The following is a 55506-nucleotide window of genomic DNA, read 5'->3' as shown; positions in this document are numbered from 1 at the left end:
AGCACCGACCGGCCGAGCCGGTCGAGGCGGGTGATGACGATCGTGTCGCCGCGGCGCGCGAGCGTGAGGACGAGATCGAGTTTCGGTCGCGAAGCCTTCGCGCCACTGGCAGTATCGATATGGACATCGGCCGGTTCGACGCCGGCGCGACGCAAAGCGTCGATCTGGTGGGCAGGGTTCTGTTCGGCGGTCGACACCCGCCCGTAGCCGATCAACATGATGTCGAAAATAGCCGAAATCGGGTTTGCCGACATTGTTTTCCGACACGGGTTCCCGACACTCACGTCCTGGGGTTTCCTCCGCTCACCCCCGGTTGTCGGCAAACGATCGTTTTCCGACAACCGTCGAATCCGGCACACCCACCACTCAACCAGGTTTCCGGCGACACACCATCATCAATCTGAACCCCACTACAGACCACGGCAAATCATTGTTTGAAACCTGAATTAAAACGATGCACACTGCTTCTTGTCGCACCGGAGCACATCAAGGAGTGGGTACGTGGCAGTCCGGTTCAAGCTCGGATACTTCTCACCAGTGACCGACGACCTGCTGAAGCGCGAGCATGTCGGTTACTTCCCGAGAATGACAGAAGAAGAGGCATGGACCTCAGGCCGAGGAGTATGGAAGGCCAACAAAGAACGCCTATCCCGCGAACAGTTCGCGTTGATCATCGGTGACGGCCGGGTTCGCGCCGTAGGCGAGATCACCGGGGTCTCCGTCCACGATGACCGGATCGCCGTCGACGGCCAGGCGCTCGCCGAGGGCCATCCGGTGCGGGATGCGTGGATCGGGCGACCCGATCCCATAGTGAACGCTTCGAATCATCCGGTCGGCTACTGCGATCTGCCCGAAGAAGCGCAGTTCCGGGAGCGGCCCTGCGGGTGCGGGTGCGGTGAGATATCGACCCGGGATTTCCTGCCCGGCCACGACGTGCGCGCCTTCCAGGACCGCGTCCGCCGGATGTTCGCCGGCTCGGCGCTGGATTTCATCCGGTGGGTCGACCGAATGGGCGCCGAACACGGTCTTCCGCTCCTGCCCGTGCGCAATCCAGCGGCGCGGCAACCCGACGGACGTCCGGGTCCGTCGTTGGAACCCTACGACCAGCTGCTGAGCAAACCACAGACACTGGCACCGAGCCGGAGATCGGGGATGGGACGATGACCGCCGACATCGAATGCGCGGCCTGCGACTGCTGCGGCCCACTGCTGACCGGCGACTAGGCCACCGAGCTACTCGCGGCCAGCGAACTCCCGGACCTAGTCCGGCGCTGGTGTGCCGGGACCACCCCACGAGATGTAACCGGCTGTCCCGCAGACAGAGAACACGCGGGCGAGCGTCCCTAGAGGCCCGGGGCTCTGCCCGGTCCACCTACGCCCGCCCGTGTCCGGTCACCGCGTCTCGAAACCGAATGCCGTGGTGCCCGCGTACGAGAAACGGTGTCGAAATCTCGCGCTCTGGGGGACATGACTGAATTCTGCGTTCTGTGTGGATTCCGCGGTGTCTAGAGTGCCCCCGGCACAGTCAGTGGGGAATACGGTTCGAGTCCGCTTCGGTCAGCTGAGCCCACATCGGCTGGGCCTGAAACCAGCCCGAGAAGTGCCCTCCGGTCTGCTCGCGGACTTTCAGAGCCGACTCACGGTCGATCGGTTTCGGCGTGCCAGCCGCCATAGCCAGCAGCTGCGCTTGGCATGCGCGGTCCATCGACACGAACCACCACACAGCCTCGGCCACCGACTTGCCGACCGTGATCAGGCCGTGGTTCTGCAGAATCGCGGCCTTGTGATCCCCGAGCGATTCGGCGATGCGCTTGCCCTCCTCGACGTCGTTGGCGACGCCGCCGAACTCCGCGTACAGGCCGTGGTCTTCGAAGAATGCACACGCGTCCGGCGTGAGCGGGTCCAACGGAATCCCGAGTGTGGAGAAGGCCTTGCCGTGTAGCGAGTGTGCATGAGCGGAAGCCACGGCGTCCGGCCGGGCGCGGTGCACCTCGGCGTGGATAACGAAGGCCGGGCGGTTCACGTGGAAGCGCCCTTCCACGACATTGCCGTCATGATCGCAACGAACCAGGTCCGAAGCCTTGATCCGAGAGAATTCCATGCCGAACGGGTTGACCCAGAAAGTATCCGGTTCCCCGGGGTCCCGGACCGTGATGTGCCCGGTCACGCGCTCGGAGAACCCGAGACGGCCGAAAATCCTGAACCCATCGGCCAATTGTTCCTTGCGATACTCTCGCTCGGCGTCGATCGAGTCGAAAGTCGGTGGCAACGGGAAAGGCAGTTCCTGGCCGGGGGCCCCGTCCGCCATGGCAGCGTGCTCGCGCGGTCTGGAATGGGTTACGGTACTGGTCATTGAATGAATTCCCCTTCTTTGTGAAACAGTTGCGTAGGCCCGAGTGTCCGGGCCCTAGAGCCCCATAGCTGCAGGTCGTGCGATGCCGACGTAGACGGCACTCCGGCCGGACATGCCGATACCGCGCACTTCCTGACAGCTTTGGGACTCAGGGCCGCGCGGGAGCGTCCCCCTGAAGTTGGCGGGCCGAACCCGTGAGTGATGTGACGCAGGCGGGCTGCTGTGCCCCCTGCCTTACTGCGGCCGACAGCTCAGCTCAAATCGTGCCCGCAGTTACCGGCCGCGCCGCGGCGGCTGCGGCCACGTCGAGCTGGCGGCGGGTGTTGGACAGCGCGGTGATCATGCATGACCCCAGCGGTCCGGTGCGGTCGTAGAGGGTTGCGGCACCGACCGCGATGCCGTCACTGGACGCGTGGTCGCGGGCCTGCAGGCCCAGCTCTGGCCCTTGCGGCAGCCGAGACAAGGTCATGGTGACGTCGGTGTTGATGTAGCCGACACCCTCAGTCCCCCAGTTACACATGAGATTAGTGAAATCGGCGACAACGGCCGAACGCTCGAATGCGGTGATGGGCATCCCATCGACCAGGGGAGGGATGTTGTTCCACACAGTCTTGCGGTGCGGGTTCAAACCGGAGGTGAAACTGTGCGTCCAGTCACCGGACCCGGATTTGAACAGGGGCATCGAGCCTTCCAGGTGGTCGAGACGGGCATCGGGGACAGGTAAGTCCGGGGCAGGGCGCCAGATCTGCCCGGGCGGCTCGGCGGAAACAACCAGATATTGGGCGGTCGCGCGGGCACGTATCCGGTCTCGTTGGAGGATCTGCGCGTCGGCCACCCGGATGCGGTTGCCGTCCCGGACGATCACGCTGCGCAGTTCGATCGGTTCGTCGAGTACCGGGCTGAACATGTCGACGGTGAACCGGGCCGGCACGAACTCCGGTCCTGGACTGCACGTCTCCAGCCCGTGCGCCAACAACCCACAGACCGAGGTTCCTGACAACTGAGTAGGAGTCCACGCGCTCAAGGACTTGCGGCTCGCGATGTACCGATCGTTCTCGCGGCTGAAGAACGCGGTCGTGACGTCGTCCCCGCCGCCTGTGACGAGCGTGTCGACGTGACCGGGCCGACCGTCTTCTACAGCCATGGCGAGGGGGTCCCACGGTCGCCGTGGCCGCCATCGGGAACGATCGCGGCGATGCGCGCGAGGTCCTCATCGGTGAGCACGACATCTCCGGCAGCGACGTTCTGCGCGACACGATCCCGATTCCGCGAGCCCGGGATCGGCACAATGAAATCGCGCTGCGCAAGAGTCCAGGCCAGCGCCAGCTGCGAGACGGTGACGCCCTTGGTGGCGGCCAGTTCAGCGAGCTGGCCGACGATGCTCGCGTTGGCATCGTAATTCTCGGCGTTCCACCAGTCCATGAAGGTACGGAAGTCGCCCCGGTCGTACTCGCGCGCCGGTTTCGCCGCGCCGGTAAGGAATCCGCGCGCCAGAGGTGAATAGGCGACGAATCCGATGCCGAGCTCGTCCAACAACCGAAACAAGGGTTCGGCGTCAGGAGCGAAGATCGAATACTCGGTCTGCAGCACCGAGATCGGGTGCACCGCGTGGGCGCGACGGATCGCCTCGGGCGTCGCTTCCGACAGGCCGAGGTACTTCACCTTGCCGGCATCGACGAATTCGGCCATGGTGCCGACAACGTCCTCGATTGGCACGTTCGGGTCGAGCCGGTGCTGGTAGAGCAGGTCGATGCTGTCGCTTCCCAGGTGACGCAGGCTGGCCTCGACCACCTCACGAATATGCTCGGGGCGCGAGTCGGTGCCGAAGTCGGGCGTGAACCCGAACTTGGTGGCAATCACCACCTCATCACGAAACGGTGCCACCGCCCGGCCGAGGAGCTTCTCCCCCTCGCCCCAGCCATACATCTCAGCGGTGTCGAAGAAGGTCACTCCGAGATCGTGCGCCTGGCGGATCGCGGCGACCGATTCCGTGTCGTCGCTGGCCCCGTAGCCGACCACGGTGCCCATCGACCCGTAGCCGATCGCCGACACTTTCAGTCCTTGCGTCCCCAATGTCCTGTGCTGCACATACCCTCCCATTCTCAAACCAAACGGTTCGGTGTGAATGTATTTCACTTTCGCGAGACTGTCAAACCGAACCGTTTGGCGTGCTACAACCTTCATGCTGAGCGCAGCAAACCAAACAGTTCCGATTGGTAGGATGACTTAATGCCGGACTCGTTTCGTACCGATTCGACCCGTGACCGCATCGTCGAAGCGGCCACGGCCGAGTTCGCGCGGTACGGAATCGCCGGTGCGCGCATCGATCGCATCGCGAAATCAGCCCGGACCAGCAAGGAGCGGGTCTACGCTTACTTCCGAAGCAAGGAAGAGCTTTACGGGTTCGTCGCCGCCCGTGAGCTCGACGCGGTCGCCGCAGCGACGCAATTGGATCCCGCCGATCTGCCCGGCTACGCCGGACGGGTCCACGACTACTTCGTCGCCAACCCTGACAACCGACGGATCATGCGTTGGGGAGAACTCGAATTCGCCGGCACCGACGCCGCCGCCCGGGACACAGCCCGACACAAGACCGCGAAGCTCCGCCGCGCACAACAAGAAGGGCTGCTCGATCCCTCATGGGACCCGCTCGACGTCCTGGTGTTCGTCAGCCAACTCGCGGCGGCCTGGGCCGACCAACCCGGTCTGCCTTCATCTGAAGGCGCACGCAAACAATTCCTGGCGGACCGTCGCGCGGCCATCGTCGCTGCCGTCGAACGACTGTTCCCCGCCACAGATCGCATCGGGCAAACCCGAGGTCAGCCATAGCAGGCGACGGGGCGGTGAGCGCAGCGGCGAGTAGGTTACGGGGGTAGCCGTCGAGGTGCGCGAGCCCGAGACAGCGAACGAGGGCATCGACCTCGGCAGCCGCCCGGTGCACTGGGCGGCTGCCGAGGCGGTGCACCAGGCCGTAGACGTACCGCCGCCGGCCGACGGTGGTCGCGGCCCAGTTCTTCATCGCCATCGTGTTCGTACGGAACCGATTGAGTGGACTGTGGGTGAAGTCGGTGCCGTACACTTCGGCCACCTCGCCGCTGTCCATCCGCCACGGCCCGACCAAGGCGCCGTCCTGGCGGATGCGGAATCCCTTGATCTCGACCACGAGCCTTCCCAGGCCTGGGGCTAAGACAGCGCCTCACACATCTGGAACACCTTTCCTCCCAGTTCAGAGCTGCGAACCAACCTCTACACCACTGAGCAGGACTCCGAAAATCACAGAAGGCGACTTCGAAAACTGACACGAGGAACGCGCCGCAATCCAATGATCCGATCGATCAGGTTTTCGCCGATGTCACCACCCGGCTGACCGGCCGCCTCCCGGAGCCCACAAAATTCCTACTTCGAGTAGTAAAGTGGAGGCATGACGGCAGCACATGCGGAATATTCCCCCGGCGACGGCCCCGCCTCGAAAATCAGCGTGTCACTACGCGCTGGGAATGTTCGAGCGATCCGAGAGCGGGTCGGCGCACGCGGCTTTTCTGCATACGTCGATGCCGCGGTCGAACGTCAGATCGAACGGGACCTCCTCGAAGAGGCGCTGCTGGCCAACGAAGAACACGCGGGATCCGCGACTGCAGACTTTCGCGATGAAGCCGCTGCCTTTTTCCGTGCGCTCAAGGCAGATCCGGATCTGCGCCCGGAGGGCACATGACACGCCGGTCGAGCCGTCTGAGCGCCGGAACGCTGGTACTGGATTGCGAGGGACTGTCCAAATGGGTTGGCGCCGACCCACGAGTAACGGCCTACGTCCGTGAGGCGCAAGACAACGATCTGCGCGTCATTGTCAGTGCCCTCACCCCCATCGAAGCGTTCGACGTGCGATCGAACAGCAGCCGACTGCGCTGGCATCTATCCCGCCTGCGGATCGAGCCGGTGACCGACGAGATCTCGTTCCACGCCATGGAACTGCTGCGTACGGCAGGCTTACACGGCCACAAATATGCCATCGACGCGGTAGTGGCCGCCACTGCCCTCCGCGCAGTGAAACCCGTTGCCATCCTCACCTCGGATGTCGACGATATGGTGCAGCTCTGCGGTAAGCGGGTACGCGCACTCGGGGTATGAGTCGGGCCGGTGCCAGGAGACCACACGCGGGTCAGACGCCGAAGACTCGTTCCACCACCCCGCGTGCCCGGCGAGTGACCCGCAGATAGTTGTCCAGGAACTCCCCGCCGTCGTCGCTCGGCCAGCCGGCCACCCGCGCCACCGCCGACAGGGTGCGGCCCGGCGCGGGCAGTTGGTCACTGGGTTTCCCGCGTACCAGCACCAGGGCGTTGCGGGCCGCGGTGGCGGTGAGCCAGGACTGCCGGAGCAGATCGGTGTCCTCGGTGCCGAGCAGTTCGTGGCCCCCGATGACGTCCAGCGCTTCGAGGGTGGAGGTGTTGTGCAGTTCCGGGACCTCGTGCGCATACCGCAACTGCAGCAGTTGCACCGTCCATTCGATATCGGCGAGCCCGCCACGACCCAGTTTGGTGTGGGTGGCGGGGTCGGCGCCGCGGGGTAGCCGTTCGGAATCCACCCGGGCCTTGATCCGCCGGATCTCGCGCACGGCGTCGGCCGAGACACCGCCGGCCGGGTAGCGCACCGGATCGATCGTGTGCAGGAATCGCAGCCCGAGGTCTTGATCCCCGGACACCTGGTGGGCCCGCAGCAGCGCCTGCACTTCCCAGGGCTGCGCCCATTGGCGGTAGTAGGCCTCGTAGGCGGCGAGCGTGCGCACCAGCGGGCCGCTACGGCCCTCGGGACGTAGGCCGGCGTCGACCTGCAGCGGCGGGTCGGTACTGGGTGCGCCGAGCAGTTTCTGTACCTGTTCGGCGATACCGTTGGCCCATTTCACCGCGACATGCTCGTCCTCGCCCGGCCGGGGTTCGCAGACGAACAGCACATCGGCATCCGATCCGTAGCCCAATTCCATCCCGCCGAGCCGGCCCATTCCGATCACCGCGAAATCCGCGGGCGCGGGGGCACCACGTTCGGCAACACCGGCCCGGATCACCGCCCGCAGCGACGCCTCGAGCACCGCCACCCATACCTCGGACAGCGCGGCGCAGACCTGCGGTACATCGAGCAACCCGAGCAGATCCGCGGAGGCCACCCGGGCCAGTTCGTGCCGGCGCAGCGACCGGGCGGTCGCCACGGCACGTTTGGGGTCGTCGTAGCGGTCGGCGGCGGTGAGGATACTGCGCGCCACATCCGCCGGCTTGGTGCGCAGCAGCAGTGGGCCCTCGGGGCCGTCGGCGAACATCCGGATGGTTTCGGGAGCATTGATGAGCAGATCGGGCAGGTACGCCGAGGAACCCAGAATCATCATCAGCCGCTGGCCCACCGCGCCTTCGTCGCGCAGCACCCGCAGATACCAGTCCTGGTCGTTCAGGCCTTCCGACACCCGCCGGTAGGCGAGCAGGCCGGCATCGGGGTCGGGGGTATCGCCGAGCCAGGCCAGCAGGGTCGGCAGCAGCAGGGCCTGGATCCGGCCCTTCCGGGAGATACCGCTGGTGAGGGCACGTAGATGGCCCAGAGCATGTTCCGGGTCGGCATACCCGAGCGCGGCGAGCTGACGGACGGCGGCGTCGGGGCTGAGTCGCAGTGCGGCCGATTCGATACTGGCCACCGATTCCAGCAGCGGACGGTAGAAGAGTTTGGTGTGCAGGCGCCGGATCCGGCTGGTGTTGCGGCGCAACTCCACCTGCAGGACACCGGCGGCATCGCGTTTACCGTCGGGCCGGATATGCGCGGCCCGGGCCAGCCAGCGCATACCTTCCTCGTCGTCGGCGGCGGGCAGGGTGTGGGTGCGTTTGAGCCGCTGCAGTTGCAGCCGGTGCTCCAGCAACCGCAGGAACTCGTAGGAGGCGGTGAGGTTGGCAGCGTCCTCGCGACCCACATAGCCCCGCGCGGCCAGCGCGGCCAGCGCTTCCACGGTGCCCTGCACATGCAGTTTCGGGTCGACCCGGCCGTGCACGAGCTGCAGGAGCTGCACCGCGAATTCGACATCGCGCAGGCTGCCGCTGCCCAGTTTCAGTTCCCGCTCCCGCAGGTCCTCGGGCACCAGGTCCTCCACGCGGCGCCGCATGGCCTGCACATCGGGAACGAAATCCGGGCGTTCGGAGGCGGTCCACACCATTGCTTCGGTGGCCGCGCGGTACTGCTGCCCCAGCTCCAGATCGCCGGTCATCGGCCGCGCCTTGAGCAGTGCCTGGAACTCCCAGGTCCGCGCCCAGCGCTGGTAATAGGCCAGATGTGATTCCAGCGTGCGCACCAGGGCGCCGGCCTTGCCCTCGGGCCGCAGCGCCGCGTCCACCTCGAAGAACGCGGAACTGCCGACGGTCATCATCTCCGCGGCGAGGCGGGTGGCGGTGGCGTCGGCGGGTTCGGCGACGAACACGATATCGACATCGCTGACGTAGTTGAGTTCGCAGGCCCCGCTTTTCCCCATGGCGATAACGGCCAGCCGCACCGGACACGGTTCGTCGCGGCAGACCCGCGCCACCGCCACCGCGAGCGCGGTGGTGAGCGCCGCGTCGGCGAGCGCGGTGAGCTGGCGCCCCACGACCTCGTACGGGATGACCGGTTCGTCCTCCACGGTCGCGGCCAGATCGACGGCGGCCAGCAGCATGAGCTGATCGCGGTAGCGTTTGCGCAGCGCGGCCACCACTTCGGGCCCGGATTCGGTGGCGCGGAACACCATCGGTGCGGCGTTGGGCCCGGTTTCCGGTTCGGCGCCGACCACCGCGAGCAGATCGGCGATCACTTCGTCCCGGTCGGGCAGTTCCTCGCGGCGCAGTATCGTCCAGGCCTGCGGATCGGCGACCAGGTGATCACCGAAGGCGGTGGAGGAACCGATGAGCGCGAACAGCCTGCCTCGCAGTGTCGTCTCGGCGCGGATCGCGGAATCCAAACCGTCCCAGTCGCTTCCGAGGGATTCGCGGATCCGGATCAGGGTGTTGAGCGCAAGATCGGCGTCCGGTGCGCGCGACAGCGCCCACAGCACGGCGATGCTCTCGACATTGTCCCAGCCGAGGGTTGTCAGCGATTCGGCGGCCGTCGGCTCGAGCAATCCGAGCCGGCCGGCGCGGGGGACGGCGGACCGGGCGGACGGGGGGCGGACCATAAGCCAAAGTTAACCCGTTCGCGGCGGGAAGTGTGCCGGACCCCCGCCCGCCGCCGCGTTGTTACAGCCCGAGGTACTCCTGCAGTTCGAACGGGGTCACCTGGGTCCGGTAGTCCGCCCATTCACGGCGCTTGTTGCGCAGGAAGAAATCGAAGACGTGCTCGCCCAGCGTTTCGGCGACCAGTTCCGACCGTTCCATCGCCTTGAGCGCCTCGTCCAGGGTGCCGGGCAGTTCCTTGAAGCCCATGGCACGCCGTTCCGCCGCGGTGAGCGACCAGACGTCGTCCTCGGCTTCCGACGGCAGTTCGTAGCCCTTCTCGACCCCCCGCAGGCCGGCGGCCAGGAGGACGGCGAAAGTGAGATAAGGGTTGCAGGCCGAATCGGGGCTACGGATCTCGACCCGCCGTGACGAGGCCTTGTTCGGCGTGTACATCGGCACCCGGACCAGCGCGGACCGGTTGGACCGGCCCCACGAGGCCGCCGTCGGCGCTTCGCCGCCGTGGATGAGGCGCTTGTAGGAGTTCACCCACTGGTTGGTGACGGCGCTGATCTCGTGCGCGTGTTCGAGAATGCCCGCGATGAAGGCCCGCGCGGTGCCCGAGAGGTTATCCGGATCGTCGGGGTCGGCGAACGCGTTCGCTTCCCCTTCGAACAGGCTCATATGCGTATGCATGGCCGACCCGGGGTGCTGGGAGAACGGTTTGGGCATGAACGTCGCGCGCACGCCCTCGTCGATGGCGACTTCCTTGATCAGGTAGCGGAAGGTCATCACGTTATCGGCCATCGACAGCGCGTCGGCGTAGCGCAGATCGATCTCCTGCTGGCCGGGCGCGCCTTCGTGGTGGCTGAACTCCACCGAGATACCCATGGATTCGAGCGCGTCGATGGCGTGGCGTCGGAAGTTCGGGGCGGAATCGTGCACGGCCTGATCGAAGAACCCGCCGGTATCGGCGGGGACGGGCGGAAGCCCGTCGGCCTGGTTCTTCAACAGGAAGAATTCGATCTCCGGATGCACGTAGCAGTTGAACCCGACATCACCGGCCTTGTTCAGCTGCCGCCGCAGGACGTGGCGCGGATCGGCCCACGACGGCGAACCGTCGGGCATGGTGATATCGCAGAACATCCGGGCGGAATGCTGATGCCCTTTGCTGGAAGACCACGGCAGCACCTGGAAGGTGGACGGATCGGGCCGGGCCACCATATCGGCCTCGGAGATCCGGGCGAACCCTTCGATGGCCGATCCGTCGAATCCGATGCCCTCTTCGAAGGCCCCTTCGAGCTCGGCGGGTGCGATGGCGACGGACTTCAGATAGCCCAGCACATCGGTGAACCAGAGACGTACGAATCGGATGTCCCGCTCTTCGAGCGTCCGCAGCACGAATTCCTTCTGGCGATCCATGTCCGCGAGCGTAAGCATCTGGCGTTAAATCCGTGTTACATGGCGTGCTGCGCTGTGTGTCGGCTCGTCGGCGCGGCTGAATCCCGCTCAGCAGCGAAGGCCCTCGGGCGGCGATTTCAGGTCGACCAGATAGTTGATCACCGCATCGTCGACGCAGGTCGCGCCGCCGTTGAACACCACAGTGTGGCTATCGCCCTCATGGGTGATCAAGGCCGCGCCGAGTTGCCCGGCCAGATCCACGCCCGCCTGATAGGGCGTCGCCGGATCGCCTGTGGTGGACACCACCACGGTCTGCGGCAGGCCTTCCACGGAAATCTCGTGCGGTTGGCTGGTGTTCGGGACCGGCCAGCCCGCGCACAGTTCCAGCGGCGCCGCGCCGGTACCGCGGCCGTCGTCCAGGAAGGGAGCCGCCTCGCGATATTCGGTGTCCTGGCGCCCGGCGACGGCCGGATCGGTAACCCGGGGGTCGTCGACGCAGCGGATCGCGTTGAAGGCATCGGTCAGGTTGCTGTAGCTGCCGTCGTCGCGGCGGCCGTTGTACATATCGGCGAGCTGCAGCAGGGTATCGCCGCGACCGTGGCTCAGTTCGGTGAGCGCGACGGTGAGCACCGGCCAGAAATCGGCGCTGTAGAGGGTCTGCTGGACGCCGGTGATGGCATCGTCGTAGCTGAGGCCGCGGGGATCGGTGGTGGCCGCGGGGGTATCCCACAGGGGGTCCACCAGCTCCCGGAAACGCGGAATCACCTGGGCGGGGTCGGTACCGAGCGGACAGTCCGCCGAGGTCACGCAGTCCGCGGCATAGGCGTCGAAGGCCTGCTGGAACCCGGCCGCCTGCCGCAGCGATTCCGCGACCGGGTCCTGCGTCGGGTCGATGGCGCCGTCGAGGACCATCGCCCGCACATTGCCCGGGAACTTCTCCGCATACGCCGTGCCGAGCCGCGTGCCGTAGGAGTAACCCAGATAGTTGAGCTTCGGATCGCCCAGTACCGCGCGGATGACGTCCATATCCTGCACGACCTCGCGGGTGCCGATATGAGCGAGCAGGTCCGCGCCGGTGCGCGCCATACAGCGATCGGCGTATTCGCGGTTCTCGGCCTCGTCGGCGGCGATCCCCTCGGGCGTGTTCGGCTCGGGTGTTTCGGCGCGTTCGGCATCGGCCTCCTGCGGGGTCAGGCAGGTCACCGCCGGAGTGGACGCGCCGACCCCGCGCGGATCGAAACCCACCCGGTCGAATCGTTCGGCCACCGGCGTGCCGCCGCCGATCGTGGCGGTGGACAGTCCCGACATCCCCGGCCCGCCCGGGTTGAGCAGCAGCGACCCGATCTTCGAGCCGGTCGCACGCAGCCGCGACAGCGCCAGTTGCGCGGTCGGTCCGTCCGGGTCGGCGTAGTCGATCGGCACCTCGATGCGCGCGCACTGCGCCGCCGGCGGCAGGCTCTCCCCCGGCGCGACGTACCCGGCGCAGGATTCCCATTGCGGGACCTGTTCGTAGAAGCGGGTCAGCTCCGCGGGGACGGGCGCCGGTGGCGCCGTCGCCACCTCTTGCTCCTCCGCGCATCCCGCGACGAGGATCGCCACCGCCGCCAGCACACCCGCCGGCACTCCACACCACCCACTCCGCACCGGCGCCATGCTAGCGCCACCAGCGCCGACACCCGTGGATGTGACCAACCGCACCAGGTCGCGGGGTTAGTTCCGGCTCCGCCGCGGGTGCACACTGGTAGGCGTCACACCCACCCGGGGACCCGGTCAGGGCCTCGAGGAGACGAAAGGGACGATGATGTCCGAATCATCAGCCATGTCCGATTCCGCCGCGGAAACTCCCGCCTACGGTGCCGCGAAATCTCCCGGCGCGGATTCCGCGAAACCGGCCCGCCGGCCGACCCGCGTCCAGCATCTCCAGCAGATGAAGGCGACGGGCGAACGCTGGGCCATGCTCACCGCCTACGACTACTCCACCGCCCGCCTGTTCGAAGAGGCCGGGATCCCGGTCCTGCTGATCGGCGATTCGGCCGCCAATGTGGTGTACGGGTACGACACCACCGTGCCCATCACCACCGATGAGCTGATCCCGCTGGTCCGCGGCGTGGTGCGGGGTGCCCCGCACGCCTTGGTGGTCGCCGACCTCCCGTTCGGCAGCTACGAGAGCTCCCCCGAACAGGCGCTCGCGACCGCCACCCGGTTCATGAAGGAGGGTGGCGCGCATGCGGTGAAACTGGAGGGCGGCGAACGCGTCGCCGATCAGATCGCCCTGCTCACCGCCGCCGGTATCCCGGTGATGGCGCATATCGGGTTCACCCCGCAGAGTGTGAACACCCTCGGCGGGTTCCGGGTCCAGGGCCGCGGCGCGGGCGCCGAAGGCCTGCTGACCGACGCGATCGCGGTACAGGCCGCGGGCGCGTTCTCGGTGGTGATGGAGATGGTGCCCGCCGACGTCGCCGGCCAGGTCACCCGGAAGCTGACCATCCCGACCATCGGTATCGGCGCCGGTGCCGACTGCGATGCCCAGGTGCTGGTGTGGCAGGACATGGCCGGGTACACCAGCGGGAAAACCGCGAAGTTCGTGAAGCGGTTCGCCACTGTGGGTGACGATCTGCGCACGGCGGCCGCCGCGTACGCCGACGAGGTGCGCAGCGGTACTTTCCCGGGGCCTGAGCACAGCTTCTGAGCCCGCGTCCGGGCCGGAGCGGCTTCCCACCTCTGCCGGAGATGGCAAACTCGGTGTCGAGAAGTTTTCGACTCGAGTACAGAGGTACTGATGCGGCAACGCGCGTGGACAACCGTTCGGACGGCACGGGGCGCCCTGATGGTGGTGGGAGTGTGCGGGGCGGCACTGCTCACCGCATGTGGTGGTGTGCAGACCGGTTCACCGGCCACAAGCGATCCCTCCACTTCCACCACCACGACCGCGACCGCCGCGCCGACCGGCACCAGCGCCGCACCCGCCACTCCCCTCGAGGTTTCGGACAAAGCCGCGCAGAATCTGTGCGACATGATGGAACCGGAGCTGTCGAACTGGCGGGTCCAGGGGCCGACGATCGGCCGGATCGGTTTGAACCTGATGGCGCACGAGTGGGCGCTGACCAACGGTGTGGGAAATCAGCAACTGCTGGGTGATACGGCGGTTGTCGACCGGACCACCTCCGCCGCCTGCCCGGATGTGCGGACCCAGGCCCTCGAGGCGCTGGAGCTGCCCGAACTGGCAGCCGGCGTGCTGACGCTGTGATGCGCACGCTGTATCCCCCGATCGAACCGTACGACCGGGGCCTGCTCGAGGTCGGCGACGGCCAGAGGATCTATTGGGAGACATGCGGCAACCCGGCCGGTAAGTCCGCGGTGTTCCTGCACGGCGGCCCGGGCGGCGGCACCTCCGCGCTCAACCGCCGCTACTTCGATCCCGAGCGCTACCGGATCGTGCTGCTGGATCAGCGCGGCTGCGGGAATTCCACCCCGCATATCGCCGACGGCGCCGATCTGTCGGTGAACACCACGGCGCACCTGATCGCCGATATCGAGGCGGTGCGTGCCGAACTCGGTATCGAACGGTGGCTGGTCTTCGGCGGTTCCTGGGGTTCGACCCTGTCGCTGGCCTACGCGCAGAAGTATCCGCACCGCGTGACCGAACTGGTGTTGCGCGGGATATTCCTGCTGCGCCGCAAGGAAATCGACTGGTACTACAACGGCAGCGCGGGATACGTGTACCCGGACGAATGGGAGAAGTTCCTCGCCCCGGTCCCCGCCTCCGAACGCGACGGTGACCTGGTGGAGGCCTACCACCGGTTACTGCATTCCGCCGACCCGGAAGTCGCGACCGCGGCCGCCGTCGCCTGGTCCACCTGGGAAGCCGCGACCAGTTCGCTGCGCCCCGACCCCGAACGTACGGCCGATGCCGGCGACCCGCGTTTCGCGCTCGCCTTCGCCCGGATCGAGAACCACTATTTCCGGCACGGCGGTTTCCTCGACGAGGGACAACTGCTGCGCGATATCGATGCGATAACCCATATTCCGGGAATCATCGTGCAGGGCCGCCACGATATCGTCTGCCCGGCGGTCAGCGCCTGGGACCTGCACCGCGCCTGGCCGCATTCGCGGCTGCGGATCGTCGACGATGCCGGGCATTCGGCCACCGAACCCGGAATCGTGCACCACCTCGTCGAGGCCACCGATACCTTCGCGGCGGTACCCTGATGAGCTCGGAACCCGGCACGGCCGGGGCCGCACTCACCGCCGCACTACGCGCCGATATCGAACGGTTGCTCGCGGCCGAACCGGAAGTTCGTGCCGACGCGGACGATTCGGTGCACCAGATGCGGGTCGCGACGCGGCGGCTGCGCAGTGTCCTGCGCTCGTACAAGCGGCTACTCGACCCCGATGCGGCCAGCCGTGTGCGCACCGAATTGGCCTGGCTCGCGGGAATTCTGGGGGTCGCCCGGGATGCGGAGGTCCGCGGCGCCCGGTTCGCCGACCTCCTCGAACGGTATGCCGAAAAGGATTGTGCCGCATTGAAGCCCACGCGCAAACGGCTGGTCCGGGCGGAGCGCGACCGCTACCTCGCCGCACACGGCGCGGTACTCACCGCCCTGGACAGCACCCGCTACCGGGCTGTCCGCAGCGAGTTGAAGAAGTGGCGTAAGCGCCCACCGCTGCGCACCTCGGTGAGCGCGTCGCCCGCGGCCGAGGTTTTCGACGCCGTCCTGCGGGCCGACCGTAAACGGGTGCGCCGCCTGGTGCGCGCCGAACCGACCGCGGCACCCACCGACCGGGTCGAACTGCTGCACGATATCCGCAAGAGCGCCAAGCGATTACGGTACTCCTGCGAGGCGGCGGAAGCCGTGCTGGGCGAGTTCGCCGCGGACTTGGGCGGGCGGGCCAAACATCTGCAGACCGTACTCGGCGATCACCGCGACGCGGTCGAATCGTATGACGCCCTGCACGCGCACGCCGCCGCCGCGCACGCCGCCGGTGAGGACACCCACCTGTACGAAACCCTCGCCGATGCCGAGGACACCGCGGCCGGCCGCTGCCTGGCCCGGTATCCGGCGGCCGCGGCAGCCATCGACAAGTCCTGAGCCGACCGCTCCACGATCACCCATCGAAGACAGACGGCTCGGGCCGGCACCGAGATCCGGTACCGGCCCGAGCCGCGAAAAGCGTTGCCGCGCTACTGCACCGCCAGCATCGACCCGTTCAGTTCATGCAGCGGACCGAACACGGTGAAAACCACCCGACCGTTCGGCTGCGCCGACGACACCGCCGCGGCCGCGTCCAGCGCCATCCCGAACGAGGGAGCCGACGGATGCGGGATAGCCGCGAGCATATGCCCGAAATTGCTGTTGTGCACCCACTGGGTGTCCCCGGGGCTGAGGTCGACCCGCACCCCACCGACATCGGGCATCGGTGTCACCGCGACCGCACCGGCCGAACCGGCGCCCACGGTGGCGAGAACGGATGCGGCCCCGGCGATGAAGGCTCCGGCTGCCAAGGTACGTGCTACCCGCATATGTGATGTGACCTGTCTTCGATAGGTATGAATCGGCTCGACGGCGCATTCGAGGGCGACGGCGAGCCTGCCGACGCGCATACCTTATGACGCCGATCACCCTTTATGCCACCTCTGCACAAATCTCTCGCGAAAAGTTCGCCCCTCCCCCGCAACTGCTACTGTGGCGAACCGTAAGCGTTCAACGAATCCGAGTTGGAGTTTCCTCACGTATGTCCACTCTCATCTATGACTATCTGCTCCCCCTCGTCGGCCCGCAGCAGGCCACCGCACTGGCGCAGATGTTCGTCGTCGGACCCACGGCCTGATCGGCCACTGGGTGAACATCGCCCCCCGCCCGGCGGGGGACGGTGTCCACCTCGTGGAGTTACCATCCGGGCCGTGAAAAGACCCTCATTTCTGTTGCCCGCCGCCCTCGTCGTGCTCGCGATCGCCGCGACCGGCTGCCAGAGCGATAGCGCGGAGGCGGAAACCGCCGCGACCTCGTCGGTCGCGAACCCCGATACCGCGAAAATCGACCAGGTCAAGGCCGGTTCGTTCGTCATCGGCTTCCGCGGCGCCTTCCCCGGGCTGGCCGAGGGCCGCGACGACGCCGCGATCACCGCGATCTTCACCGAGACCTGTGCCGATATCCGGTCGGGTACGCCCGAGGACGAGGCCACCGCCGCGCTCACCGAACGCCTCGATACCGGCAGGACTACGCCGGCACCACAGGAGACCGACGCCGTCTATCAGATGGTCGCGGCGATGTGCGGGCAGCAGTAACAACAGCCCGTACCGGGCTTTCGGATCGATACCCGGAACGGGCTCGGACCGAAATCAGCGGTCCGAATTACCCGGAAAGGGCGGAAATCCCGCTTTGCTCAATCCCGCGCCCCGGAATCCGGGCCGAAAATCCCGGAAGCGTAGCGTGCCGCCCATTCGGCGAAGGTCATCGCCGGGCGGCCGGTGATTTCTTCGGCGATCCGGTTCGCCGGCAAGGTGATCCCGTCCAAGCCGGTGAGCACATTGTCGACGTACCAGGTGGCAGTATCGCCCATCGTCGGGGTGAGTACCCGGATCGTCTCCTCGCGGGTTGCCTGCAGGAATTCGAGCTCCCGGCCCAGTGCGGACGCCAGCTGGGCCAGCAGTTGCGCCCGGGTGAGTTTCTCCGGGCCGGTCAATGAATAGGCGCGGCCGATATGGTCGTCGCCGGTCAGCGCCGCGGCGGCCACGGCCGCGATATCGTCCATGGCGATCGGGGTGCTGCCGGCGTCGGGGTCGGGTTCACGGACCGCACCGGTCTCCCGGATCTGGCGCGCCCAGATCTCGGTGTTCTCCATGAAATCCCCGGGCCACAGATGCGTCCACGCCAGGCCGCTCGCCTCGACCGCGTTCGAGACCGTGCCCCACCAGCTGTCGGGCTCGCCGGACAGATCGACGATATGACGCACCCCCGCACCCCTCGCCAGCGCGACCACTTCCTCCACGGTGTCCGGCGCCGGCGCCAGGTACATCCGTTCGACGCCGTCGAGTGCGGCGCGCAGAGTTTCCGGTTTGCGGACATACCCGCGAAAGGCCGCAACCCCCTCCGGCAGCGCCGCCTTCTCCGGATTCACGGTCAGCGCGCGAATATCCCCCACGCCGCGGGCCAGCAGTTCGTCGACGACCTTCCGGCCGATATTGCCGGTTGCCCCGGTCACCAGAATCGTCATACATCCCTCCCGTCCCCACGATTTGCCGACGGCGACTGTAATGCGCGCAGGTTCTGCTGTCCAACCCCTATTTTCTGGGACACCCCGGGTAGTAACCCCCGGACCGGCCGGCGCGACTACACAGACAACCGCGTCGTTGCAGCGCATCGACAGGTTACCCGGCGGACCCACGGACCCTCGAAGCCCAGGCGTCCGCCACCGAAACCGACCCGCCCGAACCGAAGCGGCCGCAGCTCCGGCGAAGGCTCAGCCCCGAGGAAGTTCCGATGAGCTATATCGACATCCTGGTCCGCCTGCAGAGCACGGACCATCGGATCCTCATGGACCGGGCAGCCGTGAAGGGCCGCACCGTCACCGAGCTGGCAACCGAGGTGTTGCGGGCCGGTATCCACAGCCGGGCCCGGGAAGCCCGCGAAGCCGCCTGGGACGAGTACCGCACAACCCGCCGGATCGATGCTGCCGAGGCGGACGCGATGCGGACGGCGTTTGTCGCGGGCTGGGAAACAGCCCACGGAAGAGCCGGAACCGCATCCGTACGCCGGCCGCGTAACCGGGCCGCCACCACAACCGATCCGGAGGGCAGTACCACCACCATGCGCAAGCTGCCCTCCGCCCGGGCCGCCGCACCGGTCACCCATACCCCCCGGGTCAGCCGGATGCGGTGACACAACGTCACCACACGCATGCACTCTCGAGCTGTCGACCCAGCCCTGGATCGGGACCTGCTGTCACCGCCCCGTGTCCCCTGTGTCCCGTCGTCGCCCGGGGCCCACGGTGTGCCTGCCGCCCGAGTCGCCGAGCGCCGGCCCCGGCGGAAGACCGGTTCGGAAATGCCGGTTTCAGTGGGCAGTAGCCCGCTGTGATCATGGGATGTTCCGGGCGCGGATGAGCCGGCCTGTAAGCCGGATCCTGTCCCCGGTTCGCACCGGGTGGCGGCCATCCATCTGGGCACACCGTCGCCGGGTACCTCGAGCGGTCCACCCGCAGGCTCGGGCGAGCAGCCCTCGAACACCTGCGCAACCGCACCATAGGGTGCGGCCTTCGACCTTGCTCCGGGCGGGGTTTACCGAGCCGCCCCGGTCACCCGGGGCGCTGGTGCGCTCTTACCGCACCGTTTCACCCTTACCGCGCGGCCCTGACGGGCCACGGGCGGTCTGTTTTCTGTGGCACTGTCCCGCGGGTCGCCCCGGGTTGCCGTTAGCAACCGCCCTGCTCTGTGGAGTCCGGACTTTCCTCGGCGCCCGGCGTGACACCCTGCGAGTGTCCGTCCCCGGCGCCGCGACCGCCCGGCCGGCTCATCCGCCGCACACGATACTCGCTGCCGGCCCCGGCTCCCGCCCCGCCCAGTCGATCACATGGGCGTCAGCAGTTCCCGCACCAGGGCCGTGCCCCACCAGCGCTCGACCCGGTCCGGGGCCCACCCGCGCTCGCCGGTCAGCACGGTGAACACGTCGATATTGCAGAGTGCGGCGTAGATATCGACGGCCTCGTCCACGGTGAGACGGGGGCGCAGCACACCGTCCGGCCATCCGGAGAACACCTGGATGCGGGTCTCGTCGGCGCGGTGGCGGCCGTCGCGGTACTCGCGCGCGAGTTCGGGTTCGGCGCGGCCCGCCTCCCGCAGCAGCACGATGACATCTCCGGCCCGTTCGAACAGCCGGCGGTCGTACCCGGCCATGGCCGCCAGCTGCGCGGCCGGGCCGGGCGCGGCTTCCAGTTCGGTGATCATGCGCGGGAGGTCGCCGGAGAGGTCCGCGGCGGCGGCAAGGGCCCGGGTGAGCCCCGTCTTGTTGCCGTATGCCGCATACACCGTGGGTACGGAGACGCCGGCGGCCTTGGCGACCTCGCGCACCGTCGTAGCCTCCCAGCCTCGCGTGACGAAGAGTTCGCGGGCGCAGCGGGCGATCTGCGCGGTGGTCTCCTGGGCCTGCGCGGTTCGGCGCAGCGAATCGTATCGGCGCCGGTCGGGCTCGCCGTCCATGGTTCCCCTTTCGGTTTACACACCTTATATTGAATATATGTCCAGAAAATCCTTCGACGCCGTGGTCGCCCAGCGAACCGCCGGCGCGGCGGGAATCGGCTTCGCACTGCTCATCGTCGCCGCCAATCTCGTCCTCGTACCCGCCGGAATGCCCTCGCCCGGTTCGTCCACCGACGAGGCGACCGAATTCTTCCTCTCCACCGACCAGCCCACCATCGCGATCTCGGCACTACTACCTGCCGTATGGGCCCTGGCAACCCTGTTCGCCGCAGGCGCGCTGGCGGCGGTCCTATCTGCAGGCGGCCGGACCGCCTGGGCCTACGCCGGTTTCGCCGGAGTACTGCTGCAGAACGCCACCTTCACCGTCGTGGTCGCGATCCGCCTGGCAATGACGACGGTCGGCGATCCGGCGAGTATCGGCACCCTGTGGGCGCTGCACGAAGCGGTATTCGGATTCAACGGCACGTTCCTGGCACTGGCCATGTTCGGTCTCGGCACGGCCGGATTCACCGCCGGCCTGCTCACCCGGTGGCAGCTGGTACTCGGAACCGTCGCGGCCTGCCTGCAATTCGCCTCCGCGACCCTCACGCCGCTGATCGTCACCGGTCACGGCACCCTCTCTCTGCTCGGATTGGCCGGCTGGCTGCTGTGGGCGGTGTGGCTCACCGGCTACGGAATCACCCTGATCCGTTCCGCCGGGCACACCCCCCACGGCCCCGCGGCCACGACCCCGGCCGGTCGCGGCACCGGCGCCCACCCGGACTGACAACTTCGGCGAAACAACACCTCGGTACCGTCACTGATCATGGAGCGTGTGGAGGTCGGCTTCCCGTCGGGAGGTCAGAAATGTGCCGGCTGGCTGTACCAACCGGCCGGTCCGCCCAAGCCCCGCCCCATCGTGGTGATGGGGCACGGACTGGGTGCGAACCGGGAAATGGGTCTGGATCGGTACGCGCGGCGGTTCGCCGCCGCGGGAATGGGGGTATTGGTATTCGATTACCGGCATTTCGGTAGCAGTGACGGCGAACCGCGGCAAACGGTCAATATCGCGCGGCAGCGCGAGGACTGGACCTCCGCCATCGCCTACGCGCGGACCCTGCGGGGTTTCGACGCCACGCGGATCGCGCTGTGGGGGACGTCGCTGGGTGGCGGTCATGCGCTGGCCGTGGCACCCGACGATGCCTATATCGCGGCGGTCGTGGCACAGGCGCCGTTCGTCAGCGGATTCTCCTCGGCGCTGGCGAAGGGGCCCATCAGCTTGGTCAAAGTGGGCACCCTGGCCATCACGGATGCGCTGTTCGGCACGATCTTTCGTAAGCCGGTCCAGGTCCGGCTCGCCGGGCGGAAACGCGCCGCGGCGATGGCGACCGGGACGCAGGTGCCGGCCGGGTTCGGCCGCTTGGCCGAAGAGAGTCCGGCCTACCGGCCGAAGATACCGGCGCGCGCGGCCTTTCCGCTGCTGTTCGACCGGCCGGGCCGGCATGCCAAAGATCTGAAGATGCCGGTGCTGTATGCCCTGTGCGACCAGGATTCGATCACACCAGTGAAACCCGCACTACGCGCCGCCGGGAAAACCAAACACGCCCAGGTGAAGCGCTATCCCGCCGGGCATTTCGATATCTATTTCGACGATCTGTTCGAGCAGACCGTCCACGACCAGACCGAGTTCCTGACCGCGGTACTACGGCCGTGAAAAGCGCCGCGGTACCGGGCAACTGCGCCGTACCGGTACCGCGGCCGGGGTGCGGGCCGGCGAACACCGGCCCGCATCCACTCATTTCACGAACGAGACATTGATCGGGTACTTGTACTCCTCGCCCTTGTTGGCCGCGATACCGGCCATGATCGCGAAGACCAGTCCCAGGATCCAGACGATCGGCAGCAGGATGAGCCCGATCAGGATGATCGACAGCAACGCCGACACCATCATGCTGATGAACAGCAGGATCTGGAAGTTCAACGCGTGCACCGCATGGCGGCGGACGAACTCGTCACGGTCTTTGTACATCAGCCAGACGATCAACGGCGCGATCCAGCCGAGCAGGATACTGCCCAGATGCGCCAGCATGGCCCACATCTTCGCATCGGCGGGCGATACCGGAGCCCCCACCGGAACACCGTAGGGCTGCTGCCCCGGGTAGGCATAACCCTGCTGCGGCGCACCGAACTGCGGCTGCCCACCGAAATCCGGCTGCGACGGATACGGCTGGCCCTGCGGATATTGCTGCCCCTGCTGCGGGAATTGCTGCCCCTGCGGGAACTGCTGACCCGGCGCGTACTGCTGGCCGGACGGATACTGCTCCCCCGCTGCGAACTGCTGCCCCGGTGGGTACTGCTGCCCCGATGCGTACTGCTGGCCGGGCGGGTACTGCTGTCCCGGCGGGTACTGCTGCCCTTTGGACAGGTCGAAGGGCGGCTGAGGATCGGTCATCACATTCCAAACTTGCAGGCGACAGGACTTCCCGAGCATAAGGGCGCGAACGTGCCTACGGGAGTGCGGGTTTCCCACACCTAGGTGAATTGCGTAGTACCCCGGAATTCCGGTACCAGGGAATTCCGGGGTACTGCGACGCCCATTACGCCACTGACCTCGCTACGTCACTGTCCTCAGTGCGCCACCTTTGTCAATGGGTCGCTCTCTTCGGTCACGCCCTGCTGCTTCGGTGAGCGAACCATCGCTGCCGCCGCGATCAACACCAGCGACAGCACGGCCGCAACCAAGAAGGCGGTGTGCACACCGTCGGCGGCAGCCGCGATCGGCGCAGCGCCCTCGCCGAGCGCCGATTCGGTACCGCGGGTCATCAGCGTGATGAACAGCGCGGTCCCGGCCGCACCCGCGACCTGTTGCACGGTGCTCACGGTCGCACTGCCGTGGGAGTACAGCTCGGGCGGCAGCGAGCCCAGCGCCGAGGTCATCAACGGTGTCAACCCGCAGCTGATGCCCGCACTCACGATCACATGCGCGGTGATCACCAGCGCGATCGAGGAATTCTCGTCGAGGGTGGCCAGAATCCAGCAACCGGCACTCAGGGCCATGGTGCCGGGCAGTACCAGCGGCCGGGCACCCCACCGGTCGAACAGGGCCCCGACCCCCGGGGCCAGCAAACCCATGACCAGTCCACCGGGCAGGAGGACCAGCCCGGTCGTGAGGACGTCCTTGCCGAGCACGTTCTGCAGGTACATCGGCAGGATGATGAGTGCGCCGAACAGGCTCAGCATCAGGCACGCCATCAGGATGACGGCGAGCCGGAAGGGGCCGACCGCGAACGTTCGCAGATCCAGCAGCGCCCGGCCCCGGTCCACCAGTTTCAGCTGGCGCGCGATGAAGAGCGCCAGCGCGGCCGCACCGACCGTGAGCGATACCCACGGCGGGATCGGCGCATGGCCGGAGGCCGATTCGCCGATACTGCTCAATCCGAAGACGAGACCGCCGAATCCGAGTGCCGCCAGCGGTACGGAGAGGTAGTCGAGATGCGCCTTGCGCGGTTCGGTCACATTGCGGATGAACGCTCCGCCCAGTACCAGCGCCAGGACTGCAAACGGCAGCACGATCCAGAACATCGCCCGCCAGCTCAGGGACTGCAGGATGAGCCCGGACACGGTGGGCCCGACGGCCGGGGCCACCGAGATCACAATCGACACCAGCCCCATCGTCTTACCACGCGACCGCTCGGGCACCAGGTTGAGAATGGTCGTCATCAGCAACGGGATCATCAGCGCCGTACCCACGGCCTGCACGATCCGTCCCATGAGCAGAACTTCGAATCCGGGCGCCAGCGCCGCGATCACTGTGCCGCCGCTGAACAGCGACATCGCGGCGATATAGATCGCGCGCAACGCGAACCGCTGGAGGATGAAACCGGTCGTGGGGATCACGATCGCCATGGTCAGCAGGAAGCCGCTGGTCAGCCACTGCGCGGTGGCCGCGCTGATCTCGAGGTCCACCATCAGGGTCGGCAGGGCCACGCTGAGGATGGTCTCGTTGAGGATTACGACGAACGCCGCGACGAGCAGGATCCCGATCAGCAGGAACGCCCCCGGGGCACGCCCGCCGGCGTGGTCTGTGTCGTCGGTTGTCGTCGCCACCGAGTTGTCTGTCACGTGGGTTTATCCGCTCGATAGTGCCGCTGTTACCGAGCCACCCTAACAAAAATGACAGTCGCTGACATATTGGCATTGATTGCCCCGCCGCGACCGCGAGGAAGTACCCTGTGGCCCGTGCTCTCTGCTACGCCGCCCCTCGACTTGCGTGCGCGCCGCCGGAACGCCACCCGTATCGAGATCCGGGAGGCCGCCCTCGCCCTGTTCGAACGGCAGGGCGTCGACCACACCACCAGCGAGGAGATCGCCCGCGCGGCAGGTATTTCCCAGCGGACGTTCTTCCGCTACTTCGCGACCAAGGAAGAATGCGTCCTGTTCGACTCGTTCGGTTTCGACGAGGCCGTGCACGGCTGCCTCGAAACCGCGGATATGCAATCACTGTCGCTCACCGATATGGAGACCGCGATCGAGCAGGTGATGGAGGGCATCCGCAACGACGAACAGAGCGAAGTCGCCGCGACCGCCCTACGGATCCAGAAACTGGTCTCGGCCGACGCCGCTCTCAGCAAGGCCGCCGTCGCCCATTACGCCGACAACGCCAAACGTTCGATGACGCTCATCGAAGGACGGTGCCCGGCCGCCGACCGGTCCCGGGTGCGGACGATCGTCCAGGTCGCACAGCTCTCGGTGCAGCTCGCGTGCGAGGAATGGGTCGAGGCCTGCGCGCCGGGCGGCGGCAATTCCGACCTGGCCTCGATCTACCGCACCGTCTGCGCCCGCATCCGCACACTCTGACCACCGGATCGGTACGCACGTAGCGGTACGAGCCGCCGACCGCGCCGGACACTGTCCGACCCGTACAGCATCACCGGAGAGATCTTGTTCCGGCACCCCCTCGCTCCCGGCCCGCGCACGTTGTTAGATGGCGTAAGAACTACCGCCCACAGGAGAGGATTCGAACGTATGGCCGACAGGATCGCAGTGGTATCCGGCGCCGCCCGGGGAATCGGGGCCGCCATCGCCAAACGGCTGGCCTCCGACGGGATGAAAGTCGGGGTCCTCGACCTCGACGAAACCGCCTGCGCCGACACGGTTTCGGCGATCACCGCCGCCGGCGGGCAGGCACTCGCACTCGGCGCCGATGTGAGCAAAGAGGATTCGGTGAACGCCGCGGTCGAGCGATTGGCCGCCGAACTCGGCGAACCCACCGTGGTGGTCAACAATGCCGGCGTCCTGCGCGACAACCTGCTGTTCAAGATGAGCGTCGACGACTGGGACACCGTGCTCGGCGTGCATCTGCGCGGTGCCTTCTTGCTCACCCGGGCCACCCAGAAGTACATGGTCGAGCAGAAGTGGGGTCGTATCGTCAACATGTCCAGCACTTCGGCGCAGGGCAACCGCGGCCAGGTCAACTACTCCGCGGCCAAGGCCGGTATGCAGGGCTTCACCAAAACCCTGGCCTTCGAACTGGGCAAATACGGTGTCACCGCCAATGCCATCGCGCCCGGTTTCATCGTCACCGATATGACCGCCGCGACCGCCGCCCGGGTCGGCGTCGATTTCGAGGACTTCCAGAAGGCCGCTGCCGCGCAGATCCCGGTACAGCGGGTGGGCCGGCCGGAGGATATCGCGAACACCGCTTCGTTCTTGGTCAGCGAGGGAGCGGGATTCGTGTCCGGGCAGGTCATCTATGTGGCGGGCGGACCGCAGGACTGAGGTCGTCCCGGCGGGGTGGTATCCGGTACAACCGCACCATCCCGCCGGCCCCGGCAACGGCAGCTGGTCCACCCGGGTTTGCTATCGATTCTGTAGCGAGGCGAGGAACTCGTCGGTTTTCCGGACGTCGCCGCGATCGTAGGCACTCACACTCGCGAGGATCTCGGAGGCGCCGGTTCGCTCGAGAATGTTCGTGAGCGCATCGGCCACCAGGTCAGGTGTGCCCGAAACGGCCGCGGCCATCCAACCGTTCACAGCATCGACCTTCTTCGTACGCGCACTACCGAGCATCCGCCGCACGTCTTCGACAGGTTGCAGTGCACGAAACTCCCCGACGTCGCGGGAATCGGCGAAGGCCCAGGCCTCGGGCAGCAGAAGATCGCGGGCGCGCTCGGCGGTCTCCGCAACGGAGATATCGATACTCACCATCAGGTACGGATCAGGTGTGTGGGCGCTGGGACGAAAGTCCCGGAAATAGGCGTCGATCGCCTTCGGCTCCCGAAGAAGCGGACCGCCTATCACCACGGGCAGCCCCCTCTCGGCAGCCAGAGACAGCCCGTCCTTGATGGCGAGCAGGAACACCGGCGGCGGCTCCACCCTCGGCCGGACCGTGATATCGGCGTCTCCGTTCAGATAGGAGCGGATCTCCGCGATATCGGCCTCGTACTCGCCCGCACGCAAGGTCGTACGCCCCAGTGCCCGGCGGACCGGAGCCGTGAACCCCAGCGAACCACCGAGCCCGATATCGACCCGGCCCGGATAGAGCGCCTCGAGCATGAGCGCCTGCTCCGCGACCACCAGCGGACTGTGATTGGGGACCATGATCCCGCCGGTGCCGAGCCGGATATTGCGGGTGCGGGCCCCGATCGCCGCGAGCAGCAAGGTCGGGGCCGCGCCGGCGATCCCCGGTACCGCATGATGTTCCGCAGTCCAGAATCGCTCGAAGCCGAGCTCGTCCGCCCGCACCGCGCGTTCCACCGTGGTGGCCACGGCGGCGGCATCGGACTCGCCGCTACGTGTCCGTGCGCGGTCCAGCAGGGAGATCCGCATCAGTCCTCCTCAACGTCCCTGCTGTGGGGCAACGCATCAGCCGTGCGATCTCATCCACTCGGCAATATCGGCCACGACCTCCGGGTCCACATGGTGCGGTCGCATGTAGTCCGCGGGCATCGACGGGCCGGTCCCGGGGAAGAGCATGTGGTCGTCGGCCGGATAGGTGCGGGTCGTGATCCCCGGGCGTCCGGCCAGGCCGGCCCGCCATCCGGCCAGATCGCCCTCCACGGTGACCTGATAGTCGCGTTCGCCCTGCATGAACAGCATGGGGACGTCCAGCGCCGCGGCCACCGCCACCGGGTCGTAGGCACGCATATCCAGCCAATACGGGGCGGGCATCCCGAACGGTAACTGCTCGCTGGGTGTGGTAGGCGAAAGTTCCGGGCTGTCCACCAGTTTCGCGTGTTCGGTGGCGGTCTCCACGGTGGGTAGGACCGCAGCGGTCGCCGGATCGACCCGGGTCAGATGGTCGATGACGCGAACCATCGACCACTGGATCGGTACTGTGTCGCCGGCGAGGACGACCAGGCCGGCCGCCGCGGGTTCGGCGGCGGCCACGCGCGGCGCGAATCTGCCGCCCATGCTGTGCCCGACCACGAAGACACGGTCACCGTCGACCGTTGGCCGACCGCGCAGTATCTCGATGCCGGCGACAGCATGCGGAACGTATTCGTCGGTCGGCGTGAATCCGGGAGTGGCGGCGATCCGGTCGCGGTGTGTGTAGGTGACTTTGTCGAAGCGCAGCACTGCCACACCACGACTGGCCAGCCCCCACGCAATGTCCTTCAGGTTCTTGTTCGGACCCGCTGTGCCGTCCCGGTCGAACGGTCCACCACCGGCCAGCAGCACGGCCGCCGGAAACGGCCCCTCCCCGCAGGGCAGGGCGACGGTGCCCGGCACAGCCGACGGACCCGAGCCCACCGTCACCTCCTGCTCGACGAACGAATCCGGGTCCGCATACGCCGGCGGCTGCCATATTTCGGTATCCGCAACAGCCGGTTCGACTGAATCCATGACGGCCTCCACACCGATCATCCATTCTCAACTTTGCGAACAGTATCACGAGTGAGAAAATAGCCCTCATGGATTCCCTGGAGCTGCTGGCGCATCCGGTGCGATTACGGATCGTGCACGCCCTGTCCGGCGGACAGACCTGCACCACCACCCAGCTGTGCGCCCGCCTGACCGGCGTATCGAAGGCGACCGTCTATCGCCACGTCGATCTACTCACCACCGCCGGCGTGCTCGAGGTCGCCGACGAACACCGGGTGCGCGGCGCCGTGGAACGCGCCTACCGCCTACGCCGGGACCGCGCCACCATCGACGCGGACACGATGGCATCGGCGACCCCCGACGACCACCGCGCGGTATTCGCCGCCGCCATGGCCACCCTGCTCGCCGAATTCAACTCCTATCTCGATCGCCCGGACGCCGACCCCGGTGCCGACCTGGTCGGATACCGACAGCACGGGGTATGGCTCTCCCCCACGGAAGTTGCGGAGCTGATCGACGAACTTCGCACAGCAATCCTTCCACGCCTCAGCAATTCGCCCACCCCCGAACGCGCACAATATCTCCTGAGCCCGATCCTGTTCCCGGCCGGCGGGAGCCTCGAAATCCAGCCGCAGGAACCGTCGGAACCCCAGAACTGACAACCGCGGCCGACCGGCCAGGCGCTGTCGCCGCAGTAATCCAAGAGTGCGCCGGTGCTTCACCGATTGTTCGCGCGTGCACCGAACGGCCACCACCAGCGGCGCTTGGGATGCCGGACGGTGACCTTCGCATGCTGGACCACCCCGGAAACCCGCAGCAGTGGCAGACCGGAGACCGGCGGGCCCGCTTTGTTGGCCACGTTGCCCCACTCGCTGGTCACTTCGTCGATATCGACGCTCCAGCCCGGGGGAACTATCAGAACAATCGAGCCGTGCGCGGATTTCACCTCCACCCACACCTCCGGTGAGCGCACCACGGCCTCGGTGAAATCGAGACGGACGGCACCGTGTTCGGTTTCGATGGCAATCTGCGGCGGTACACGCCATTGCCCTTCGCGCTTCACCGAGCTACCGGTGGATCGCAGAACGAGCCGATCGGTCCGGCTTCCGTGGGCGGCCGGTACCAGGTCGGCGGTGAGCGACTCCAGTTCCGGCACGGTACGACCGGCATAGACCGCTGCGATCCGCTCGTCGAACTCGGCCAGCTCCAACCGCCCCTCGGCGAACGCCGCCTGGACGATCGAGGCGACCCGCTCGCGATCGGCATCCCCGGCCCGCAATGCGGGAAGATGTTCGGGCGTCGGCTCGATCGTCATGGGTCTCACGGTAACCGAGTCGCCACGGCGGCACAGCCGGTCACGGGCAGGCTCCGGCCCGGCACGAGTTCTCGATCGATCCCGCGGACCCGGCTTTCGGCCCGCGCCGACGCAGTGCCTGTCCGGCGAGTCTGAAAGGGCTTTCAGCTGGTTTCAGGTGTCTTTCAGCACGCTCCTGCCACTGTGGCGCTCGACATCATCAGCAACGGTGAGAGGGGCGAGCAGGCATGGAGCAGAGCGTACGGATCGACGGGAGCCCTTACCGTGTGGTCGGCCGGGCACGGTTGTCGCCGGTATCGCGTGCGTGCTACGGCAAGTATCGGTTCACGTTGCGCCGGATGACCGACGGGACCCTGTGGTCGGCATTCGGAACGAGGATCAGCCCGGTGTCGGAACTGGTGCGACAAGACGTCTGACGCGAGTAATCGTTTGCCGCATAGCGCTTTCCGGCGGAGCATTCGGGCATGGTGATACGAACGATCGGACCGGACGAATGGCCGACTGCGCGGACGGTGCGGCTGGACGCGCTCGTCGGGTCGCCGCCGGGCACCTTCTCCACCACCCATGCCGACGCCGCGCAATGGACCGAGCAGCAGTGGCGGGAGTGGACGGCCCGCCGGCATCCGTTCTTCGTCGCCGTGACGGAGTCCGGGCCGGTGGGTTCGGCGGGTGCGATCGTCACCGCCGGCGGGCCCGAACTGGTGTCGATGTGGACCGCTCCCCCGGCCCGGCGGACCGGTATCTCCGATCGGCTCGTGCACGCCGTGGCCGAGTGGGCGCGTGCAGCCGGGCACCGGGAGCTGCGATTGTGGGTGCTCGACGGCAACCGGGCCGCCGAGCAGTTATACCTGCGCAACGGGTTCACCCGCACCGGCGCCGTCCAGCCGTGCGGCGCCGACGACCCGCGGCCCGAAAACGAGATGGCATTGTCGCTGCCACCCATTCACCCGCGTTGACCGCTGGATACCGCGACCGATTCCGGTCGATGGGACTTCTTCGATCATGTCGGCAAAACTACCGTGAAGAACCGCACATGCGGGGATATAGTCCTTGATGTGACGTATCTGCGGATCAAGGATGCTGCTGGACTACTCGGTGTCAGTGATGACACCGTCCGGCGCTGGATCGATCAGGGTCGGCTGCCGGCGGTCCAGTTGGAGAACGGGCGCAAGGGGGTCCGCGGGCAGGATCTGGCCGAGTTCGCGCGGGAGATCGCCGACGCGCCCGAACCGGGCGTAACCGTGGCAGCCTCGGCTCGTAACCGGATGCGTGGCATTGTGACCAGGGTGCTCACCGATACCGTGATGGCGCAGGTGGAGATGCAGGCCGGGCCGTTCCGGCTGGTATCGCTGCTGAGCCGGGAATCGGTGGAAGAACTCGGGCTCGAAGTGGGCAGTGTGGCGGTGGCGTCGGTGAAGTCGACGCATGTGGTCGTCGAGATACCGGAGAGCTGAGGAAAACGGTGATAGGTCGCGTAGTGCGTCGTCTGACCCCGGCGGTCGCGTTGATCGTTGTGCTGGCCGGTTGCGCGTCGGAGGACTCCGGAGGTGAATCGAGCGGCGGGCCGGGTGACGGACTCGGCGGCACGCTCACGGTGTTCGCGGCGGCGTCGCTCACCGAGGCGTTCACCACACTCGGTGAGCAGTTCGAGGACGCCCACCCGGATGTGGACGTGGTGTTCAGTTTCGCGGGGAGTTCCGCACTGGCCGAACAGATCCGGCAGGGCGCACCGGCCGATGTGTTCGCCTCGGCGTCGCCGCACAATATGGAACAGGTGGTCGTCTCCGGCGATATCACCGGCGGGCCGGTCACCTTCGCGCGCAACCGTCTCGAAATCGCGGTACCGCCCGGGAATCCGGGCAGTATCAGTGGTCTCGCCGATTTCGGTCGTCCCGAACCGCGGATCGCGTTGTGCGCCGAACAGGTGCCGTGCGGGGCAGCAGCCGATAAAGCCTTCGCCGCGGCCGGTGTCACTCCGCAACCCGATACCCGGGAACCGGATGTGAAAGCGGTACTGACGAAGGTCACGCTCGGTGAGGTGGATGCCGCGCTGGTGTACCGCACGGATATCCGGGCCGGCGGCGAAAAGGTGACCGGAATCGAATTCCCCGAATCGGGCGAGGCGATCAACGACTACCAGATGGGGCAGGTGGCCGCGGCACCGAACCCGGCCGCCGCGGCGGCGTTCGTCGATTTCACGTTGACTCCGCAGGCTCGTTCGGTCTTCGCGACAGCCGGTTTCGACGCTCCGTGAGTAGCGGGACCCCGCGGCGCCCGGCAGTGACACCGCAGTCGGGCCACCCGGCGAAGCCACTGCCGGCAATGCAGCCATCCCGCATCACCGCCCTGCGCCGGCGCCGGGCCGTGCGCGGACGGCGCCCGCTGGTGCTGCTGGTGCCCGCGGTGCTGGGTCTGCTGTTCCTGATGGTTCCGCTGGCGGGGCTGCTGATCCGCGCGCCGTGGCAGGGTCTTCCGGAGCGGTTGTTCAGTGCGGAAGTCGGGCAGGCGCTGCGGCTCTCGCTCGTATGCGCGAGTCTGGCCACGGCGCTGTGCCTGCTGCTGGGTATCCCGCTCGCCTGGCTGCTGGCCCGCGGTGACCTGCCCGGGCGCGGACTGATCCGCGCGCTGGTCACCGTGCCGCTGGTGTTGCCACCCGTGGTCGGCGGTGTGGCGCTACTGCTCGTCCTGGGCAGGCGCGGCGTGATCGGCCAGTACCTCTACGACTGGTTCGGGATCGCGCTGCCGTTCAGCACCGCCGGTGTGGTGGTGGCCGAGGCGTTCGTCGCCATGCCGTTCCTGGTGATCTCCGTGGAGGGCGCGTTACGCGGCGCCGACCCCCGGTACGAGGAAGCGGCCGCGACTCTCGGCGCATCTCGCTGGCTCACCTTCCGCCGCGTAACCCTGCCGTCGATCCTGCCCGGAGTGGTGGCCGGGACCGTGCTGTGCTGGGCCCGCGCGCTCGGCGAATTCGGCGCCACCATCACTTTCGCCGGTAACTTCCCGGGCCGCACCACGACTATGCCGCTGGCGGTGTATCTGGCGCTGGAAACCGATCCGGCCGCCGCCATCGTGCTCAGCCTGGTATTGCTGCTGGTGTCGGTGGTTGTGCTGGCGGCGCTGCGGGAACGCTGGATCCGGGGGGCACTGTGACGCTCGCGGCGCAATTGCGGGTCACCCGCGGCGATTTCACTCTCGACCTGGACCTCACCCTCGATCCCGGGGAGGTCGTCGCACTACTCGGCCCCAACGGCGCCGGGAAGAGCACAGCACTGCGGGCGCTGGCCGGGCTGACCCCGCTCACCGCGGGTTCGATCCACCTGAACGAACAGGTCTGGGACGCACCACCGACCGAATTCGTTCCCGCCGACCGGCGCTCGGTCGGCGTGGTGTTCCAGGACTACCTTCTCTTCGCCCACCTCGACGCCCTCGACAACGTCGCCTTCGGACCCCGCGCCCGCGGCATGCGGCGGGCAGCGGCCCGCGAACGGGCCGCGCACTGGCTGGACCGGGTGGGGCTGACCGACTACGCCCGGACCCGGCCGCGCGAACTCTCGGGCGGTCAGGCGCAGCGGGTCGCGCTGGCGCGGGCCCTGGCGGTCGACCCGGCTCTGCTGTTACTGGACGAACCGCTGGCCGCGCTGGACGCCGCCACCCGGGTGCGGGTGCGGGCCGAACTGTCCCACCATCTCGGCGATTATCCCGGGCATACGCTGCTGGTCACCCACGATCCGCTGGACGCGATGGTGCTGGCCGATCGGCTGGTGATCGTGGAGAACGGTGCCGTGGTCCAGCAGGGACCACCGGCCGAGGTCGCGCGGCGGCCGCGCTCGGATTATGTGGCGGACCTTGTGGGGCTCAACCTGTTCCGCGGGTCCGCGGCGGGTACCCGGATACAACTCGATGGCGGCGGTGAACTCACCGTCGCCGAACCGGCCACCGGCCCCGTGTATCTGACCTTCGCGCCGGCGGCCGTCGGTCTGCATCCCGAGCGGCCTGACGGGAGCCCACGCAATACGTGGCCGGTGACCGTGGCGGGTCTCGAACAGCACGCCCATACCGTGCGCGTTCGCCTCGACGGCGCGGTGCCGGCACTGGCCGATATCACTCCTGCGACGGTCGCCGAATTCCGGATCCGGCCCGGGGCACAACTGTGGGCGGCGCTCAAGGCGACGGAGATCCACAGCTACCCGGCCTGACGGGAGCGTTTGTTTCGGCCCGTTCCAGCCTTTCGAGGATGTGGCCGACGATAACGCCGAACGCATCCACCTGTTCCGCGGTGAGCGCATCGAAGACCAGCTCACGCACAGCATCGACATGGCCGGGCGCCGCCTGTTCGATCGCCGTGCGCCCCTGTTCGGTGAGCACGATATAGGCGCCGCGGGCATCGTCGGGGCAGTCTTCGCGACGCACCAGTCCACGCTTCTGCATCCGGCCCAGGTGGTGCGACAGCCGACTCTTCTCCCACTGCAGCGCCTGCCCGAGTTCACCGATCCGCATACGGGGCTCCGCCAGGTCGGTGAGCCGGACCAGCACATCGAAATCGGCGAGCGACAGACCCGAATAGTCTTGCAGCTGCCGGTGTAAGCAGGCCATCAACTGGGTGTGCATGTTCAGGTATCCGCGCCAGGCACGTCCCTCACGCTCATCCAGCCACCGCGCCTCGTTCATATGACCAGCGTAACTTAGTAGTTGACATATCACCAATCCGCATCCAAGCTTTGCATGACATATCAACTACTTTTGGAGCACGGAGACCCTATGACGAACGTGAAAGAACTCAGCGGAACCTACGCCATCGACCCCACCCACAGCCGGGTCGGTTTCGTCACCCGGCACGCGATGGTGACCAAGGTGCGCGGGGCGTTCAATGACTTCACCGGTAGCGCCCGGTTCGACAGCGAGAACCCGGCCAACTCCTCGGGCGAGGTGACGATCCAAGTGGCCAGCATCGACACCCGCAACGCCGATCGCGACAAGCATCTGCACAACCTGGACTTCCTCGGGCTGGAAGAGCACCCCGAGATCACCTTCCGCACGACCGCGATCGCCCCGACCGGCCCGGACACCTTCGATGTGACCGGCGACCTCGCCATCCGCGGTATCACCCGGTCGATCACCATCCCGTTCACCTTCGAGGGCCAGGCCCTCGACCCGTTCGGCGATACCCGCGTCGGATTCGAGGGCTCGGCTACCATCAACCGCAAGGACTTCGGGATCACCTGGAACGCCACGCTGGAAACCGGCGGGGTGCTGATCTCCGACAAGGTCGTGCTGGAGTTCGAGGTCTCGGCCATCAAACAGGACAACCCGGCCCAGAACTGACCACCAGGGTGCGCCGATTCAGCCGAGGATCCGGCGCAGCCCGACATATTCGACCGCCGCGAACACCGCGACCACGGCGGCCCCGGCGAGCAGGAACGCAACCCCGGCCGTGGTGAGCGGCAGTACACCGGATCCGGCCAGAGCCAGCATGCCCAGCACAGAAACGCCGTTGACCCCGACCACCGCCGTCGTGTACCGCGGGGAGATCACCGGGTAGCCGGCGAGGAGCAGCAGAGCCAGCGCACCGCCGAGCATTGCCACACCGAGCGGTATCGACCAGGAGGTCGGTAAACCCAGCGGGTCCCGCAGCGGTGCCGCTGCGGCGAGTATCAGGATGCCGAAAGCTCCGGTGCCCCAGCCATCAAAGAGCAGAGCACGGCGCAGCAGATCGTCGTGGGCGGTCGGCGCGGGTGCTGCCATGGTGTTCATGTTCTACCTCTAGGTCAAAGTTGTTGGTCGTCTCCGACTGTTCTCGGGGGGAGGCCAACGACTCAATGACCTCGGAGGTCATGGTCGTGATGTCCGGCCGCCGGTTACGCTCGCGCCGTGGAACCACATGCGAGCACCGGCTCGGCCCGGATCGGCGGACTACTGCGGGCATGGCGGCAGCGACGACGGCTGAGCCAACTGGACCTGGCGTTGGCGGCCGGCTCATCGGCTCGGCATCTGTCCTGTGTGGAAACCGGTCGCGCGACCCCGAGCAGGGATATGGTCCTGCTGTTGTGCCGGACTCTTGATGTACCGCTACGCGAACGTAATACACTGCTCGTCGCCGCCGGTTACGCACCGGCGTACCAGGAGAGCAGCCTCGACGACGCTCATCTGGCCTCCGCGCGGGCAGCCCTCGACCACATGCTGGCAGCCCATGAGCCCTACCCCGCCGTCGCGGTGGACCGCTGGTGGGATGTGGTCACCGGAAACGCGGCGCTGGCTGTCCTGATGGACGAGGTTGCGCCGGAACTGTTGTCGGGGCAACCCAATGTCTACCGCTTGGTTCTGCATCCCCGGGGGCTCACCGCCCGGCTGGCCAACCCGCGGCAGGTGCGCGAACAACTCCTGGAACGCCTGGCGCGGCAGGTCGACACCACCGGAGACCGGCGGTTGCGGGACCTCTACGACGAGGTCGCCGGCTATCCCAACCCGCCTGCGGACACCGAAACAGCCGGTTCGACCGCGCCCGGCCCGTTCCAGGTGCCGTTACGCATACGCATACCCAAAGGCGAGCTGTCCCTGTTCGCCACGATGGCCACCTTCGGCGCACCCGCCGATGTGACGCTGTCGGAACTGGCGATCGAACTCTTCTACCCGCTCGACGATTTCACCGCCCACTACCTGCGGTTGCGATATGCGGTGCGTGAACCGCACGCCCCGGTGCCGGGCTGACGCCGCCACAATCGGCCTGGCCTGCCACGGTCACGGGGGCTGCTCAGTCGGCGACCACAGCCGACGACGGAGCCGGTCAGAGATAGCTCGTATCGTTGACCAGCCGAACCGACGAACCGCCGTCCGGATAGAACTCCGCCAGCGACAGCGACGCCAGGTCCAGATGTAGCCGGTACAGCAGTGACGGGCCGACGCCCAGTGCGAGCTGCAACAGCGTTTTGATGGGGGTGACGTGGCTGACCACCACGATGTTCGCGCCCGGATACCGAGCGGCCAGGTCGCGGCGCGTGTCCTCCACGCGTTCGCGGACGGCGTCGAAACTCTCCCCGCCCGGCGCGGGCAGGGCGGGATCGCCCAGCCAGCGGGCGTGCAGGTCCGGGTCGCGTTCGGCGGCTTCGCGGAAGGTCAGGCCCTCCCAGTCGCCGAAATCGGTTTCGGTGAGCCCGTCGATCGCCCGGACTTCGAGCCCGAGCGCGGCGGCCGCGGCCTCGGCGGTCTCCTGGGCACGGCCGAGTGGCGAGGTGACCACCGCGCCGATATCGCCTTTGGCGGCAAGCATTTTCGCTGCACGCGCCGCCTGCTCGCGACCTACCGCGGTGAGCGGCGGGTTGCCCCGGCCCGAATAGCGCCGCTGCACCGAGAGTTCGGTCTGCCCGTGCCGCAGCAGCAGGAATCGGGTGGGGCGGCCGGTCGCGCCGGTCCAGCCCGGCGACGCCGAAAGACGGGCGGAGGCACTGCGGGAATCGGCGACCGGGTCGGCACCCGCGAACCGGGCGGCGGGCCCCGGAGCCTCGGCGCCCGCGGAGGTGGCATCCACCATCGTTTTCCCGGCGGCGCCACCACTTCCCGCCGAGGTAGCGGCGACGGCCTCGTGGACTTCCTCGATCAGTCCACCATCGTCCATGGCTTCGTTCGCGAGCCGGTCGGCGTGCGAGTTCTCGGCGCGCGGGATCCAGCGGTAACTCACCTGGTCGAATCCCGCGGCCAGGCGGCGGGCGCGGTCGGCGAGCGGGATCATCGCCGCGTGTTTGACCTTCCAGCGCCCCGACATCTGCTCGACCACGAGTTTGGAATCCATGCGCACCGCCACTACTCGTGCGCCGAGTTCCGCCGCGGCTTCCAGCCCCGCGATCAGGCCCCGGTATTCGGCGACATTGTTGGTGGCGACACCGAGGGCTTCCTTACGTTCGGCGAGAACCGCGACCCGGTCCGCGTCGAACACCACGGCGCCGTAACCGGCGGGCCCCGGGTTACCGCGCGACCCCCCGTCGGCCTCGACGATCACTTCACGCACACTCATTCGGCCTCCCGCTCCGCGCCCACCTCACGACCCCGCCCCGGGGCCCGAACTCACAATCCGGATTCTTTGGTCCGCACCAGCAGCGCACCGCATTCGGTGCAGCGCACCACCACATCGGGCGCCGTTTTGGCGATCCGCGCGATCTCGCCGCGGTCGATTTCGATCCGGCAGGCCCCGCACCGGCGGGCCTGCAGCAGGGCCGCGCCGGTCCCGCGTTCGGTGCGCTGCCGATCGTAGATCTTCAGCAGTTCTTCCGGGAAGATGCCGACGAGGTTCGCGCGGTCGGTTTCACACCGCTGCTGGGCGACGTCGAGGTCGGCCACGGCCGCATCGCGGCGTTCGCGGGCGGCGACGAGATCGGATTCGGCCTTGTCCAGCCGGGCCCCCGCGTGTTCGTGATCGGTGGCGGAGGCCTCCCGCCGCTCCATCACCTCGAGCAGTTCGTCCTCGAGTACCGAGCGGCGGCGTTCCAGGCTGCCGAGTTCGTGCTGCAGTTCCGACAGCTGTTTGGCGCCGACCGAACCCGCGTCGAGCGCGGCCCGATCGCGTTCCTCACGTTTGCGGACTGCGTCGACCTCGCCCTCGAGTTTGCGGATATCGCGGTCCAGATCGTCGAGCACGATCTCCACGGCCACGGCCGAGTCCTTCTGCGCATTGCGTTCGACCTCGCACCGGTCGACCTCCTGCTGTTCGGGCAGAACTTTGCGCCGGTGCGCGATCCGGGTCAGCTCGGTGTCGACCTCGGCGAGACGCAGCAGCTTGGCCTGAATCGATGGTTCGACATTCAACGCGAACGAACTCCCTGCACGCTGTGGACGGATAGAACGTCCACCGTACTCGGTCGCCGGGCGGGCCGACCGGCCGCCGGTCCCAATGCCGGCGACCCGCCCCGGCCCAGGCGGCTCAGCCGCCGCAGCCGACGGTCCACGGGTCGGTCCGCACCCGCGACACCTGGGTTTCCAGCTCCGGCAGACCCGCTCGGACCACCTCCGCGGCCTGCGCGCACCACGGGAACTCGGTGGCCCAGTGCGCGGCATCGATCAACACCGGACCCGATCGGCGCAGGTGTTCGTCGGCGGGATGGTGCCGCAGATCGGCGGTGAGGTAGGCGTCGACACCGAGCCGGGTGGCGGCGTCGAGCAGCGAATCCCCCGCACCACCGCAGACCGCGATCCGGTGCAGCACGCGGTCGGGGTCGCCGGCGGCGCGCACACCCCAAGTGGTGTCCGGTAGGGCGGCGGCCGCGCGGGCGGTGAATTCCCGGAGAGTGAGCGGCTCGGCCAGTGTCCCGACGCGACCCAGACCGAGGTTGCCGGGTAGCTGGGCGCGTTCGGTGACGTGGTAGGCGGGTTCCTCGTAGGGGTGCGCGGCGCGCAGGGCCGCCAGGAGTGCGCTGCGATCGCGGGGTGCCGCGACGACTTCGATCCGGTCCTCGCTCACCCTGGTCAGCTCGCCCACCGTGCCCACGGCCGGGTTCGCGCCGGCCAGCGGCCGGAACCGACCGGTCCCGGTGACCCCCCACGCCGCCTCCCGGTACGCCCCGGAGCCGCCTGCCCCGGCGGCGAACAGCGCGGCCAGCACCGCTTCGGCGTGGTCGGCCGGCACCTGGATGCTCCACTTGTCCACGGCCGGAACCGGTTTGGGTTCGAGTGGTCCGGTGACGGTCAGGCCGAGTGCCGCCGCCAGCGCGTCGGAAACGCCGGGGTCGGCGGAATCGGCGTTGGTGTGCGCGGTGAACAGCGCACAGCCCGCACGCACGAGCCGGTGGATCAGCGCACCTTTCGGCCGGTCGGCCGCCACACTGTCCACGCCCCGCAACAACAAAGGGTGGTGCGCCACCAGCGCCTGCGCTCCCCAGGTGACGGCTTCTTCGACCACCGCCTCGGTGACATCCACGGCGAACAGCACCCGCCGCACATCGTCCCCCGGATCCCCGCACACCAGCCCGACCGAATCCCACGGTTCGGCCAGCCGGGGCGGGTAGGCCGTCTCCAGCGTCTCGATGAGTTCCGCGAGCCTCGCCACACCACACCTTTCGTCGACTTCCGTCCGGCGGGCGGTCCCGCCGGGACGTCTGCGATTCGGTCACCCGCACGGAGCACATTCTCCGACGACGCGGAAGACAGCCTCGATTTGCCGCGAGTACGGGGCAAAGCCCTCCCCGGCAACAGTAACCGGCCCGCCCGCCACGCGGATTCGAGAGTTGGGCCGCCGACACGGGTGCAGCCGCTCACTCCCATCCAAGGGACGTCCCGCGCCGGGCCAGAATCCAGCGCCGTTCTGCACCGCCGATCAGGTACCCAACCGCCCGGACACGGGCTCGAACTGCAGGCAGCAGGACGACGGCGAGCGACCACCCACACTTACCGGATCCCGGCCGGCGGCTATCGTGCCGCCGCATTGCGTGTCCGCCCGGACCGTCAACTCGACAGATCGGCGGTGCGCAATGCCTCGACCAGCCGATCGACCTCCACATCCGGCCGCACCGCGACACGGAGATGATCCGGCCCCAGTCCCGGGAAGGTATCGCAGCGCCGTACCGCGACCCCGTGCTGCCGCAGATGCTTGCGCACCAGCTCCCCGTCCCGGACCTGCAGCAGCAGGAACGGGGCCGCTGCCGGGGAGCCGACCCGGATCCCGGCCGCGGTCAACCGCCCGGCCATTGCCTCCCGGTCACGCGCGATCCGCTGCGCCCGGTCCGCCGTTTCCGCCACGGCCCGCGGCGACGCCGTCGCGGTGATCGCCGCGAGTTGGAGTGTGCCCAGCGGCCAATGCGCGCGCCCCTCGACGAGGCGCCGCAGCACCGTGGGCGCGCCGAGGAGATAGCCGCAGCGCAATCCCGCCAGCGCCCAGGTCTTGGTGAGGCTGCGCAGGACCAGCAGCTCGTCGCCGGCTTCCGCGGCCAGCGATTCCGGCTCCCCGGGTACGGCGTCCATGAACGCCTCGTCCACCACCACGATCCGTCCTGGGCGCTGCAGCGCGCGCAGGGTTCGCGCCGGATGCAGCACCGAGGTGGGATTGGTGGGGTTACCGACGACCACCAGGTCGGCTTCCGCGGGCACCAGCGCCGGGTCGAGGGTGTACGGCGGCTCCAGCACGACCCGCGTCACCGGGACCCCCGCCGCGCGCAGCGCGAGCTCCGGTTCGGTGAACGACGGATGCACCACCGCCGCCAGCCGCGGGCGCAGGCGCGGCAGCAGCGCGAACCCCTCCGCACCACCGGCCAGGGTCAGCACATGGCCGGGATCTATCCCGTGCCGGGCGCCGACCGCCTCCCGGGCCAGCCGGTCTTCCTCGGCCGACGGATACCGCCCGAGCGAATCCAGGGCCGCGGCCAGCCGCTCCCGCAGCCATTCCGGCGGCCCGCTGCCCTGCACGTTCACCGCGAAATCGAGCAGACCCGGCAGAGCTTCCACATCACCGTGATGACGTAAACCGGCGAGATCGACGTGGTCGGCGAGCATGAGACGCACCCTACGTGGCGCTCGCGGGGTGCGACCCGCCAGAATGGCTGTCGTGGGTGAGCTGCACATATCGTTCGTCTGTACCGGCAATATCTGCCGGTCCCCGATGGCGGAGAAAATCCTGGCCGGACATCTGTCGCGCACCGGCCTGACCGATCGGGTCCGGGTGAGCAGCGCAGGCACCCACGGCTGGCATACGGGCGCCGACGCCGACCCACGCACCACCGAAACCCTGCGCCGGCACGGCTACCCCACCGGTCACCGCGCCGCCGAGTTCGGTGCCGAACACCACGACGCGGACCTGGTGGTCGTGATGACCACCGACCACGACCGCAATCTCGCCGGCCGCGGGGTGCCCGCGGAGCGCCGGCGCTTGCTACGCAGTTTCGATCCGGACGCCGACGGTACGGACGTGCCCGACCCCTACTACGGCTCGACCGCCGAGTTCGACCTGGTCCGCGACCAGATCGAAGCCGCAATCCCCGGACTGCTGGACTGGGTCCGCGCGACACTCGCCGCCCGCGCCGGCGAACCGGAGCCGGTCTGATGCGCCGCCTGGCCTTCCTGCTGCGCCCCGGCTGGCTGATTCTGGCCGCGGTGGTGGCCGGGTTCGCCTACATGTGTTTCACGGTGCTGGCGCCCTGGCAGCTGGGCAAGAACGATGCCACCTCCGAACGCAACCAGTTGATCGAGGATTCGGTGGACGCCGACCCGGTCGCGGTCACCGATCTGCTCGACGGCGGCGATGCGGCGACGGAATGGCGGAAGGTGTACGCCGAGGGCAGCTATGTCCCGGATTCGACCGTGCTCGTCCGTCTTCGGCATCTCGACGGCGCCCCCGCCTTCGGTGTGCTGTCGGCGTTCACCCTCACCGACGGCCGTACCCTGCTGGTCGATCGCGGGCTGGTAGCCGCGGTGGACGGCTCCCAGCCGCCGCCGATCGAACCGGCACCCACCGGCATTCAGCGGGTCGAGGCGCGGGTGCGGGTTTCGGAGAACATCGACCCGGAACGGGCCCCGGCCGTACAGGACGGGATCCCGCACGTCTACTCGATCGACGTCCCGCAGGAAACCACCGTCCTCGGACTACCCCTGACTCCGGTTCCCGCCGGGGAGCGCGGCGCCTACCTCCAGCTCGCCGACGACCAACCGGGTGCCTTCACCCCTGTCCCCCTCCCCCAGCTCGACTCCGGCCCCTACCTCTCCTACGGCCTGCAATGGCTGGCGTTCGGCATCATGGCCCCACTCGGGCTCGGCTACTTCGCCTGGGCCGAGATCCGCGAACGCCGCAGGTCACGAGCACCGGCTCAACCCGAACCGGATGCCACCGCACCCGAGCCCGACACCAAGGAAGCACGTCTGGCCGACCGCTACGGCCGCACCCCACGCTGACAACTCGCCCGCGCCCTTCGATGCCCCGGGACGGTCACCGACCTACACGTCGACCGGGTATGCCGCACATCTCAGCCCAGTGCGCCCGGTCGTCGTCGCGTCCGGCTCCCACCGATCCCCCCGGGGCGCTTGTTCGTATCGCGGCGCAGACCCACGGCCAGCGTCACGGCCGAGGCGAGCGCAGCGTACTGCACCATTTTCGACAACCGCACCGCGCGGCGCAGGTCGGCGACGGACGGGGGCGGGCCGTCGCCGAGTTCGGGGCGCTGTTCGATTCCGTGCCGGTAGTCGGTGCGCCCGCCGAGCCGGATACCGAGCGCACCCGCGGCCGATGACTCCACCACGCCTGCGTTCGGGCTCGGATGCCGGCGTGCATCGCGGCGCCATATCCGCACGACCTCGCGCGGTCGGCCGCCGACCGACGACGACACCGCCGCGGTCAGCAATCCGGTGATGCGCGCGGGTAGCAGGTTCGCGATATCGTCGACGCGCGCCGCCGCCCAGCCGAACCGCCGGTACCGCTCGTTGCGGTACCCGATCATCGCGTCCAGCGTGTTCACCGCCCGGTACCCCAGCAGACCCGGGACCCCGGCCACCGCGCCCCACAGCAGCGGCGCCACCGCCGCGTCGGAGGTGTTCTCGGCGATCGATTCCAGCGCCGCGCGCGCGAGCCCGTCGGCGTCGAGCACCGCGGGGTCCCGGCCGCACAGGGAAGGCAGGAGTTCTCGGGCGCCGGCCACGTCCCCGGATTCCAGCCGTCTCGCCATCACCTGCCCGGTCCGCTCCAGACTCCGGCCGCCCAGCACGGTCCAGGTCGCCAGGGTCACCGGCAGCGCGCCTCCGCGGCGGACCGCGAGACCCAGGCCCACGGTGGCGCCGACCAGCACCAGCTCGTGCACGATCCCGGCTCGCCGCCGGTCCGCGTAGGTCATCGCCTCGAGGGACGCCGCGAGCATCCCGAACCCGGCCACCGGATGCCATCGCCGCGGATCGCCGAATATACGGTCCAGCGCGAACCCGGCCAGCAGACCGGCCGCCGTCGAAACACCGCTACGCACCGGCCGAGCCTAACCATCACCGCATGCAGGCGGCGGCGGGGGCGTGACCCGGCAGCGTCGGGTTCCGGTTCCGCCGCAATATCCTGGTGCTTCGCGCGGTTGTCACAGATCGCATGGCGGTGTCGTCATCCCGATGACACCGTATTGCCGGCCCCCGGGCCCGAGGACAAAGGAACCGCAGTGACCGACGGACACGCCCCCGCCGACCTGGCCGCTCGTTTCGAGGAACTGCGCCCGTACCTGCGCCGGCTCGCCTACAGCACCCTCGGCAGCCTGGCCGATACCGACGATGTGGTGCAGGAGGCGTGGCTGCGCTTGCAGCGGCATCACGAAACCGGCGGAGCGCCCATCGACAACCTGCAAGCCTGGCTCACCACTGTCGTCGGGCGGCTGGCGCTGGATCAGCTCGGGTCGGCGCGGGTACGGCGCGAAGAGTATGTGGGCGAATGGCTGCCCGAGCCCGCGGTGACGGATTGGGAGGATCCGGCGGACCGGATCTCGCAGGACGAGCGGGTCACCATGGCGCTGCTGGTGGTGCTGGAATCGCTGTCCCCGGCCGAGCGCACCGCCTTCGTACTGCAGGATGTGTTCGGGATGGCCGGTCCGGAGGTCGCCGAGGTGGTCGGCCGTACCCCGGCCGCCGTGCGCCAGCTGGCGTCGCGGGCGCGGAAGCGGGTCGAGGACGGGACGCCGCGGTTCCCGGCTTCCCCGGACGAACATCGGAAGGTGGTCTCGGCGTTCGCGCTGGCCTGGCGGTCCGGGGATATGAACGCGCTGCTGGGCGTGCTCGACGACCGGGTCTCGCTCACCGCGGACGGTGGCGGGAAGGTGCCCGCGATCCGCAAGCCGGTGTACGGTGCCGAACTCATCGCCAAGATGCTGCTCGGCTGGTATCACGCACCGTCGGCACCCGGTGGCTGGGGCCGCACGATCGAGGTGAACGGTATGCCGGGGCTGCTGGTGTTCGACGGCCGCCATCCGGGGGTCTTCTCCTTCACCGTCGATGCGGGCCGGATCACCGCCATCCACGCGGTCCGCAATCCCGATAAACTGCGCAAACTTCCGGACGATATCGGCGGGGAGTGGTTGCTGAACGAATCGGCAGAAAACACCGGCCCGGGCGAGAGCTGATGTAGATTCCCGGTTAACTTGTCGAGAACCAGCTGGGCTTTATCAGTATCTTGTCTGGTTAGTTTTCTCACTAACTTGTCGCGTGTCGGCGGGGCGTGCTCTGACTCTCGGGCCCTGGGTTTTGCGGCTCGCCGACCGTGGCGGCCAGTTGGCGGACTCGGCAGTCGCTGACGCCTAGTTCAGAGGTTGAGACTCAAGCTAGGCCATCGTCGGCCACACCAAGGCGGATCAAGGCGTTGCGACGAACGGACGCGGGCAACCCGCCCCTGATCCAGTCGCGATATCGAGCAGAAGGCACAGGACCGTGTCGATTTCGCTGGTGAATCCTGATCGGAATGTCAGCGGCAAGATCCAAAACGATCATTGCTGCACGGCTTCTACTTCCGCCTGACGGCGCGCGACTGCTTGTTCATCGCTGATGACCATCTGAAGCGAGGCCGCGGCGGCGTTGAGCTGCGCGACGACGAACTTGATCCTGGGGTCTTCCGGCAGGCGTTGCGCGTGCGGAAGAACGGTTCCCTTCATGAAGCGGATCAGCCTTTTGTGCAGCGAGGTGGTCACGTCGTGCTCATAGTCGCGCCAGACTGTCGGCGACTCGGAGAGCTGGTAGCCGGCATTTCGTGACCATGTGAGGGGTTCACTGTTGACGAGGGCGGACTCTTCCCGGACTTCGGCCAGCCCGGATCGGACCTGACTGAGGGAAAGTCCTGAGACGTCAGCGAGGTGTTTGGTGGACAGCCCGTTGGGACGCGCTTCGATCAGTGACATCCGCACACGTTCACCTTTGACGTGGCGAGGGATTCCGCGAGGCATGTCATTCACCTCTCAACAGTTGGGCCAGTTCGTCGTCCATGCCGACGTTCCCGGTGTCTGCTGCGCTTTCGATCCAGTCCGCGGTGGCGCGAACTCGGGCCGTGTTGTTGTGAATACGGCGGCGTTCTTCCTCGGTGAAGTCGTTGCCGCGCAGTTTCGGGACGATACGCGAAGCGGACGAGACGAACAACTGGCATGCGCTGACGAGGTCCACATAGTCCGCCGAGTGCTCGGTTCGCCGGATTTCGGGTGTTCGTTCGCGTACTTTCCCCAGCGCCGCTGATGATCGATCGATCTGAGCTGCGTTGACGGCGTGACGGGCGGTCTGGTCTTCCATTGCCTCGTAGGCCACCGTGGGACGGCGCAGGAAGTCGGTGATGACCCGTGTCGCTACCTGGTCGTCCTTGGCGAGATCGTGAATACGGTCGATCCGTTCTTGCTCGCTCTCTGCATGCGAAGGGCGCCATCCGACATGGCGCGCCGCGGAGTCGACGGTCCACCGATACTCGCCCGTTCGTCCAAGCAGTGGAGGGTTCAGCAGTAGCTCGTGGCGTTCTTCGGGATCGTCGGGGTCGCCGACACCGGCGAGGATCTTGTGGATGTAGTAGGAGACGCCGGCAACCCGGTACTTCCGCGGCCACCGTGATGCGACCCAGCGGTAGCCAGCGAGGGTCGACTCCGGTACCCCGACATCCTCGGCATACATTCGGATACTCCACGCGACGGTCGAAATCTCGTCGTCGGGAGCCACCCGGCCACCCGATCGAGCCCCCATCGGTTCGATCTTGAGCGCATTCTCACCGAGTTTGAACTGACTATAGGTTTGCTGCGCGACGAGCTCGAGACCTTCCTTCACCAGCCGGTCATACTGCTTCCTCGTCACAGCACCGATCATGTCTGCCATCACGGACTCCTTGACGCTCGTCCGGATCCGTTCCCAGATCTTGTATCGCCGGGCGCCCGGTGCGTGTCGGTTACTGAACGGATCGGGGGCGCATGGGACGATTCTGCGCCTTGCCAGGAGGATTTGACAAGCCCATATGACGACTATTTATGCAGGTAAACGGCTATTTCTCGGGCTTACCGTAGCCGTTACGGCAAGATGTCACTGTGTCGGATGTTCGCAACGGCTATGAGCGCGCCGCCAGGCACGAGTGCGGCAGCGGTGTGAGCAGTAGATGGCGTCCGCACGGTGGTCGATACCCACAACCCAGGTAGCCGGGCATTCCCGACAGCGCCGACGAGCGGTCTTGTCTCGTAGGGAACCGATCCGCCGCGTACGTTGCTGATGCCACCGCCAACAGCGCGACCGACACGTCGCGGAACAATACCGCGCATCCGCACGCCGCCGGCTCGATAAGCGCTTCCCACAACCAGGACAGAACCCGACCAGCCGCGACGACCGCCGCCCTGTATCGGGTTCACCTTCCACCTGACCAGCCTAAACCTGGTAGGTACTCGATCCATCGAGCGGGGCTGCTGCACGATCAGGTGACAGTGGTTAGGCAGCCTGACCGGCTGCTGCTGGGGTCATGATCGTCTCGTATTCGACCGGGGTCAACCGACCAAGCCGGGTCTGCCGGCGTCGGCGGTGGTAGGTCCGTTCGATCCAGGTCACGATCGCGATCCGTAGCTGTTCACGGGTGTCCCACCGCTGCCGGTCCAGCACGTTGCGTTGCAGGAGGCTGAAGAAGCTCTCCATCGCCGCATTGTCACCAGCCGCGCCGACGCGGCCCATCGACCCGGCCATCCGGTGCCGGTTCAAGGCGTGAACGAAACGCCTGGAACGAAATTGCGACCCGCGGTCGGTATGAACAATGCAGCCGGCGACCTCACCACGGCGAGCGACAGCATTGTTCAACGCGGTGACCGCCAGCCGGGACTTCATCCTCGAATCGATCGAATAGCCCCCGATCCGGTTGGAGAACACATCCTTGATCGCGCAAATATATAGTTTCCCTTCACCGGTTCGGTGTTCGCTGATATCGGCCAGCCACAATCGATTCCGTTCCTTCGCGGTGAACACGCGGCGGACCAGATCATCGTGGACCGGCGGACCGGGACGGCCGGATTTCCCGCGGCGAGGTTTGCCGAACCTGCTCCACCAGCGATTCGATGAGCAGATCCGCCACGCGGTCCGCTCTGCCATCGACTCACCCGCGACGCCGGCCTCGTCGGCGAGGCACCGATACCCGAATTCCGGGTCGTCGTGGTGGGCGTCGAACAGCGCGTTCGCCCGATACGCCTCGACGAGTTCGGCGTCGGTGACCGGACTGTTCAACCAGCGGTAATAGGGCTGTCGAGCAAGCTGCAAAACCCGGCACGTCACCGCGACGGGAATCCCGTCGGCGGCGAGCTCACTCACGAGCGGGTAGAGCCTTTTCCCGGAAGATGAGCTTGCGACAGATACGCTGCCGCACGGCGCAGCACTTCGTTCTCCTGCTCGAGCAGCCGGTTGCGGCGCCGCAGTTCTCGCAGTTCAGCGGATTCACCGCTGCTGGTTCCCGGCTTTGTCCCGTCGTCGACGTCGGCTTGACGCATCCATTTCGACAACGTCACCGGATGCACCCCGAAATCTGCCGCGACCTGGTCCAGCGTCACTCCGTCCTCACGGTTACGGGCGACCCTGACAACATCGTCACGGAACTCCTGGGGATAAGGCTTGGGCACAATGACATCCTTCCAGGCTCACCTACCGGCAAGCCAGATCGATGTCACCTATCCGTGCAGCAGCCCCCCCATTTGGTGGGGCAGGTCATGTCCTCGTCGACGCAGCGAGCAGGTGTCATCACAGTGGATTGTCGCTCGCCCGGCCACAGCGATACTGTCAGCACGCTGACAGTGCGACGCGGTAGAGAACTGCCGGCGAGCACAGTGGCGGCATGTCTGATGCGCTCACCATGATCGAACGCTCGGTACGCCTGCTGGCCGGCGACTCACCCACCACGTGCCCACCGACAACTCGAAGCGCCCGTGCCGCATGATCCACACCCCGGGCGGGCGCTCACCGACCCGGAACAGCTTCTCTCAGTAGGTTCGGGCATCGGCTCAGCATCGCGGTAACGGTAGCCTCGACCACCACCTTATCCGCCTCGCTCAGGATGCCGCCGATGATGCCATCATTCAACTGTGGCAACAACTTTCGAATAGGATCGCCAGACCGGGCACGCCACAACTACAGGTCGGGACGCCGCAGAGCAAAATGCCGACCAGCACGATCACGCTTCCCGCGCCAGAGCCCTTAACCCTGGGCATGCGACTTCGCCATCCCAGAGCCACAGCAGCCCAGCTGGCATGAATGCGCGAGGCCTAGCTGGGTTCCGGGAATTGGGTGGCCCACGGCGCGGGTCACCCAATCCTGGTCGATGGTCGCAGACGTTCGAAGCTCCGGCCTACGCCTCGAGTACCGGCTGGTCCACGGCCCATAGCCACGACCCGTCCTGCTGGCGGCGAGCGATCTCGACAGACACTTGACCGGTGGTTAGTGTGGTCGCCGTCATAGCCAGGTCGTCGCTCACTAGCGCTAGATGTTGCCGACCCGGTGAGAGCGTCGGCGCGGTCGCAACGAGCTGCTCGAACACCTTGCGCATCTCCGCATGCCCGGTCGCGACTTCGCCCGGTGGGAATGCCAGCACGGCGTTGGGTTCGTACAATGCCACCAGCCCGTCGACGTCACCTGCGTTGGCGCGCTCGACGAAATACTTGCCAAGGTCGTTCGGCTCGGTGGCCACCTTCTTGTTCGTCATACCGCTGAGGCTCCTAACGAATCACGACACCCGATGTATGTCGTGGAACTGTGTGTATGTTTCTGCAGATGCCGAGGCGATATCCCGTAGTCAGGGCACGCGTTGCGACAGCGTGAGCACCGCCGCGAAGGCGTCCGCGCCATCGATTGCTTCGGGCCAGGTGTCCGCGGCGACCGCCGGCTGGGTCGACAGTGTCTGTGTGGTCCGCTGGATGATGGTCCGAAGGACTCGCTGGGTGACGTCGGGGGCTGGTTGATAGGACCAGCCCAGTGCGTGGGCGGTATCCCAGGTGTGGATGACCACGAGGCTGAGCAGCTCCTCGTAGAGCGCCGCAACGTCGATCTCGCCCGGGAAGCCCTGCACTCGACAGCGCCGCCCGGCGTCTGTCACAGTGGTGAACGCGTCCTCCATGAGACGAGCGGTCCGGCGATAACCCTGGTCTAGGCCGACGCCGCCGGAGACGTATTCCACGTCGGCGTCCAGGGATGCCCGGTCAATCGGTCCGAGCAATTGCTCGCGTGAGATCGCTTCGCCCGTGATGGCTGTGGCGATGCTGATGTTCTGGTCGACGAGGTGCAGATACAGATCGCCCACATCTCGCGTCGAGGACGGTACTGGGCACTTGAGGTCACTCTGGGTGACCTCGGACAGGTACGAGGCCAGATCTTCGGTCAGGGCGTGCAGCATGGACACATCCACAGCGGCGTTCTCGCTTCCACAGTCGCGGGTCTCCACATCCCGGTCTAGATCGGTGGGGACCTTAGAGATTCCCGGCCCCGTTCTGAGGTCGGGGATACTGAACGCGCCGAGTCGAGCGCGCTAGATCCTCTACCAAGGTAGACTATATACGGAAGGGTGTCCATGACCGAGGCTGGTGAAGAAGGGAACGAGCCGGACCTGGCCGCGCTGATATTTCGCGTGTTGCCAGAGTTGGCGGCGCTGGAGGAACCGATCCTGCGTGAGGCGGGGTTGTCGATGTGGGAGTATGCGATTCTGACCGAGTTGGCGGCGGCAGAAGTTGTCTCCCAGGTTCAGCTGTCGCGCCGCGCCCGGCGCGATCCCACTCGGTTGGGCAAGCATCTGGACGATCTGGCCGGGCGCGGACTCATCGTTCGCGCTCGTGCCAGTGACCAACGTCAGCGCACCGTCCGGCTGACCGACAGCGGACGCCGACTGTTTGCAAAGGTCAAGAAGCGCGTCAGGGTCGCGGAAGACGAGTTCCTCGACTCGATTCTGGCTACCGGAGAAGCCGTTAGCTTCAGGCACCTGCTCACGAGGCTCGCGGCGCCCAGTGCGCCGGCCGATGGTTTGTGAGACGGGGAATATCGGCGCCGCCACACCGGATCGGAGCCGGTGCTGTTGGACTCCGACGTCGGGCCGACCGGCACCGCGCGGCCGGTTCAAGGCGCGGTGAGATCCGTATAGTCCGGCAACTGATACTCGCCCCGTGTGCCGAGTAGGCGGGTGAGCAGTGCCCGCACTGGCCGCAGCGGCCCTGACACCACGATTCCCAGGAGGGTGAGCCTGACCGCGAGCGCGCGACGGGTTTTGGGTAGCAGCAGCCGCACGGTGACCGCAGTACCCTTCTGCACCCCGCTCGCCAGCGGCCGCATCAATTCCTCGTAACGATCGAAGGCCCGCGTCAAATTCGTTGGCGTCGCCGCGATTTCACCGGCAAGCAGATAGGCGCCGACAAGAGCGAGGGTGGTGCCCATCCCGGTCATCGGCGATCCGCAGTACGCGGCGTCGCCGAGCAACACGACACGGCCCCGTGACCAAGTCGGCATCCGAACCCGGACCATTTCATCGAAATAGAAGTCGGGGGCGTCGGCCATGGCATCGAGAATCGCGGGAACCACCCAGCCATGCCCGGCCAGCCGCTCGCGAATCAGATGCTGCTGCTTCTCGACGTCCCCGCGCAATCCCTCATCGACGGGCATACGGATGTTGATAATCGCCGTCGAGTTGGCCGGATCCCGGTCGGGGCGCATTCCAACCGCATTGCCGGGCACCGGATACACACCGCCCCACGCGGTATCGAGCATCGTCCCCGGCGGGGTCGGCATCGTAAAGAATCCGACATAGGCGCCGAGATACTCGGTGAACTGCTCGTGTGGGCCGAATACCTGCTTGCGCAGGTCCGAATGCAGGCCGTCTGCACCGATCAGGAGATCGAAGCTGTCCACGGCGCCGGACGCGAAGCGCACCTTCACCGCCTCGGCGTCCTGAGCCAACTCTTCCACCCAATCGCCGTAGCGGTAGTCGAGCACGCCCGAACCTATTGGCAGCGCGCCGATTTCGTCGAGTAACACCCGGTTCAGATCGCCGCGGCTGAGCTCGATATCGGCGAGGAACCGATCACCCCCGAAACGCTCGGCGGACATGCGGGCCAGCGTGCGCCCGTGCTCGTCGACCACCACCATTCCACGCTCGTCGAGTTGACTTCGCCGGATGCTGGCCATCAGGCCCATGCGTTCGGCAACCGCCCGGCCGGCCCCACGGAGCGAAACACCTTGACCGCCGGGCCGCGGCGCAGGGGCGCGTTCGACGACAGTGGTGTCGATGCCCGCGCGCAACAACTGCAGCGCGACCGCGTTACCCGCGACACCGCCCCCGCAGACCAATACACGAACCGATCGAGACATACCGATTTACCCCGCCTGACGTCATGAGCCCGGTCACTGTTCCAGCGATCACCGTAGCGCACAACGCCGTGTTCGTCGCATATGTCGATCCTCACACGAGTCGGTGACGCCTCAACGAGATACCTTGCAACACCGCCGATTTAAGCACGACCAGCACGTACTCCGGGAACTGGCAGCGAAAAGGTACTGCGCGGTCCCATTAGGTCGATCTTGAAGCATTGACAGACGCTTGCGACCGACGGTATAGATCTAATTGTCCAAATCTGGAATGGAGAGTCGAGACCGCGAGTACTCAAGACCAGGAAGGCTAGCGCGGCTCGTTTTCACCGATACTTATCTATTCACTGACCGTTCGACTCTCGTTCATTTTGATCGACGCGGCCGATGTGTGCAGGACACGCACTTCCATAAACAATACGGCCCTAAACCATTTCGATCCGTCGCACTGGATCGATTACTCATGACTTGCTCAAATTGCTTTTGTCTACAGGCGACGCAATGACAAAGGCAGATTTCACATGTTTACGCACGCCTGCAGGGGAATCGACTGACGTGTAGGGGAATCCAACTGATGAAGCCAAATTGGGCCTATAGCCTGGGTGAACTATTCGACCAGAGAAGCGCCTCGGGCAAGCCGATGACATTCCATCTCTCACGTCCTCTGGATATAGATCGAGAAAAGCGATCGAGGCTCGACCTACCATCTCTGGCGGCTCTGGTGAGGCACTCAGCTGGAGTGCTGAACGAAGTTGGCGTGAAAGCCGGTGATCGGGTGATTGTCTACAAGGCCAATCATTTCGACTGCATTTTGCTGGCAGCGGCGATCGCCAGAATAGGCGCTATACCTGTCATGCTGTCGGGAATGCTTCGAAAAGAAGCGGTACACGGGCTGATTCGGCGGGTCGAACCGGTAGCCGTCGTCAGCGACATGGAACGTATAGAACGGTCGGAAATATCACCCGAATTGTTCCCGGATCTCGAAGGGAGAATTCTTGGTGTGGACGGTGCCTCGACACATGCGCAGAGTTTTTTGGAAGTCGTAGCGGAGCCTTATCCTGAGATTGTCGCGCGTCGCGACGACGAACTTCTCATGCTGACCCACACCTCTGGTACCACCGGCCTGCCGAAGTTGGTCATATTCCCGCCGTCAACCATACAAAAGGAAATGGCTCGGCTGGAATGCCGTCATTTTCCTCCGCTTACCTTCCGGAGAAATGATGTCGTCGCAATGTTCACCCCTTATGTCCATGCTCGTGCATTTACCTGGATATATTCGGTTCTGACCCTGTCGCCGGCGACGGTTCTGCTGATGGATGACAACGACCCGGAAATCGTCGACCGGTTGTTCCGGGCGCACAAGCCGACATTCGTGGAAGCACTTCCGATCGACTACACATCTATGGAGTCGCTGCTGCACACCGGGGCAGATAATCCGTTTTCGGATGTCCGCGTGTTCGTAGGAAACTTCGACGCGGTACGGTGGCCGGTCATTCGGCGCTACCTGAATGGCTCCCGACACCCGTTTCCGCTCTGGCGCGAAGGTTACGGTCAATCTGAGACCGGCGGTATGGGTATGACGATAATCTCCCGCCGGGCAGCGAACCGCCCACGCGACTACAAGCCGGGCCCACGGGTCGTCGGGCGTCCCATGCCCGGATTCGTCCAGCTGATGGTGGTGGATCCCAAAACATTCCGCCCCGTCGGCCGCGGGCGGGCGGGGCTGGTTCTGGCCAAAACCAAGGCCAGATGTGCCGGATATTATGGCGAATCGGAGCGTTGGAAGGAAAAGGTCGTCGGGGACTGGTGGAACACCGGCGATATCGGAATCTTGACCAGGACGGGCGCACTCAAGATCATCGATCGCGAGGTTAATTACTCGTCTGGAATAGGGTATCTGGAATTCGAGGATACGCTTGTGGACAGGCTCGCCGAAGGAACCGATGTCGCTATCCTTCCCCGATCGGACGGACCGCCGTTACCAATCGTGGCGACCCGCGACGGCCGGTTGGACGACGGCGATTGGACACGAGCGCGAACCGGATTTCCCGAGTTGTCGGTGCCGGTGGTGATCAAGGCGAGCGATATGCCGCGGACGGCGACAGGTAAGATCGTTCGTGAAGATCTTCGCCGAAGCTATCTTGAGAATGTCATAACTCCGGGGTCGGGACGTTGGACATGAGCAAGACCATCGGTATCGAACAAAATGACTTTATAGTCGAACCACTGACCGCTTCGTGCAGGGATGTATGGGAATCGCATCGGCACGTTGTATTCGGTGTTAGCCCCGGGAACAGCTACTTCAATGTGGATCGACTAGGTGAAATCCTTGGATGGCTGCGCGCCGAGTTTCGGCAAGTGGACGTAGTTATTCCTGATGAATCGCTCAGGCATACATTCCAGGCATTGGGGTACGACACGGACCGAGCAGCCAAGAAGGCTCACGCAGAGACAAACGTGCTCAGAAACCGTGTAATTCGTGCATGGGATTCCATCGGTGGCCCGAGAGGCTGCGATGGACTACACAGGATGTCGGAGCTATCGGCCAGTCCGATATATGCCGACAGTCTGCAAAATTGTGCAAGACAGGCCTACTCGGATCCTGGGCTCCGCGCGGCCTGCGAGGAGACAACAAGGAAAATACTCGCCTCAAAGGGGCTCGATGACGAACCGGCCATCGGTCAAATCACCGAAGCTATGAAGTACCTGGTTGCGGAATTGCCTTTCTTTGTTTCGTCCCGTCGGATATTCGGTGTCGAGGCATCGCTGAATTTCTATCATCAACCCCTTCGGTTGGCGAACATCATCTTCTCCGGAGAGAGTCTGTTGAAGGCCGAGCAAGGACAGGGCTACGCCACAATCCGAATGGCCAGCGGTTCGGCAGATAGAGGTATACAGACGGCTCGAACCAGTAGAAATAACGATGTCTTACCAAGCATTGGGCTTGGACGACTACGACGGTAATTACTGAATACGTTGCACCATGAAGGATACCGATGTCGGATAGTACGGATCAATATGACCAGATAGCGGCCAGCTTCGACGAAGTCGAAGCTGTGATCCACTTCGTCAGGGAGAACCTCGATTGGCCGTCGTTCCGGCGCGCACTCGGCGTGCTAGAGGATTGCCGGGTACTCGATGTAGGCTGTGGCGAGGGCGGATTCACTCGTCGTATCAAGGAACTCGGTGCGAAACAGGTGGTGGGTACGGACCTCTCCGCCGGTATGGTTGCACTGGCCGAGCAGGCCGAGGCCCGCGATCCGCGCGGCATCGTGTACCACGTGTATGACCTCGGAACGATGCAGATACTCGGGGACTTCGACATCGTCACCGCCATACATGTGCTGCACTACGCCGACAGTCGGTCGACCATGGCGGCCATGGCGAATGTCATGTATGCCAATCTCGCTCCAGGCGGCAGGCTGGTCGCGCTGAGCGCAAACGCGGAGTCCAGTGCCGAATCACAAGAAGCAGCGGGCTTCCGCAACTATCGGCCCGAAAGTGCGCGCGAAGGCGACAAGTTCAAGGTGGCGGTGATGACAGATCCACCGACTGAGATCGAAGTGCATCACTGGCCTACCGAGACCATCGTGAACGTACTCGGCGAGGCTGGGTTCGTTGATGTGCAATGGGAACCGGTCACGATCAAGGAATCCGTCGCGCCTGCTGATCTCGACCGCGCGCTGCGCTGCGCTGCGGATCCCACAAGTCTCATCATGACCGCAACCAAACGCTGATCCAGAATTCATGGTGGGCCGGCCTGTGTCCGGCCGTTGACTACGGAGGCGAGCGAACCGCACGGGGCAGCACGAGGTTTGGGGATTGCATCGGACTGACCGCGACTATTCGTGAGGGTGTTGGCTGGCCTGAGTGGGTTGAGTTGCTTTTTTCGCTGGTCGGGGGGCGTGAGCCGCCCCGACCAGCGGGTGGGCTGCCGGGTTCCACTAACCTCGATTTTTCGTGATTTGTGCTGATCGGTCCGGGCGGGTTTGGGGTGGTTGTTTTCGCTGTTCGGGCAGCGTCAGCTGCCCGAACAGCGGGTT

General features: G+C 66.5%; 57 protein-coding genes and 1 other RNA gene (1 of these 58 only partly in view). 29 read left to right on the top strand and 29 right to left on the bottom strand.

Features of this window, described 5'->3' with window-relative positions; translation table 11 throughout:
- Positions 1-218, bottom strand: the 5' portion of a protein-coding gene (locus ACFWPH_RS31165) for a recombinase family protein (protein WP_378755808.1). It extends 1090 nt beyond the left edge of the window; only the first 218 of its 1308 coding nucleotides appear in the window; its start codon is at positions 216-218; the stop codon falls past the left edge of the window.
- Positions 219-501: 283 nt separating this feature from the next.
- Between ACFWPH_RS31165 and ACFWPH_RS31160 the strand changes: the two genes are divergently transcribed.
- Positions 502-1164, top strand: a complete 663-nt coding sequence (locus ACFWPH_RS31160; protein WP_378755807.1) for a hypothetical protein — start codon at positions 502-504, stop codon at positions 1162-1164.
- Positions 1165-1524: 360 nt separating this feature from the next.
- Here ACFWPH_RS31160 and ACFWPH_RS31155 read toward each other — a convergent pair whose 3' ends face one another.
- The 3 genes from ACFWPH_RS31155 to ACFWPH_RS31145 form a co-directional block, all read right to left on the bottom strand.
- The gene (locus ACFWPH_RS31155; RefSeq protein ID WP_378755806.1) at positions 1525-2352 is read right to left on the bottom strand and encodes a class II aldolase/adducin family protein; all 828 of its coding nucleotides are present in this window, start codon (positions 2350-2352) and stop codon (positions 1525-1527) included.
- 256 nt (positions 2353-2608) lie between these two features.
- Positions 2609-3376 carry an acyl-CoA thioesterase domain-containing protein gene (locus tag ACFWPH_RS31150; RefSeq protein WP_378755876.1) on the bottom strand — a complete coding sequence of 256 codons (768 nt, stop codon included), beginning with the start codon at positions 3374-3376 and terminating at the stop codon, positions 2609-2611.
- A 110-nt stretch (positions 3377-3486) separates the two neighbouring features.
- Positions 3487-4440, bottom strand: coding sequence for an aldo/keto reductase (locus ACFWPH_RS31145; RefSeq protein ID WP_378755875.1), 954 nt, complete (start codon positions 4438-4440; stop codon positions 3487-3489).
- A 141-nt stretch (positions 4441-4581) separates the two neighbouring features.
- Here ACFWPH_RS31145 and ACFWPH_RS31140 point away from each other — a divergent pair, with 141 nt between their 5' ends.
- The 3 genes from ACFWPH_RS31140 (at position 4582) to ACFWPH_RS31130 (ending at position 6477) form a co-directional block, all read left to right on the top strand.
- Positions 4582-5181 (top strand): TetR family transcriptional regulator, encoded by a 600-nt coding sequence (locus tag ACFWPH_RS31140; RefSeq protein ID WP_378755805.1) that lies wholly within the window; start codon positions 4582-4584, stop codon positions 5179-5181.
- A gap of 592 nt (positions 5182-5773) precedes the next feature.
- Positions 5774-6064, top strand: coding sequence for a hypothetical protein (locus ACFWPH_RS31135; RefSeq protein ID WP_378755804.1), 291 nt, complete (start codon positions 5774-5776; stop codon positions 6062-6064).
- Complete coding sequence (locus ACFWPH_RS31130) at positions 6061-6477, top strand: DNA-binding protein (protein WP_378755803.1); 417 nt, start codon at positions 6061-6063, stop codon at positions 6475-6477. The genes ACFWPH_RS31135 and ACFWPH_RS31130 overlap by 4 nt, the downstream gene beginning before the upstream one ends.
- A gap of 31 nt (positions 6478-6508) precedes the next feature.
- Here ACFWPH_RS31130 and ACFWPH_RS31125 read toward each other — a convergent pair whose 3' ends face one another.
- The 3 genes from ACFWPH_RS31125 to ACFWPH_RS31115 form a co-directional block, all read right to left on the bottom strand.
- Positions 6509-9520 (bottom strand): bifunctional [glutamine synthetase] adenylyltransferase/[glutamine synthetase]-adenylyl-L-tyrosine phosphorylase, encoded by a 3012-nt coding sequence (locus ACFWPH_RS31125; RefSeq protein ID WP_378755802.1) that lies wholly within the window; start codon positions 9518-9520, stop codon positions 6509-6511.
- Between the two features lie 61 nt (positions 9521-9581).
- On the bottom strand, positions 9582-10919 hold the full coding sequence (locus tag ACFWPH_RS31120) for a glutamine synthetase family protein (RefSeq protein WP_378755801.1): 1338 nt from the start codon (positions 10917-10919) through the stop codon (positions 9582-9584).
- 87 nt (positions 10920-11006) lie between these two features.
- On the bottom strand, positions 11007-12551 hold the full coding sequence (locus tag ACFWPH_RS31115) for an alpha/beta hydrolase (protein WP_378755800.1): 1545 nt from the start codon (positions 12549-12551) through the stop codon (positions 11007-11009).
- Between the two features lie 166 nt (positions 12552-12717).
- Here ACFWPH_RS31115 and panB point away from each other — a divergent pair, with 166 nt between their 5' ends.
- From panB to ACFWPH_RS31095, 4 genes are all read left to right on the top strand, one after another.
- Complete coding sequence (gene panB, locus ACFWPH_RS31110; protein WP_378755874.1) at positions 12718-13587, top strand: 3-methyl-2-oxobutanoate hydroxymethyltransferase; 870 nt, start codon at positions 12718-12720, stop codon at positions 13585-13587.
- Positions 13588-13677: 90 nt separating this feature from the next.
- Positions 13678-14145: a hypothetical protein gene (locus tag ACFWPH_RS31105; RefSeq protein WP_378755799.1), complete on the top strand. Its 468-nt coding sequence runs from the start codon at positions 13678-13680 to the stop codon at positions 14143-14145.
- Positions 14145-15107 (top strand): prolyl aminopeptidase, encoded by a 963-nt coding sequence (pip, locus tag ACFWPH_RS31100; protein ID WP_378755873.1) that lies wholly within the window; start codon positions 14145-14147, stop codon positions 15105-15107. The genes ACFWPH_RS31105 and pip overlap by 1 nt, the downstream gene beginning before the upstream one ends.
- Positions 15107-15988, top strand: a complete 882-nt coding sequence (locus ACFWPH_RS31095) for a CHAD domain-containing protein (RefSeq protein WP_378755798.1) — start codon at positions 15107-15109, stop codon at positions 15986-15988. Before pip ends, ACFWPH_RS31095 begins: the two co-directional genes overlap by 1 nt.
- 92 nt (positions 15989-16080) lie before the next feature.
- On the opposite strand, the gene ACFWPH_RS31090 is transcribed toward ACFWPH_RS31095, so the two are convergent.
- Positions 16081-16419, bottom strand: coding sequence for a hypothetical protein (locus ACFWPH_RS31090; RefSeq protein WP_378755796.1), 339 nt, complete (start codon positions 16417-16419; stop codon positions 16081-16083).
- Between the two features lie 381 nt (positions 16420-16800).
- Between ACFWPH_RS31090 and ACFWPH_RS31085 the strand changes: the two genes are divergently transcribed.
- Positions 16801-17184 (top strand): hypothetical protein, encoded by a 384-nt coding sequence (locus ACFWPH_RS31085; RefSeq protein ID WP_378755795.1) that lies wholly within the window; start codon positions 16801-16803, stop codon positions 17182-17184.
- Between the two features lie 98 nt (positions 17185-17282).
- Here the strand turns inward: ACFWPH_RS31085 and ACFWPH_RS31080 are convergent, their stop codons facing one another.
- Positions 17283-18113, bottom strand: a complete 831-nt coding sequence (locus ACFWPH_RS31080) for an SDR family oxidoreductase (RefSeq protein ID WP_378755794.1) — start codon at positions 18111-18113, stop codon at positions 17283-17285.
- Between the two features lie 266 nt (positions 18114-18379).
- On the opposite strand from ACFWPH_RS31080, the gene ACFWPH_RS31075 reads away from it, so the two are divergent.
- The gene (locus tag ACFWPH_RS31075) at positions 18380-18778 is read left to right on the top strand and encodes a hypothetical protein (RefSeq protein ID WP_378755793.1); all 399 of its coding nucleotides are present in this window, start codon (positions 18380-18382) and stop codon (positions 18776-18778) included.
- 217 nt (positions 18779-18995) lie between these two features.
- Here the strand turns inward: ACFWPH_RS31075 and rnpB are convergent.
- An RNA gene (gene rnpB / locus ACFWPH_RS31070) (RNase P RNA component class A) lies at positions 18996-19411 on the bottom strand.
- 53 nt (positions 19412-19464) lie between these two features.
- Entirely contained in the window at positions 19465-20094 is a 630-nt protein-coding gene (locus ACFWPH_RS31065) for a TetR/AcrR family transcriptional regulator (RefSeq protein WP_378755791.1), read from the bottom strand.
- A gap of 37 nt (positions 20095-20131) precedes the next feature.
- Between ACFWPH_RS31065 and ACFWPH_RS31060 the strand changes: the two genes are divergently transcribed.
- Together ACFWPH_RS31060 and ACFWPH_RS31055 are read left to right on the top strand one after the other, a co-directional pair.
- Positions 20132-20860, top strand: a complete 729-nt coding sequence (locus ACFWPH_RS31060; protein WP_378755790.1) for a 2-oxoglutarate/malate transporter — start codon at positions 20132-20134, stop codon at positions 20858-20860.
- Between the two features lie 39 nt (positions 20861-20899).
- Complete coding sequence (locus ACFWPH_RS31055; protein ID WP_378755789.1) at positions 20900-21787, top strand: alpha/beta hydrolase; 888 nt, start codon at positions 20900-20902, stop codon at positions 21785-21787.
- An 81-nt stretch (positions 21788-21868) separates the two neighbouring features.
- On the opposite strand, the gene ACFWPH_RS31050 is transcribed toward ACFWPH_RS31055, so the two are convergent.
- Together ACFWPH_RS31050 and ACFWPH_RS31045 are read right to left on the bottom strand one after the other, a co-directional pair.
- Positions 21869-22525 carry a DUF4870 domain-containing protein gene (locus tag ACFWPH_RS31050; protein ID WP_378755788.1) on the bottom strand — a complete coding sequence of 219 codons (657 nt, stop codon included), beginning with the start codon at positions 22523-22525 and terminating at the stop codon, positions 21869-21871.
- Positions 22526-22701: 176 nt separating this feature from the next.
- Positions 22702-24195 (bottom strand): MDR family MFS transporter, encoded by a 1494-nt coding sequence (locus tag ACFWPH_RS31045; RefSeq protein WP_378755786.1) that lies wholly within the window; start codon positions 24193-24195, stop codon positions 22702-22704.
- A gap of 117 nt (positions 24196-24312) precedes the next feature.
- Here ACFWPH_RS31045 and ACFWPH_RS31040 point away from each other — a divergent pair, with 117 nt between their 5' ends.
- Together ACFWPH_RS31040 and fabG are read left to right on the top strand one after the other, a co-directional pair.
- Positions 24313-24930, top strand: coding sequence for a TetR family transcriptional regulator (locus ACFWPH_RS31040; protein ID WP_378755785.1), 618 nt, complete (start codon positions 24313-24315; stop codon positions 24928-24930).
- Between the two features lie 168 nt (positions 24931-25098).
- A complete protein-coding gene (fabG, locus tag ACFWPH_RS31035; RefSeq protein WP_378755784.1) occupies positions 25099-25851 on the top strand; it encodes a 3-oxoacyl-ACP reductase FabG in 753 nt (250 codons plus the stop codon).
- A gap of 81 nt (positions 25852-25932) precedes the next feature.
- On the opposite strand, the gene ACFWPH_RS31030 is transcribed toward fabG, so the two are convergent.
- A complete protein-coding gene (locus tag ACFWPH_RS31030) occupies positions 25933-26901 on the bottom strand; it encodes an MsnO8 family LLM class oxidoreductase (protein ID WP_378755783.1) in 969 nt (322 codons plus the stop codon).
- A 36-nt stretch (positions 26902-26937) separates the two neighbouring features.
- Positions 26938-27918: an alpha/beta hydrolase family protein gene (locus ACFWPH_RS31025; protein WP_378755781.1), complete on the bottom strand. Its 981-nt coding sequence runs from the start codon at positions 27916-27918 to the stop codon at positions 26938-26940.
- Between the two features lie 68 nt (positions 27919-27986).
- On the opposite strand from ACFWPH_RS31025, the gene ACFWPH_RS31020 reads away from it, so the two are divergent.
- On the top strand, positions 27987-28556 hold the full coding sequence (locus ACFWPH_RS31020) for a helix-turn-helix domain-containing protein (protein WP_378755780.1): 570 nt from the start codon (positions 27987-27989) through the stop codon (positions 28554-28556).
- Between the two features lie 59 nt (positions 28557-28615).
- Here the strand turns inward: ACFWPH_RS31020 and ACFWPH_RS31015 are convergent, their stop codons facing one another.
- The gene (locus ACFWPH_RS31015) at positions 28616-29212 is read right to left on the bottom strand and encodes a DUF1707 domain-containing protein (protein ID WP_378755779.1); all 597 of its coding nucleotides are present in this window, start codon (positions 29210-29212) and stop codon (positions 28616-28618) included.
- 464 nt (positions 29213-29676) lie between these two features.
- Here ACFWPH_RS31015 and ACFWPH_RS31010 point away from each other — a divergent pair, with 464 nt between their 5' ends.
- The 5 genes from ACFWPH_RS31010 (at position 29677) to ACFWPH_RS30990 (ending at position 33408) form a co-directional block, all read left to right on the top strand.
- Entirely contained in the window at positions 29677-30168 is a 492-nt protein-coding gene (locus ACFWPH_RS31010) for a GNAT family N-acetyltransferase (protein ID WP_378755778.1), read from the top strand.
- 99 nt (positions 30169-30267) lie between these two features.
- Positions 30268-30666: a molybdopterin-binding protein gene (locus ACFWPH_RS31005; protein WP_378755777.1), complete on the top strand. Its 399-nt coding sequence runs from the start codon at positions 30268-30270 to the stop codon at positions 30664-30666.
- Positions 30667-30689: 23 nt separating this feature from the next.
- Positions 30690-31466, top strand: a complete 777-nt coding sequence (modA, locus tag ACFWPH_RS31000) for a molybdate ABC transporter substrate-binding protein (protein ID WP_378755776.1) — start codon at positions 30690-30692, stop codon at positions 31464-31466.
- 68 nt (positions 31467-31534) lie between these two features.
- Entirely contained in the window at positions 31535-32362 is an 828-nt protein-coding gene (modB, locus tag ACFWPH_RS30995) for a molybdate ABC transporter permease subunit (protein WP_378755774.1), read from the top strand.
- Positions 32359-33408, top strand: coding sequence for an ABC transporter ATP-binding protein (locus ACFWPH_RS30990; RefSeq protein WP_378755773.1), 1050 nt, complete (start codon positions 32359-32361; stop codon positions 33406-33408). Before modB ends, ACFWPH_RS30990 begins: the two co-directional genes overlap by 4 nt.
- Here the strand turns inward: ACFWPH_RS30990 and ACFWPH_RS30985 are convergent.
- A complete protein-coding gene (locus ACFWPH_RS30985) occupies positions 33374-33880 on the bottom strand; it encodes a MarR family winged helix-turn-helix transcriptional regulator (RefSeq protein ID WP_378755772.1) in 507 nt (168 codons plus the stop codon). The genes ACFWPH_RS30990 and ACFWPH_RS30985 overlap by 35 nt on opposite strands.
- A gap of 90 nt (positions 33881-33970) precedes the next feature.
- On the opposite strand from ACFWPH_RS30985, the gene ACFWPH_RS30980 reads away from it, so the two are divergent.
- A complete protein-coding gene (locus ACFWPH_RS30980; RefSeq protein WP_378755771.1) occupies positions 33971-34534 on the top strand; it encodes a YceI family protein in 564 nt (187 codons plus the stop codon).
- Between the two features lie 18 nt (positions 34535-34552).
- Here ACFWPH_RS30980 and ACFWPH_RS30975 read toward each other — a convergent pair whose 3' ends face one another.
- Entirely contained in the window at positions 34553-34963 is a 411-nt protein-coding gene (locus ACFWPH_RS30975; RefSeq protein WP_378755770.1) for a hypothetical protein, read from the bottom strand.
- A gap of 117 nt (positions 34964-35080) precedes the next feature.
- On the opposite strand from ACFWPH_RS30975, the gene ACFWPH_RS30970 reads away from it, so the two are divergent.
- Positions 35081-35917 (top strand): helix-turn-helix domain-containing protein, encoded by an 837-nt coding sequence (locus tag ACFWPH_RS30970; RefSeq protein WP_378755769.1) that lies wholly within the window; start codon positions 35081-35083, stop codon positions 35915-35917.
- Between the two features lie 76 nt (positions 35918-35993).
- Here ACFWPH_RS30970 and ACFWPH_RS30965 read toward each other — a convergent pair whose 3' ends face one another.
- The 4 genes from ACFWPH_RS30965 to cobC form a co-directional block, all read right to left on the bottom strand.
- Positions 35994-37217: a bifunctional RNase H/acid phosphatase gene (locus ACFWPH_RS30965; protein WP_378755767.1), complete on the bottom strand. Its 1224-nt coding sequence runs from the start codon at positions 37215-37217 to the stop codon at positions 35994-35996.
- Between the two features lie 50 nt (positions 37218-37267).
- Positions 37268-38005 carry a zinc ribbon domain-containing protein gene (locus ACFWPH_RS30960; RefSeq protein WP_378755765.1) on the bottom strand — a complete coding sequence of 246 codons (738 nt, stop codon included), beginning with the start codon at positions 38003-38005 and terminating at the stop codon, positions 37268-37270.
- A 115-nt stretch (positions 38006-38120) separates the two neighbouring features.
- A complete protein-coding gene (locus ACFWPH_RS30955; protein WP_378755764.1) occupies positions 38121-39242 on the bottom strand; it encodes a Nif3-like dinuclear metal center hexameric protein in 1122 nt (373 codons plus the stop codon).
- Between the two features lie 395 nt (positions 39243-39637).
- The gene (cobC, locus tag ACFWPH_RS30950; RefSeq protein ID WP_378755763.1) at positions 39638-40681 is read right to left on the bottom strand and encodes an Rv2231c family pyridoxal phosphate-dependent protein CobC; all 1044 of its coding nucleotides are present in this window, start codon (positions 40679-40681) and stop codon (positions 39638-39640) included.
- 43 nt (positions 40682-40724) lie between these two features.
- Between cobC and ACFWPH_RS30945 the strand changes: the two genes are divergently transcribed.
- Entirely contained in the window at positions 40725-41228 is a 504-nt protein-coding gene (locus ACFWPH_RS30945; protein WP_378755762.1) for a low molecular weight protein-tyrosine-phosphatase, read from the top strand.
- Positions 41228-42073 carry an SURF1 family protein gene (locus tag ACFWPH_RS30940; RefSeq protein WP_378755760.1) on the top strand — a complete coding sequence of 282 codons (846 nt, stop codon included), beginning with the start codon at positions 41228-41230 and terminating at the stop codon, positions 42071-42073. The genes ACFWPH_RS30945 and ACFWPH_RS30940 overlap by 1 nt, the downstream gene beginning before the upstream one ends.
- 71 nt (positions 42074-42144) lie before the next feature.
- On the opposite strand, the gene ACFWPH_RS30935 is transcribed toward ACFWPH_RS30940, so the two are convergent.
- A complete protein-coding gene (locus tag ACFWPH_RS30935; protein WP_378755759.1) occupies positions 42145-43131 on the bottom strand; it encodes a cobalamin biosynthesis protein in 987 nt (328 codons plus the stop codon).
- A 180-nt stretch (positions 43132-43311) separates the two neighbouring features.
- Between ACFWPH_RS30935 and sigJ the strand changes: the two genes are divergently transcribed.
- Complete coding sequence (gene sigJ, locus ACFWPH_RS30930) at positions 43312-44262, top strand: RNA polymerase sigma factor SigJ (protein WP_378755758.1); 951 nt, start codon at positions 43312-43314, stop codon at positions 44260-44262.
- Between the two features lie 360 nt (positions 44263-44622).
- On the opposite strand, the gene ACFWPH_RS30925 is transcribed toward sigJ, so the two are convergent.
- From ACFWPH_RS30925 to ACFWPH_RS30905, 5 genes are all read right to left on the bottom strand, one after another.
- Complete coding sequence (locus ACFWPH_RS30925) at positions 44623-45030, bottom strand: hypothetical protein (protein WP_378755757.1); 408 nt, start codon at positions 45028-45030, stop codon at positions 44623-44625.
- A 46-nt stretch (positions 45031-45076) separates the two neighbouring features.
- The gene (locus tag ACFWPH_RS30920; protein WP_378755756.1) at positions 45077-45958 is read right to left on the bottom strand and encodes a DUF6192 family protein; all 882 of its coding nucleotides are present in this window, start codon (positions 45956-45958) and stop codon (positions 45077-45079) included.
- A 618-nt stretch (positions 45959-46576) separates the two neighbouring features.
- A protein-coding gene (locus ACFWPH_RS30915; RefSeq protein WP_378755755.1) for an IS3 family transposase occupies positions 46577-47745 on the bottom strand; the annotation gives its coding sequence in 2 pieces (ribosomal slippage) (positions 46577-47458 and positions 47461-47745; 1167 coding nt in all).
- A gap of 722 nt (positions 47746-48467) precedes the next feature.
- Positions 48468-48821, bottom strand: coding sequence for a YybH family protein (locus ACFWPH_RS30910; RefSeq protein ID WP_378755754.1), 354 nt, complete (start codon positions 48819-48821; stop codon positions 48468-48470).
- Positions 48822-48911: 90 nt separating this feature from the next.
- Positions 48912-49508 carry a hypothetical protein gene (locus ACFWPH_RS30905; RefSeq protein ID WP_378755753.1) on the bottom strand — a complete coding sequence of 199 codons (597 nt, stop codon included), beginning with the start codon at positions 49506-49508 and terminating at the stop codon, positions 48912-48914.
- A 174-nt stretch (positions 49509-49682) separates the two neighbouring features.
- Between ACFWPH_RS30905 and ACFWPH_RS30900 the strand changes: the two genes are divergently transcribed.
- Positions 49683-50135: a MarR family winged helix-turn-helix transcriptional regulator gene (locus tag ACFWPH_RS30900; protein WP_378755752.1), complete on the top strand. Its 453-nt coding sequence runs from the start codon at positions 49683-49685 to the stop codon at positions 50133-50135.
- A gap of 86 nt (positions 50136-50221) precedes the next feature.
- On the opposite strand, the gene ACFWPH_RS30895 is transcribed toward ACFWPH_RS30900, so the two are convergent.
- Complete coding sequence (locus ACFWPH_RS30895) at positions 50222-51466, bottom strand: FAD-dependent monooxygenase (RefSeq protein WP_378755751.1); 1245 nt, start codon at positions 51464-51466, stop codon at positions 50222-50224.
- 571 nt (positions 51467-52037) lie between these two features.
- On the opposite strand from ACFWPH_RS30895, the gene ACFWPH_RS30890 reads away from it, so the two are divergent.
- From ACFWPH_RS30890 to ACFWPH_RS30880, 3 genes are read left to right on the top strand one after another with little or no spacing between them, the layout of a single operon-like run.
- Entirely contained in the window at positions 52038-53645 is a 1608-nt protein-coding gene (locus tag ACFWPH_RS30890) for an AMP-binding protein (RefSeq protein WP_378755750.1), read from the top strand.
- Entirely contained in the window at positions 53642-54427 is a 786-nt protein-coding gene (locus ACFWPH_RS30885; RefSeq protein WP_378755749.1) for a tRNA-dependent cyclodipeptide synthase, read from the top strand. The genes ACFWPH_RS30890 and ACFWPH_RS30885 overlap by 4 nt, the downstream gene beginning before the upstream one ends.
- A 32-nt stretch (positions 54428-54459) precedes the next feature.
- Complete coding sequence (locus tag ACFWPH_RS30880; protein ID WP_378755748.1) at positions 54460-55200, top strand: class I SAM-dependent methyltransferase; 741 nt, start codon at positions 54460-54462, stop codon at positions 55198-55200.
- Positions 55201-55506: the final 306 nt, after the last annotated feature.

The sequence above is a fragment of the Nocardia sp. NPDC058499 genome, from assembly GCF_042719915.1.
Classification (GTDB): domain Bacteria; phylum Actinomycetota; class Actinomycetes; order Mycobacteriales; family Mycobacteriaceae; genus Nocardia.
Note: the sequence above shows the minus strand (reverse complement) of the source record. Positions and strands in the feature narration are given on the sequence as shown.

Coding starts and splice junctions, on each gene's coding strand:
- ACFWPH_RS31020 (WP_378755780.1), top strand. CDS start 27,987: ATGGATTCCCTGGAGCTGCTGGCGCATCCGGTGCGATTACGGATCGTG.
- ACFWPH_RS31060 (WP_378755790.1), top strand. CDS start 20,132: ATGTCCAGAAAATCCTTCGACGCCGTGGTCGCCCAGCGAACCGCCGGC.
- ACFWPH_RS31135 (WP_378755804.1), top strand. CDS start 5,774: ATGACGGCAGCACATGCGGAATATTCCCCCGGCGACGGCCCCGCCTCG.
- ACFWPH_RS30910 (WP_378755754.1), bottom strand. CDS start 48,821: ATGACGAACAAGAAGGTGGCCACCGAGCCGAACGACCTTGGCAAGTAT.
- ACFWPH_RS31015 (WP_378755779.1), bottom strand. CDS start 29,212: ATGACGATCGAGCCGACGCCCGAACATCTTCCCGCATTGCGGGCCGGG.
- ACFWPH_RS30890 (WP_378755750.1), top strand. CDS start 52,038: ATGAAGCCAAATTGGGCCTATAGCCTGGGTGAACTATTCGACCAGAGA.
- ACFWPH_RS31090 (WP_378755796.1), bottom strand. CDS start 16,419: ATGCGGGTAGCACGTACCTTGGCAGCCGGAGCCTTCATCGCCGGGGCC.
- ACFWPH_RS31105 (WP_378755799.1), top strand. CDS start 13,678: ATGCGGCAACGCGCGTGGACAACCGTTCGGACGGCACGGGGCGCCCTG.
- ACFWPH_RS31130 (WP_378755803.1), top strand. CDS start 6,061: ATGACACGCCGGTCGAGCCGTCTGAGCGCCGGAACGCTGGTACTGGAT.
- ACFWPH_RS31125 (WP_378755802.1), bottom strand. CDS start 9,520: ATGGTCCGCCCCCCGTCCGCCCGGTCCGCCGTCCCCCGCGCCGGCCGG.
- modB (WP_378755774.1), top strand. CDS start 31,535: ATGCAGCCATCCCGCATCACCGCCCTGCGCCGGCGCCGGGCCGTGCGC.
- ACFWPH_RS31095 (WP_378755798.1), top strand. CDS start 15,107: ATGAGCTCGGAACCCGGCACGGCCGGGGCCGCACTCACCGCCGCACTA.
- ACFWPH_RS30945 (WP_378755762.1), top strand. CDS start 40,725: ATGGCTGTCGTGGGTGAGCTGCACATATCGTTCGTCTGTACCGGCAAT.
- ACFWPH_RS30985 (WP_378755772.1), bottom strand. CDS start 33,880: ATGAACGAGGCGCGGTGGCTGGATGAGCGTGAGGGACGTGCCTGGCGC.
- ACFWPH_RS30925 (WP_378755757.1), bottom strand. CDS start 45,030: ATGTCACTGATCGAAGCGCGTCCCAACGGGCTGTCCACCAAACACCTC.
- ACFWPH_RS31115 (WP_378755800.1), bottom strand. CDS start 12,551: ATGGCGCCGGTGCGGAGTGGGTGGTGTGGAGTGCCGGCGGGTGTGCTG.
- ACFWPH_RS30895 (WP_378755751.1), bottom strand. CDS start 51,466: ATGTCTCGATCGGTTCGTGTATTGGTCTGCGGGGGCGGTGTCGCGGGT.
- ACFWPH_RS31025 (WP_378755781.1), bottom strand. CDS start 27,918: ATGGATTCAGTCGAACCGGCTGTTGCGGATACCGAAATATGGCAGCCG.
- ACFWPH_RS31030 (WP_378755783.1), bottom strand. CDS start 26,901: ATGCGGATCTCCCTGCTGGACCGCGCACGGACACGTAGCGGCGAGTCC.
- ACFWPH_RS30900 (WP_378755752.1), top strand. CDS start 49,683: ATGACCGAGGCTGGTGAAGAAGGGAACGAGCCGGACCTGGCCGCGCTG.
- ACFWPH_RS31055 (WP_378755789.1), top strand. CDS start 20,900: ATGGAGCGTGTGGAGGTCGGCTTCCCGTCGGGAGGTCAGAAATGTGCC.
- ACFWPH_RS31010 (WP_378755778.1), top strand. CDS start 29,677: ATGGTGATACGAACGATCGGACCGGACGAATGGCCGACTGCGCGGACG.
- ACFWPH_RS31065 (WP_378755791.1), bottom strand. CDS start 20,094: ATGGACGGCGAGCCCGACCGGCGCCGATACGATTCGCTGCGCCGAACC.
- ACFWPH_RS30885 (WP_378755749.1), top strand. CDS start 53,642: ATGAGCAAGACCATCGGTATCGAACAAAATGACTTTATAGTCGAACCA.
- cobC (WP_378755763.1), bottom strand. CDS start 40,681: ATGCTCGCCGACCACGTCGATCTCGCCGGTTTACGTCATCACGGTGAT.
- ACFWPH_RS31140 (WP_378755805.1), top strand. CDS start 4,582: ATGCCGGACTCGTTTCGTACCGATTCGACCCGTGACCGCATCGTCGAA.
- ACFWPH_RS30905 (WP_378755753.1), bottom strand. CDS start 49,508: ATGCTGCACGCCCTGACCGAAGATCTGGCCTCGTACCTGTCCGAGGTC.
- ACFWPH_RS30965 (WP_378755767.1), bottom strand. CDS start 37,217: ATGAGTGTGCGTGAAGTGATCGTCGAGGCCGACGGGGGGTCGCGCGGT.
- ACFWPH_RS31155 (WP_378755806.1), bottom strand. CDS start 2,352: ATGACCAGTACCGTAACCCATTCCAGACCGCGCGAGCACGCTGCCATG.
- ACFWPH_RS31075 (WP_378755793.1), top strand. CDS start 18,380: ATGAGCTATATCGACATCCTGGTCCGCCTGCAGAGCACGGACCATCGG.
- ACFWPH_RS30975 (WP_378755770.1), bottom strand. CDS start 34,963: ATGAACACCATGGCAGCACCCGCGCCGACCGCCCACGACGATCTGCTG.
- ACFWPH_RS31080 (WP_378755794.1), bottom strand. CDS start 18,113: ATGACGATTCTGGTGACCGGGGCAACCGGCAATATCGGCCGGAAGGTC.
- fabG (WP_378755784.1), top strand. CDS start 25,099: ATGGCCGACAGGATCGCAGTGGTATCCGGCGCCGCCCGGGGAATCGGG.
- ACFWPH_RS31120 (WP_378755801.1), bottom strand. CDS start 10,919: ATGGATCGCCAGAAGGAATTCGTGCTGCGGACGCTCGAAGAGCGGGAC.
- ACFWPH_RS30880 (WP_378755748.1), top strand. CDS start 54,460: ATGTCGGATAGTACGGATCAATATGACCAGATAGCGGCCAGCTTCGAC.
- pip (WP_378755873.1), top strand. CDS start 14,145: ATGCGCACGCTGTATCCCCCGATCGAACCGTACGACCGGGGCCTGCTC.
- ACFWPH_RS30940 (WP_378755760.1), top strand. CDS start 41,228: ATGCGCCGCCTGGCCTTCCTGCTGCGCCCCGGCTGGCTGATTCTGGCC.
- ACFWPH_RS30980 (WP_378755771.1), top strand. CDS start 33,971: ATGACGAACGTGAAAGAACTCAGCGGAACCTACGCCATCGACCCCACC.
- ACFWPH_RS31050 (WP_378755788.1), bottom strand. CDS start 22,525: ATGACCGATCCTCAGCCGCCCTTCGACCTGTCCAAAGGGCAGCAGTAC.
- panB (WP_378755874.1), top strand. CDS start 12,718: ATGTCCGATTCCGCCGCGGAAACTCCCGCCTACGGTGCCGCGAAATCT.